Origin of the sequence: Streptomyces sp. NPDC020422, assembly GCF_044386705.1 — a bacterium.
Lineage (GTDB): Bacteria > Actinomycetota > Actinomycetes > Streptomycetales > Streptomycetaceae > Streptomyces.
In genome coordinates this window covers 560467-616283 of the sequence record NZ_JBIRVJ010000003.1, presented here as the reverse complement: position 1 = coordinate 616283, position 55817 = coordinate 560467, and the positions used below count along the sequence as shown (strand labels likewise).

Here is a 55817-nt window from a genome sequence, read left to right as displayed (position 1 = left end):
CCTTGGTTCGCGGTTCGACGCTCATGGGCACCTCAGGGGTCCGCGGACCGTCCGTGCGACGGCCCGGGAGGGCACCCTACCCGCGGGTCGCTACTGGGCGGTATGACGTGCGGCGACCTTCTTGCGGCGCCACAGCACCAGCGGAAGCGCGCCCGCGACACCCGCGGCGCCCGGCGCGACGGCCAGCGCCTGGCTCAGCCCGGGCTGGTCGAAGGTGCCCGGCACCGGCAGCGTCGCCCAGCGGGTGACGGGCCAGGCGATGACGACGGCCCGGCCGACGACCTCGTCGTTGGAGACGGTGCCGCCGCCCGCGAGCTCCTGGTGGTAGCGGGAGTCGAGCGAGTTCTGCCGGTTGTCGCCCATGACCCAGATGCGGCCCTCCGGGACCTTGATCGGGCCGAAGGCGGGCTCGCAGGGCATGGAGCCCGGGTAGAGGTAGGAGGTCTCGTCCAGCTCCTTGCCGTTGACGGTGACCTTGCCGCCCTCCTTGCAGGAGACGGTGTCGCCGCCGACCGCGATGACCCGCTTGATCAGGTCCTTCTCCTCGGCGGACGGCATCAGGCCGATGAAGCTGAGGACCTTCTGCACCACGTTGGGCTCGGGCGTCTTGCCCTCCTCCAGCCAGCCGCCCGGGTCGTGGAAGACGACGACCTCGCCGCGCTCGGGCTCGGAGCCGAACCACGGGGTGAGCTTGTCGACGAGCACCCGGTCACCGCGCTGGAGGGTGTTCATCATCGAGTCCGACGGAATCGAGAACGCCTGCACCAGGAAGGTCTTGATCAGCAGCGCCAGGATCAGCGCGATGCCGATGAGCAGCGGCAGTTCCTTCCAGAAGGAACGGGGCTTCTTCGCGCCCTTGCCGCCGCTGCGGCCGGCCTCGCCGCCGCCACCGGCGCCCTCGGCCACGGTGTCCCCGGACGGGGTGGCGTCCTGGCCCGGGCCCTGGTCGGAGCCCGTGTCACCGTTCTGACGGCCCGTGGAGTCATCCGTCATGGCCGCCGCCGAAGGGGCGGGCCGATCGGGCCTCTTCTCGGGCTCGCCGTGTCCGGATCGTGCGCCGACGGCCAAATCCCCCACATCCACTCCTCAATCCGTGCAATCGCCTGTCCCGGAACAGGGACAGGCCCACCACTCCCATAACGAGCGGGAGTTCCGCAGGGGTCGGGAGCCCGGGCAATCCGTTCAGATTGCGCTGGGACACACTATGCGACACACCCTGTGCTCCGGCCCCGCCCACCGCGCCGACTTCGGGCGTGCCGCCCGCGGAGGTCACGGCGTCGAACGTCGACCGCTCCTCCAGCCGCCGCCAGTGGCCCACGGGCCAGGCGATGACGACGGCCCGGCCCACGACCTGGTCCTCGGAGACGGTGCCGTTGCCCTGCTCGTCGAGGTGGTAGCGCGAGTCGGCGGAGTTCGACCGGTGGTCGCCCATGACGAAGATCCTCCCCGGCGGGACCTTCACCTCGAAGGGAATCTTCGAAGGTTCGTTCCCGGGGTGCAGATACGGTTCGTCCAACGGTACGCCGTTGACGGTGATCCGGCCGTCCGCGCCACAGCACTTGACGGTGTCGCCGCCGACCGCGATCACCCGCTTGATCAGGTCCTGCTCGTCGGCGGAGGGCAGCAGCCCGATGAAGGTCAGGGCCTGCTTCAGCTGCTTGATCCCCACCGGGTCCTCGGTGGCCGGCGCGGTCTCCTGCTGGAGCCAGCCGCCCGGGTCCTTGAAGACGACCACGTCACCGCGGTGCGGCCGGGAGCCGAACCAGGGCGTGAGCTTGTCGACCAGCACCCGGTCGTCGATCCGGATCGTCTGCTCCATCGAGCCGGACGGGATCACGAAGGCCTGGACGAGGAAGGTCTTGAGGACCAGGGCGATCAGCACGGCGACGGTGACGAGGAGCGGGATCTCCTTGATGGCGGAGCGCTGCCGCCGCCGCTTCACCTTGCGGGCCAGCCTGCGCCGCTCGGCCCGCCCCGGCAGCGCCCGGCCGCCGTCCCCCGGCCCGGGACCGGCGTCGGCGACCGGGCCGTGGCGCCCGTCGGGGGCCTTGCCCCGCCTACCCACGGCCGAGTCCGGCGGCGCCCGCGTGGGCGCCCGCGTGCCCGCTCCCGGTCCAGTCGGGCACGCCGGCGAAGGCGTCGGTCCCGGGGACGGTGGACCAGCGGCCGAAGGGCCAGCCGATCCAGTCCGCGCGCCCGATGACCTTGTCGACCGGGACCATGCCGCCGCCGGGCTGCCCGAGGTGGTCGCGGGAGTCGCTGGACTGGCTGCGGTGGTCGCCCATGACCCACAGGGTGCCGGGCGGCACCACGATGTCGAACGGCACCTTGGACGGCTGGTCGCCCAGCATCACGTACCGCTCCTGGACGGGCACGCCGTTGACGCTGATCCGGCCGTCCTTGTCGCAGCAGACCACCCGGTCGCCGCCGGTGCCGACGACCCGCTTCACGAAGTCGGTCTCGTCGGGCTCGGCCAGACCGAGGGCGGCGGCCGCGTCGTGCAGGAGTCCGGTGACGGGGTTGCCCTCGGGCTCCTCCCGGACGAAGGAGCCGGTGCCGTCGAAGACGACGACGTCACCCCGGCGCGGCTCGTCGCCGAAACGGTACGCCAGCTTGTTCACCAGGATCCGGTCGCCGACCTGGACGGTGGGCTCCATCGAGCCGCTCGGGACCAGGAAGGGCTGGAGCACGAAGTGGCTGAACAGGAGCAGGAAGACCACGCAGGCCGCGCCGATCAGTCCGGTACGGCGCCAGGACAGCGCCCCGGAGGGCTCGGGGTCTCCTGAAACGCGCGCGGAGCGCGACCGCTCCTCCTCGTCGGAGGAGCGATCGCGCTCCGTGTGCTGAGCTTCGGTGTCCATCGGGGGCAGAGCCTATCCCGCCACCCTGTGGACCGAGGCTTACTTGTCGCGCTTCTCCTTGATCTTCGCGGCCTTGCCGCGCAGCTCACGGAGGTAGTACAGCTTGGCGCGACGGACGTCACCGCGGGAGACGAGCTCGATCTTCTCGAAGATCGGGCTGTTCACCGGGAAGGTGCGCTCGACGCCGACGGAGAAGGAGACCTTGCGGACGGTGAAGGTCTCGGAGACGCCGGAGCCCTGGCGACGGATGACGACGCCCTTGAACTGCTGGATACGGGAGCGGTTGCCCTCGATGACGCGAACGTGGACGTTCACGGTGTCGCCGGGGCGGAAGGCCGGGACGTCGGAGCGGAGCGAACCGGCGTTGACCTGGTCGAGCAGGGAGGCCATGGAGGTCTCTTTCCTCGCTGATGCCACAGGTCATCAGCGGTACGTTCGAATGAATGGAGATCGTCGTGCGCCCCGGGCGGGCGTCATCCCCCTGTGGCAGGGGCGCGCGCCGGACGTACGACAGCGGCCTATTCTTCCACGCTCTGCGGTCTGCGCCAAAATCGGCCGCCGGGCTCGGGGGCCCAGCCCAGCATGGAGAGGATCTCGCGGTCCTTCTTGTCGAACGCGGCGGGGTCGCAGCGCTCGATCAGGTCCGGCCGGTTGGCCGCGGTGCGCCGGAAGGCCTCGTCGCGCCGCCAGCGCGCGATCTTCCCGTGGTGCCCGCTGAGCAGCACGTCGGGGATGCCGCGGCCGCGCCACTCGGGGGGCTTGGTGTAGACCGGGCCCTCCAGGAGGTTGGCCATGGCGCCCGGGGCGAAGGAGTCGTCGCGGTGCGACTCGGCGTTGCCGAGGACACCGGGGAGGAGACGGGCGACGGCCTCGGTGACGACGAGGACGGCGGCCTCGCCGCCGGCCAGCACGTAGTCGCCGATGGACACCTCGTAGACCGGCATCCGGGTGGCGTACTCGTCGATGACCCGGCGGTCGATGCCCTCGTAGCGGGCGGGCGTGAAGATCAGCCAGGGCCGCTCGGAGAGCTCGACGGCGAGCTCCTGGGTGAAGGGCCGCCCGCTGGGCGTGGGGACGACGAGGACCGGGCCGTGGGCGCCGGCCTCGAAGCCGTCGGCGAGGGTCTGGTCGAGCGCGTCACCCCAGGGGTCGGTCTTCATGACCATGCCGGGGCCGCCGCCGTACGGGGTGTCGTCGACCGTGTTGTGCCGGTCGTACGTCCAGGCGCGCAGGTCGTGGACGTGCACGTCGAGCTGTCCGCGGGCGCGGGCCTTGCCGACCAGCGAGACGTTCAGGGGTTCGAGGTACTCGGGGAAGATCGTGACGACGTCGAGCCTCATGCGCCGTCACCGGACGCGCCGTCCTCGCCCTCGTCCTCGTCCGCGTCGCGGCCGGAGGCGATCTCGGCGCGGTCGTCGATCAGGCCGGGCGGCGGGACGATGACGGCCCGCTGGTTCTCCAGGTCGATCTCGGTGACGATCTCCGAGACGAACGGGATCATCACCTCGGTGCCGTCGGGCCGCTCCACGATGAAGAGGTCCTGGGACGGCAGGTGGGAGATCTCGGAGATCACGCCGATCTCGGTGCCGTCGGCGAGGACCACGTCGAGGTCCACGAGCTGGTGGTCGTAGTACTCGTCCTCCTCCTCGGGGAGCTCCTCGGGGTCGATCTCGGCGATGAGGAGGGTGTTGCGCAGGGCCTCGGCCGCGTTGCGGTCCTTGACGCCCTCGAAGCGCAGCAGGAGGCGGCCGCTGTGCACCCGGCCGGACTCGATGGTGAGCGGCCCGGTGGAGGCCGGGTCGGTGAGCAGGACGGCGCCGGGGCCGAGCCTCAGCTCGGGCTCGTCCGTCCGCACTTCGACGGTGACCTCGCCCTTGATGCCGTGGGCGCGGCCGATCCGCGCGACTACCAGCTGCACTTCTCCACTCTCTCCTGTCTCTCCTGCGGTTACGACAACGGGCCGGGGCGGGCGCTAGGCCCTCCCCGGCCCGTGCCGGTGTTCTCTTCTCAGCGCACCTGGTCCACGTCGACGAGGTCGACGCGGATGCCACGGCCGCCGATGGCGCCCACGACGGTACGCAGCGCACGCGCGGTGCGGCCGTTGCGGCCGATCACCTTGCCGAGGTCGTCGGGATGGACCCGGACCTCGAGCACACGGCCGCGACGCAGGTTGCGCGAGGCGACCTGCACATCGTCGGGGTTGTCGACGATGCCCTTCACGAGGTGCTCGAGAGCCTCCTCGAGCATGCTCAGGCCTCGGTGGTCTCGGTGGACTCGGCCTCGGCCTCGTCCGCCTTGGCCTTCTTGGCCTTCGGGGTGATGGCCTCACCCTTGGCGTCGCCGCCCTCGAGAGCCTTGGCGAACTCGTCGAACGAGGCGCGCTTGGCTTCCTTGGTCGCCGGGGCGAGCAGCGGCTTCTCCGGGGCCGGGAGGCCCTTGTGCTTCTGCCAGTCGCCGGTGAGCTTCAGGATGGCGAGAACCGGCTCGGTCGGCTGGGCGCCGACGGACAGCCAGTACTGCGCACGCTCGGAGTCGACCTCGATACGCGACGGGTTGTACGTCGGGTGGTAGAGGCCGATCTCCTCGATCGCACGACCGTCGCGGCGGGTGCGCGAGTCGGCGACGACGATGCGGTAGTGGGGCTGGCGGATCTTGCCGAGGCGCTTGAGCTTGATCTTGACTGCCACTGGAGTGGTGTCTCCTGGTCTTGACGTGGTTGGGCACTTGAGATGCCACGTGGGGTTGCGGTACTCGGGTGCCCGATGGACGCGTCAGCCGGAGGAGAGAGGGGTCCTATGCGACTGTCGAGTACAGCTAGCCATTGTGCCACACACCGCGAGGTCAGCTCGCGGCGCCCACCGTCTCCGGGATCCGGAAGGGCTTGCCGCAGCCGCCGCAGACGATCGGCGCCTGGGCGAGCACGGACGGCACCACGCGCACGTTGCGCCCGCAGTCGCAGACGGCCTTGACCCGCACGCCGCCGCCCGAGGAGCCGTGCCGGGCGGCAGGTCCGCGGAAGGAGCGCTTGGTGTCGGCGGCGGTCGCGACCGTGTGGGCCTTGAGCGCGCGCTGGAGCCGCTCGATGGTGGGCCGGTAGCGGCGCCTGGCCTCCGCGTTCAGCGTGACCAGGGAGAAGCCGCTGCTGGCGTGCGGCTCCTCGGGATGGTCAAGCCCCAACTCCTCGGCGATCGCGAGGAATCTGCGGTTGTGGTAGCGGCCGGCCCGTGAGGTGTCGCGGACTCCTCTGGCGGCGGCGATGCCGTGGACTGCCTCGTGGAGCAGTCGCTCGAAGGAGAGCTCGGCGCCGCAGGCGGACGACGACTCTCCGATCAGGGACTCGGGCGCGGCAAGGTCCGGCAGCTCGGGGTGGTACCGCTGAATGTCGGCCCACGCCTGTGCCAGCTCTGCGGCGAGAACAGGGGGTGTCGTGCTCACGTCGGGTACAACGAGCCGGATCCCCTCCGGGTTCCATTCCGGGGCATCCCAAATATTTTGCACGTACCCGTCAGTATGGCCCGGTTGTCCGGCAAGCCGGTGCGTACCGGCGTATACGCCCCGGCGTGCGGTGTGAACACGCGCGCCGCTCGGCCGACGGGACGCCGTGGGGCCCGGCGAAGGCCGGTGCAGGGACAGTACCGGGCCCCTGCCCGAACTCGGGCACCGCCCCCTCCCCCTGGCGCGATCATCCCCCCGACCGTCCGGAAGTCGTACGGCGCGAGCACTGGACGCGGGCCGGGAAGCGCAGTTCCCTGACTACGGGGGGTCGTCGTCCAGGTACGGATAGGGGCGCTTTCCATGACACCTACGCTCGTCCCGCACCACCCCGCGCGCGACTGGGCCGAGATCCAGGAACGGATGCTCGTACCGCTCTACGAGGCGGTGTACGACCGGCTCGGCGTGGGCGCCCGATCCTCGGTGCTCGGCCTGGGCTGCGGCTCCGGCCTCGCCCTGCTGATGGCGGCGGCGCGGGGCGCGCGGGTGGCCGGTGTGGACGCCGACCTCGCCCGCCTGGAGCTCGCGAGGGAGCGGCTGCCGGAGGGGACGGTGAGCGCGACGACGGTGCCGGAGGGCGGGCCGTACGACGTGATCACGGCCTTCCACGGAGCGGCCGGCCTCGGCGCCCGCCTCGCCGGACTCACTCCTGTGGCCCAGCGGGGCGCGGCGGTCGTGGTGGCGGGTTGGGGCCCGCCCGAGCGCTGCGCCACGGCCTCGGTCCTGCGGGTCGCGGCGCGCCTGACGGGCTGGAGCCCGGCCGAGCGCGACGGCCTGCAGGAGGCGGTGGCGGCGGCCGGGCTCCAGCCGGCGGGTTCGGGCCGGGTGGCGTGCCCCTTCGGCTACGCGGACCGGGACAGCGCGGTGCGGGGGCTGCTGTCCACGGGCGACTTCGACGCGGCGGTCCGTGCGACGGACCCGCACCAGGTGGAGAAGGAGCTCCTGGAGGCCCTGGAGCCGTACGTCCGCCGCGACGGCACGGTGTGGATGCCGAACGTCTTCCGCTACCTGGTCGCGCGGATGCCGTAGTCGCGGCGGCCGGGCACTATCCCTTCGCCAGGCGCGGGATCCCCGCCGCCCGGTAGGCCTCGTCCTCCTCCAGGGTCTCGTTGGCGAGCAGCGCCTCGGCGAGGGCGTCGAGCTTGTCCCGGTTCTCCCGGAGCTGACGCAGCGCGCTCTCGTAGCACTCGTCGACGATGCGCCGCATCTCGTCGTCGACCGTGTCGAGGGTCGCGGGGGCCGCGGAGAGCCCGTACGCCTGCTGGGCGTCGCCGGGGATGGCGGTGAGGCGGCCGACCCGCTCGCTCATGCCCCAGCGCCCGGCCATGCCGCGGGCGATGTTGGTGACCTGCTCCAGGTCGCTCTCGGCGCCGGTGGTGATGACGCCGAAGACGACCTGCTCGGCCGCCATCCCGCCGAGCGCGCCGATGATCCGGCCGCGCAGGTAGTCCTCGGTGTAGGCGTACTTGTCGGACTCGGGCGTGGAGAGGGTGACGCCGAGGGCGCGGCCGCGGGGCACGATGGTGATCTTGCGGACCGGGTCGGCGCCGGGCTGGAGCATGCCGAGCAGCGCGTGCCCGCTCTCGTGGTACGCGGTTCGGCGGCGCTCCTCCGCGGGCATCACCAGCGGCCGCTCGGCGCCGAGCTGGACCTTCTCCAGGGCGTCGGAGAGGTCCGACTGGGTGACGGCCTTCTGCTGGCGCTTGACGGCGAGCAGCGCGGCCTCGTTGGCGAGGTTGGCGAGCTCGGCGCCGGTCATGCCCGGGGTGGTCTTGGCGACGTGTTCGAGGTCGACGTTCTGCGCGAGCGGGATCTCCCTGGTGTGGATCCGGAGGATGGCCTCGCGCCCGCCGCGGTCCGGCGGGTTGACGTGGACGATCCGGTCGAAGCGCCCCGGACGGGTGAGGGCCGGGTCGAGGACGTCGGCCCGGTTGGTGGCGGCGATGACGATGACGCCCTCCGAGCCGGTGAAGCCGTCCATCTCGGTGAGGATCTGGTTGAGCGTCTGCTCCCGCTCGTCGTGGCCGCCCATGCCGGCGCCCCCGCCGCGGGCCCGGCCGATGGTGTCGATCTCGTCGATGAAGATGATCGCGGGGGCGACCTTGCGGGCCTCGGCGAACAGCTCGCGGACCCGGGAGGCGCCGACGCCCACGATCATCTCGATGAACTCGGAGGCGGAGGCCGAGAAGAAGGGCACCCCGGCCTCGCCCGCGACCGCCCGGGCGAGCAGCGTCTTGCCGGTTCCGGGCGGCCCGGCCAGCAGCACGCCGCGGGGCATCTTGGCGCCCATCGCCCGGTAGGCGTCGGGGTTCTTCAGGAAGTCGACGACGTCGTTCAGCTCGCCCTCGACCTCGTCGATGCCGGCCACGTCGGCGAAGGTGGTGCGCCGCGCGCCCTCCAGCTCGACGGGCTTGGGCGGGGTCTTGCGGCCGAGCATGCCGCCCGCGCCGCCCATCCCCGCGCTCATCCGGCGGGCGATGAAGACCCACAGCACGACGAGCAGCAGCATGGGGGCGAGCGAGATCAGCAGGTTGGCGAGGAAACTGCGCTCCTGGACCACGGGTTCGGCGGTGACGACCACGTTGTTCTTGGTGAGCTGGGCCCACAGGTCGTCGTCGGCGAAGGCGGGGCGCTGGGTGGTGAACTTGGTGTAGTCGCCGTCGCCGTTCGGTACGGGCTGCTTGTTCTTGAGCTGGCCCTGGATGGCGTCGCCCTTGGAGTAGATCTTGGTGACGTTGCCGGCGGCGACCTGCTTGTCGAACTCGGTGTAGGCGATGGTCGGGCCGTCCTTCTCGTTGAAGAAGCCCAGGACCAGGTTGGCGATGAGGTAGACAGCGAGCGCCGTGAGGATGAGGCTGCCCCAGCCGCCGGGCATCCTCTTCTTCGGCGGCGGGGGCGTCGGGGCCCCTTCCGACCGCCAGGGCTGGTCGGGCCGGTCGCGCGGGGGTACGGGGTTGGCCACGTGCTCTCCTCGGGGCGGCAGTGGCCCCAGTATCGAAGAGCGGGACATTCCCGGCATTACGGATGCATCGCGGGAGTGAAAAGGGGCCCGCGGCGGTTTCGTACCGCCGCGGGCCCCTCTCCGACGGGCACTCAGCCCATGAACTTCTTGAACTCGTCGGGCAGCTCGAACTCGCCCGGACCCTGGCCGGCCGCCGGCAGCCCGAACGCGCCGCCCGCCTGAGCCTGCTCGCGGCGCTCGGCCGCGGCCTGCTCCTCGGCCTTCCGCTTCATCGGGTTGCCGCTCTTGCGCTTGCCCTTGGCCTGCTTGACCTGCTTCTTCTGCCGGCCGGGGCCGCCGCCCATGCCCGGGATCCCCGGCATGCCGGGCATGCCGCCGCCCTGGGCCATGCGGGACATCATCTTGCGGGCCTCGAAGAAGCGCTCGACCAGACCCTTGACGGCGCTGACCTCGACACCGGAACCCTTGGCGATACGGGCGCGGCGGGAGCCGTTGATGATCGTCGGGTCCTGGCGCTCGGCCGGGGTCATCGACTTGATGATGGCGCCGACGCGGTCGACCTCGCGCTCGTCGATGTTGGCGATCTGCTCCTTCATCTGCCCCATGCCGGGCAGCATGCCGAGGAGCTTCGAGATGGAGCCCATCTTGCGGACCTGCTCCATCTGCGCCATGAAGTCGTCGAGCGTGAACTCCTGGCCCTTCTTGGACGCCAGCTTGGAGGCCATCTTGGCGGCCTCTTCCTGGCTGAAGGTCTGCTCGGCCTTCTCGATGAGCGACATGATGTCGCCCATGCCGAGGATGCGGGACGCCATGCGGTCCGGGTGGAACGCGTCGAAGTCGTCGAGCTTCTCGCCGTTGGAGGCGAACATGATCTGCTTGCCGGTGACGTGCGCGATGGAGAGCGCGGCACCACCACGGGCGTCGCCGTCGAGCTTGGACAGCACCACGCCGTCGAAGCCGACGCCGTCGCGGAAGGCCTCCGCCGTGTTGACGGCGTCCTGACCGATCATGGCGTCGACGACGAAGAGCACCTCGTCGGGGCTGACGGCGTCACGGATGTCCGCGGCCTGCTGCATCAGCTCCTGGTCGATGCCGAGGCGGCCGGCGGTGTCGACGATGACGACGTCGAACAGCTTGGTGCGCGCGTACTCGACGGAGTCCTTCGCGACCTGGACCGGGTCGCCCACGCCGTTGCCCGGCTGCGGACCGTAGAAGCCGACGCCGGCGCGCTCGGCGACCACGCCGAGCTGGGTGACGGCGTTGGGGCGCTGGAGGTCGCAGGCGACGAGCAGCGGGGTGTGGCCCTGGGCCTTGAGCCAGACACCGAGCTTTCCGGCGAGGGTGGTCTTACCGGCACCCTGGAGACCGGCGAGCATGATCACGGTCGGACCGGACTTGGCGAACCGCAGCCGGCGGGTCTCACCGCCCAGGATGGTGATCAGCTCGTCGTTGACGATCTTGATGACCTGCTGGCCCGGATTGAGCGCCTTCGAGACCTCGGCTCCGAGGGCCCTTTCCTTCACCGCCTTGATGAACGCCCGGACGACCGGCAGCGCGACATCGGCTTCGAGCAGGGCGATACGGATCTCTCGCGCGGTGGCGTCGATGTCCGCCTCGCTGAGGCGCCCCTTGCCGCGGAGGTTCTTGAAGGTCGCTGAAAGGCGGTCGGAGAGGGTATCGAACACGGCGGTCGCGGATCCTCGATGTCGTGAGCGGGCGGGCGGACTGCCCTCCAGAGTATCTGGCCGCTCCCTGCGTGTGGCTTCGCCCGCCACATCCAGGGGGCGAAGCCGCGCGATCCCCGCGTCTGCGGGGACCGGGCGTGGCGGCCGAGAACGCCCCCGAGCTCCTCAGGACCATCACCCGCCGCAGGCGAGCACGTCGTGCTCAGCGGGCCGTGGCCCCGAAGAGCACGCTCACCGCAGCGCCTCCTCCAGCGTCTTCGCCAGACCCGCCGCCTCGTCCGAGCCGAGCAGGGAGCCGTCCGGCCTGGTCACGTACAGGGTGTCGACCGCGTTGGCGCCCAGGGTCGAGACGTGGGCGCTGCGGACGCGGACCTCGGCGCCCTCCAGGGCGCGGCCGATCCGGTGCAGGAGGCCCGGGGCGTCCTGGGCGCGGACCTCAAGGACGGTCGCGAGGCGGGAGTCGGCGGCGGCGACGGTGACCCGGGGCGGCGGGGCCGTGACGCCGCGGCGGCGGGGGTAGGCGGCGTCGCGCTCGGCGAGGCGGGCGGGGATGTCGAGGGAGCCGTCCAGGGCGCGCGCGAGGTCGGCGCGGAGCCGGTGGGCCTCCGGGAGCGAGCCGTACTCGGCGGCGACCCGCCAGTCGAGCACCAGGACGGGTCCGCGGCCCAGCTCGGCCGGCAGGGCGATCGCGCGCAGCTCGGCGGCGCGGACGGTGAGGCGGTGCAGGGCGAGGACCCCGGCCACGGCGGGCAGCACGCCCGGGCGCTCGGGCACGGCGACGAGCAGTTCGACGCCGACGGGCTCGGGCTCCTCGGCGGCGGGCTCGGGATCGTGGGCGCGCAGGGCGAGGACGGGCTCGCCGGTGCGCAGCGCCTCGATGGCGAGCCGCTCCTGTTCGGCGCTGGGCGCGGCGGCCTCCGGGTCGGGCAGCTCCTCCCCCGCGAGCACTCCGGCGACGCGTTTGACGAGATCGGCGACGAGGGAGGCGCGCCAGGACGACCAGGCGGCCGGCCCGGTGGCGAGGGCGTCCGCCTCGGTGAGGGCGTGCAGCAGCTCCAGGGTGCCGAGGGTGCCGACGGCGGAGGCGACGGACTGGACGGTGGCGGGGTCGTCGAGGTCGCGCCGGGTGGCGGTCTCGACGAGCAGCAGGTGGTGGCGGACGACGGTGGCGATGACGCCGGTGTCGGCGCGGTCGAAGCCGATCCGGGCGGCGACGTCGCGGGCGATGGTCTCGCCGGCGACGGAGTGGTCCCCGGGCCAGCCCTTGCCGATGTCGTGGAGGAGGGCGGCGACGAGGAGGAGGTCGGGGCGGTGGACGCGGCGGGTGAGGGAGGCGGCGCGGACGGCGGTCTCGACGAGGTGCCGGTCGACGGTCCAGGTGTGGACGGGGTTGCGCTGGGGGCGGCAGCGCACGCGCTCCCAGTCCGGCAGGAGCCGGGTGACGAGCCCCTCGGCTTCCAGGGCCTCCCAGACGGGCACGGTGGACTCGCCGGCACCGAGCAGGGTGACGAGTTCCTGGCGGGCCTCGGCGGGCCAGGGCACGGGCAGCGGCTTGGCGGAGGCGGCGAGGCGGCGCACGGCGTGCAGGGAGAGCGGGAGGCCGGACTGGGCGGCGGCGGCCGCGGCGCGCAGGGGAAGGGCGGGGTCGCGTTCGGGACGGGCGCTGAGGGCGAGCACGACCTCGCCGTCCATCTCGACGACGCCCTCGGCCAGCGGGGTGCGCTCGGCGGCGGCCTTGCTCCCGGTGACCCGCGCGGTGCCCCCGCGTCCCAGGAGGGTGCGCAGCCGCGGGCGGGCGGCGCGGGCCTTGAGGACCCGGTTGACCTCGCGCCAGGTGACGTCGGAGGCGTACGAGACGGTCCGGGCGGCCTCGTACACCTCGCGCAGCAGGGTGTCGGCGTCGAGGAGGCCGAGTTCGGCGGCGACGGCGTCCTGCTCCTGGAGCGCGAGGCGGTCGGTGGCGCGGCCGGTGGCGAGGTGGAGGGCGTCGCGGGCGTCGAGGAGCCGGCGGCGGGCCCCGTCGAGTCCTTCGCGGGGCGCGTCGGCGAGCCAGGAGGCGGCGACGGCGCGCAGCGCCTGGGCGTCGCGCAGTCCGCCGCGGGCCTCCTTGAGGTCGGGTTCGAGGAGGTACTGCAGCTCGCCGCTGCGTTCGGCGCGCTCCCGGCACAGGGCGTCGAGTTCGGGCAGCCGCCGGGTGGCCTGGTTGCGCCAGTCGGCGAGGACGGTGGTGCGCAGGGCGGTGACGAGGCCGGTGTCGCCGGCGACCGGCCGGGCGTCGAGCAGGCCGAGCTGGACCTTGAGGTCGTCGGCGGCGGTCTTGCGGGCCTCGGCCGGGGTGCGGACGGAGTGGTCGAGGGCGAGGCCGAGGTCCCAGACCGGGTACCAGACGCGGTCGGCGAGCGTGGCGACGGCGCCCGGGTCGGCGCTGCCGTCGTGCAGGAGCAGCAGGTCGAGGTCGCTGCGCGGGGAGAGTTCGCCGCGTCCGTAGCCGCCGACGGCGACGAGCGCCACCCCTCGTGGCGGGCGTCCGGCGGCGGTGAGGCCGGCGTCGAGGAGGCCCGCCAGCCAGGCGTCGGTGAGGCGGGACAGCTCGGCACGGCGCGGCGGCCCGGACCGCGCCTTCTCGGTGAGAAGGCGCAGCCGGGCCGCCGCGTAGCCGCTGGGTCCCGTGTCTTCGTTGTCCGTGTTCACGTCGAGGCTCGTCACCCAGCGGCTCCTTTGCGTCGTTTCCGGGCCTGGATCCCTAGAGGGCGTCCGGGCCGCGCTCGCCGGTGCGGACCCGTACGGCGGTCTCGACGGGGACGCTCCAGACCTTTCCGTCACCGATCTTGCCGGTGCGGGCGGCCTTGACGACGACGTCGATGAGCTGTTCGGCGTCCTCGTCCTCGACCAGGACCTCGATGCGGATCTTGGGGACGAGGTCGACGGTGTACTCGGCGCCCCGGTAGACCTCGGTGTGCCCGCGCTGACGCCCGTATCCGCTGGCCTCGGTGACGGTCAGGCCCTGGACGCCGAAGGCCTGCAGGGCCTCCTTGATCTCGTCCAGCCGGTGCGGCTTCACGACCGCGGTGATGAGCTTCATGCGTCCACCTTCTTGTTCTCCGTCGGGGCGGGGGCGGGTACGGCGGTGCTGCGCGAGGAGGCGCCGCCGCCCGCTCCGCTGAAGTCGTACGCGGTCTCGGCGTGCTCGACCTGGTCGATGCCGGAGACCTCGTCGTCCTCGCTGACCCGCATCCCCATCGTCTTGTCGATGATCAGGGCGAGGATCGCGGAGGCGATCAGAGAGTAGGCGAGGACGGAGAAGACTCCGATGGCCTGCTTGCCGAGCTGGTCGAGGCCGCCGCCGTAGAACAGGCCCTTGGCGTCGGACTGGACACCGCCGGTGGCGAAGAGGCCGACGAGGAGGGAGCCGATGACACCGCCGACGAGGTGGACGCCGACGACGTCGAGGGAGTCGTCGTAGCCGAACTTGTACTTGAGGCCCACGGCCATGGCGCAGAGCAGACCGGCGACGGCGCCGATGGCGATCGCGCCGAGCGGGGAGCAGGAGCCGCCGGAGGGGGTGATGGCGACGAGGCCGGCGACCGCGCCGGAGGCGGCGCCGAGGGTGGTGAAGGAGCCGTGGCGGAGCTTCTCGTAGAGGAGCCAGGCGAGCATGGCGGCGGCGGTGGCGACCTGGGTGTTGACGAACATCACCGCGCCGACGCCGTCGTCGTTGCCGAGCCAGGAGCCGGCGTTGAAGCCGAACCAGCCGAACCAGAGCAGACCGGCGCCGAGCATGACCAGCGGGAGGCTGTGCGGACGCATCGGGTCCTTCTTGAAGCCGACGCGCTTGCCGATGACCAGGATCACGCCGAGGGCCGCGGCACCCGCGTTGATGTGGACGGCGGTGCCGCCGGCGAAGTCGATGACGCCCATCTCGAAGAGCCAGCCGCCGGTGCCCCAGACCCAGTGGGCGACCGGGAAGTAGACGATCGTGACCCAGAGGGTGATGAAGAGGGCCCAGGCGGTGAACTTGACCCGGTCGGCGAGGGCGCCGCTGATGAGGGCCGGGGTGATGATCGCGAACATCAGCTGGAAGACGGCGAAGACGTACACCGGGATGGTGTAGCCGTCCCACAGCTCGGTGATGCCGATGCCGCTGAGGCCGACGTAGTCGGAGGACCAGCCGAAGAGCGAGGCGGAGTCGGTGCCGAAGGCGATGCTGAAGCCGAACAGCACCCACAGGATCGTGACGATCCCCAGGCTGATGAAGCTCATCATCAGCATGTTGAGGGTGGACTTCACCCGGACCATGCCTCCGTAGAAGAAGGCGAGGGCCGGGGTCATCAGCATGACCAGTGCGGAGCAGATGAGCATGAACCCGGTGTTGGCGGCGGACAGCGTGGGAGCGTCTGCTGCCAGGGTCGTGATGGCTGCTGCCATCGGCGTCTCCTCGTCGTCGAATGCGGCCTGTGCGGGGGCGGGGCCGGAGCGGCTTGGCCGTGAGGGGTGGCCGGTTATGCGCCAGAGATTCGCGCAGCGCGGTTTCCGTCGATGCCGCTCGATGTTTCGCCGCAGTGACGAAGGGGCGGGGCGTGTTACGCGACCGTGAACGGCGGGGTCACGGAGATGTAACGGGCGTAGGCTCCGCCGCGGCCGGTAGCGGCCGGGGCGGAGAAGGAAACCGGCCGCGCCGGCGTCCGTGTGTCCTTGCGGCGGGGGAGCCGAGTCGGGCTTTACGGGACGGCCGGCGCGGCCGGGGTCGGTGCGGTCCTGCCGCGCGTGCTCAGACCGCCTCGGCGGTCTCGGGGAGCAGGGCGGTGAGCCGGTCGGTGAGGTGCACGACCTCGGCGACGTCGCCGAAGTCGCGGGCCGCGGTGTCGACGGTCTTGCGCAGCCGGGTGTTCACCCGCTCGGAGCGGACCTTGCGGGCGACGCCCAGGGCCTTCTCCGCGAGGACGACGGATTGCTCGGGCTCGCGCTTGAGGAGGTGGACGGTGGCCATGCCGATGAGGTTGAGGGCGTAGCTGCGCTGGTGCTCGGGGTCCTTCTCGAAGAGCTCGACGGCCCGCTCCATGACGGGCTCGGCGAGCGAGGCGTAGGTCGGGGAGCGGCCGGCGACATAGGCGAGGTCGCGGTAGGAGTGCGAGTTCTCCCCGTTGAGCTCGGCCTCGGAGAAGAAGCGGATCCAGTCGGGCTCGGGCTCGCCGTCGAGGCCGACGTCGGAGAAGGTGTCCTCGGCCATCCGCACGGCCCGCTTGCACTTGGAGGGCTGGCCCATGTTGGCGTAGGCGCGGGCCTCCATCGCATACAGCATGGCCTGGGTGCGCGGGGTGGCGCAGTCCCGACTGCCGTACTGGGCGAGGTGGATGAGTTCGAGGGCGTCGTCGGGCCGGCCGAGGTGGATCATCTGGCGGCTCATCGAGGAGAGGATGTACGAGCCGAGCGGCTTGTCGCCGGCTTCCTTGGCCGCGTGCAGGGCGAGCACGAAGTACTTCTGGGCGGTGGGCTGGAGGCCCACGTCGTAGCTCATCCAGCCGGCCAGCTCGGCCAGTTCGGCGGCGCACTTGAAGAGGCGCTGGGCGGTGGCGGCGGGCTGGGGCTCCTGGAGCAGGTCGGTGACCTCGTGGAGCTGGCCGACGACCGCCTTGCGGCGCAGTCCGCCGCCGCACTGCGCGTCCCACTGGCGGAACATCGCGGTGGTGGACTCCAGGAGGTCGAGCTCGACCGGGGAGAGCCGGTGCGCGCGGCGCTCGTCGGGGGCGGGCCCCGGGGCGGGCTCGGTGGCGGGGGTGGGCACCAGCCAGCGCTGCATGGGCTCGATCAGGGCGGGGCCCGCGGCGAGCGAGAGGGAGGAGCCGAGGAAGCCGCGGCGGGCGAGCATCAGGTCGCTGCGGGAGAACTCGCTGAGCAGGGCGACGGTCTGGGGTCCGGCCCAGGGCAGGTCGACGCCGGAGACGGACGGCGACTGGTGGGCGGTGCGCAGGCCGAGGTCCTCGACGGCGACGACGGAGCCGAACCGCTCGGAGAACAGCTCGGAGAGGATGCGCGGGATGGGTTCGCGGGGCTGCTCGCCGTCGAGCCAGCGGCGCACCCGCGAGGTGTCGGTGGAGATGTGGTGCGCGCCCATCTGGCGGGCCCGGCGGTTCACCTGGCACGCCAGCTCGCCCTTGGACCAGCCGCTGCGCACGAACCACGAGCTCAGCTGCTCGTTCGGGCGCTTGCCGGCAGTCGTACCGTCTGCGCCGTTGCCGCCCACTGGAACGCCCCCATCCATCTGAATGTCGTCTGCGAACCCCTGCCAGAATGCCGTGTTTCGCGGCTCCCGTCCGGTGTTTGTACTCCTTCGAACGGAAAACCGGCTTGCCTCCGGCATACCCGTGCGTGCGATCCGCCCCGGGTTCGTGTACCGAAGGTAATCCTACGATCACGCGCCCCGGCATGGCGATTCAAGAAACGCCACCATTCGCCACCCCTTCGAATGAACTCGCCCCGCACGGAACGCGATTCACTTGACATGCGACGGAACGGGGTCCGTGAACCGGTGCGCGAGGAGGCGCGCGCAGCGGTCCGCACCACCTCCCGCACCACTGCACACCCTTGTGGCGGCGGAGCGTGACGATGGCTCTCCGTTCCGTAACCACCGGCGCGTCCGACCCGTTGGAGGGGGCATGGGCTTCACGATCGGCGGCATTCGTGAGATGCGGTCCGGCGCACGTCGTCGCGTACGCACCACGGAGTGCACAGCGGTGGCCGAGTACACCGGACTCTGGGGCTGGGACGTGGTCCCGGGGGCACGGGCGGTCGCGGGCCGCTGCTCCTGCGGCGACCTCGGCTGTACGGCCCCGGGGGCGCATCCGCTCTCCTTCGCCGAGCCGGTCCCGGCCGGCGCCGGCCTCGACGACGCGACCAAGGCCTGGTCGGAGTACCCGGGGGCGGCGCTGCTGCTGCCGGTCGGCCGGGCCTTCGACGTGATCGAGGTCGCGGAGGAGGCGGGCCGCAGGGCCCTGGTCCGGCTGGAGCGCATGGGGCTGCCGCTGGGCCCGGTGAGCGTGACGCCGACGGGGCGGGCGCAGTTCTTCGTGGCCCCGGGCGCCGCGGCCGAGCTGCCGCAGCTCCTCTACCGGATGGGCTGGGACGACGCCGACCTGGACCTGCACTGCCTGGGTCCCGGCGCGCATGTCACCGCCCCGCCCTCGGATCTGGGCGGGCTCGGCCCGGTGCGCTGGCTGCGGCCGCCGACCCTGGACACGGCCGGAGCGCCGCCGCAGGCCAGGCTGCTGCTCGGGACGCTGGCGTACATCTGCCACCGGACGCACTTCTGAGCCCGGACGCACCTCTGAGGCCGGACATGCGGAAGGGCCCTCGCCGTCAGCCGGCGAGGGCCCTTCCGCATGCCGTACGCGACGTCAGTCGCCGATCAGCGCGTCGACGAACGCGCCGGGCTCGAACGGGGCGAGATCGTCGGGGCCCTCGCCCAGGCCGACCAGCTTGACCGGGACGCCCAGCTCGCGCTGGACCGCGACGACGATGCCGCCCTTGGCGGTGCCGTCCAGCTTGGTCAGGACGATGCCGGTGATGTCGACCACCTCGGCGAAGACCCGGGCCTGGATCAGACCGTTCTGGCCGGTGGTGGCGTCGAGGACGAGCAGGACCTCGTCGAGCGGGCCGTGCTTCTCGACGACGCGCTTGACCTTGCCGAGCTCGTCCATGAGGCCGGTCTTGGTGTGCAGCCGGCCGGCGGTGTCGATGAGGACGACATCGGCCTTCTCGGCGATGCCCTCCTTGACCGCGTCGTAGGCGATCGAGGCCGGGTCGCCGCCCTCCGGGCCGCGCACGGTGCGGGCGCCGACGCGCTCGCCCCAGGTCTGGAGCTGGTCGGCGGCGGCCGCACGGAAGGTGTCGGCTGCGCCGAGGACGACGGACTTGCCGTCGGCGACGAGCACCCGGGCCAGCTTGCCCGTGGTGGTGGTCTTGCCGGTGCCGTTGACGCCGACGACCATGACGACGCCCGGGACGTCCTCGGGGCTCTCGGTCTTCACCGAGCGGTCGAGGTCGGCGCCGAGGAGCGCGATCAGCTCCTCGCGCAGCAGCCCGCGCAGCTCCTCGGGGGTGCGGGTGCCGAGCACCTTGACCCGCTCGCGCAGCCGCTCGACCAGCTCCTGGGTGGGGGCGACGCCGACGTCGGCGGTGAGGAGGGTCTCCTCGATCTCCTCCCAGGTGTCCTCGTCGAGGTGCTCACGCGACAGGAGCGTGAGCAGCCCCTTGCCGAGCGAGTTCTGGGAGCGGGCGAGCCGGGCCCGCAGCCGCACCAGCCGGCCGGCGGTCGGCTCGGGCACCTCGATCTCGGGGGCCTCGGCGACGGGCTCCTCGACCACGACGGGGGCCTCGGGGGCCTCGGTGGCGGGGAGGTCGACCTCTTCGACGGTGCGGCGTGGTTCTTCCCGCGGCGTCTCCGCCTCGTCGCCGACGTGCGGTTCGGCGGGCGGAGCGGTGATGGTCGGCGTGGTGGACGGCGGCTCGGCCGGCGGCAGCTGCTTCTTCTTGCGACCGCTGATCACGAGTCCGCTGGTCACGGCGACCGCGACGACCAGAGCGATGACTACAGCAAGGATGAGTTCCATAACCCGTCCAGTATCGGCCACGAAGACGGCGGGGGCGGAGCACCTCGCGAAGCGGTCGGCGGCGTGGCACGTAAAGTGTGTGGTTCCCCCACATCTGTACGACGGAGTACCCCTATGTCCCACGCCTCCGAGACGCCCGAAGGCGCGACGAGCGGCGCCACGCTGGAGAGCCGCGGCCTCGAACCCGTTCCCGACGCCGAGCGGACCGGCCGGGTCCGCGAGCTCTTCCCGACCTGGGTGGCCGCCAACATCAGTGTGTTGCTGCTCACCATGGGCGCGGGTCTGATCGTGTTCAACGGCCTGAACTTCTGGCAGGTGCTGTTCGTGGCGGTGGCCGCGCCGGCCCTGTCGTACGGGATCGTCGGTCTGATCTCGATCGCCGGAAAGCGCGGCGGCGCGCCGGGCATGGCGCTGTCGCGGGCGGTCTTCGGCCAGCGCGGAAACCTTTTTCCCGGCGCCCTCATCTGGGTGGCCCGCTGGGGCTGGGAGACCATCAACGCGGTCACCGGCGCGTACGCGGTGCTGACCGTGCTCGATCTGCTGTTCGGCGTGAAGTCCAACACGGCGCTCATCGTGGTGACGCTGGCGCTCTTCGTCGCCTGCACCTTCCTGGTCTCAGGGCTCGGCATCAACGCGCTGCGGGTGTGCAGCAAGTGGTCGACGTACCTGTTCGGCGCCTTCTCGGTCCTGGTGCTCGTCTATCTGGTGGCGAACACGGACTGGTCGGCGGTCTTCGCCAAGCCGGCCGGTTCGACGGCGATGCTGGTCGCCGGTGTCGGCACCATCGCGGCGGGCGGCATCAGCTGGGTGCCGTCGGGCCCCGACTTCACCCGCTATCTGCCGCGCAACGCCTCCTCCAGGGGCCTGGTCGGCACGACGGTCGGCGGCGCGGGCATCGTGGTGCTGCCGATGGTCCTGATGGGTGCGGTGATGGCGGTCTCGACCCCGGACCTGGCCTCGGCTCAGGACCCGGTCTCCTTCATCGGCGAGCTGCTGCCGACCTGGATCTCGGTGCCGTACCTGCTGATCGCCCTGATCGGCATGCTGCTGATCAACTCGATGTCGATGTACTCGGCCGGGTTCACCGCCCAGACCCTCGGCATCAAGGTGCCGCGGGCCGCCGCGGTCAGCGTGAACGCGGTGATCAGCCTGGTCTTCGGCTTCCTGCTGATGGTGGTGGCGACCAGCTTCATCGGCTCGTTCATCTCCTTCCTGACCCTGCTCGCGGTGGCGTTCTCGGCGTGGATCGGCGTCTTCGGCGTGGACATGCTGCACCGCGGGAGCTATGACGCCGGGGCGCTGATGGACACCACCCGGACCAGCGCCTACTGGTACCGGGGCGGCTTCGCCTGGCAGGCGATGACGTCCTGGGGCGTGGCCCTGGTGGCGGGCCTGCTGTTCACCAAGGTCGACTGGTTCACCGGCCCGCTGGCCTCCTCCTGGATCGGGCGGAACGGGCTCGGCTGGGCGGCGACGATCGTGGTCGCGGGCGTGCTGTACGCGGTGCTGCCGCGCGACAAGGGCGCGCGGCCGGTCTCGGCACCGGTCTCCGCCTCCGCCTCCGCCTCCGCCTCCGCCGAGGATTCCGACGAGACGCCCGCGACCGTTTCCATCTGACGCGACGTCAGCTAACGTCCCCCTCCGACGCACCCGTGGAGGGGGACTTCCCATGCCGTTCACCGTCGTACGGTTCAACCTCGTCGACCCGCACGCGGACCCCGCCTCCCTCTCGGCCCGCTATCGCGCGGCCGTCGAGATGGCGGCCCACGCCGACGCGCACGGGGTCGACACCGTGCAGACCGAGGAGCACCACGGGGCGGTCAACAACTGGCTCCCCTCCCCCTTCGCCTTCGCCGGGGCGGTCTTCGGCGCCACGAGGAGGATCGCGGTCACGGTCTCGGCGATCATCGGCCCGCTGCACGACCCGCTGCGGCTCGCGGAGGAGATCGCGGTCCTGGACCTGCTGAGCGCGGGCCGGCTGGTGACGGTGGCCGGGATCGGCTACCGGCCTGAGGAGTACGAGGAGCGCGGGGTCGACTGGGGCCGCCGCGGCAAGCTCCAGGATCTGCTCCTGGAGACCCTGCTGGCGGCCTGGTCGGGCGAGCCCTTCACGTATCAGGGCCGAACGGTGCGGATCACCCCGCGGCCCTTCACCCAGCCGCACCCGCTGCTCCTGGTCGGCGGCTCGTCCAAGGCGGCGGCGCGGCGGGCGGCGCGGCTCGGGCTGCCCTTCTTCCCGAGCGCGCACCTGCCGGAGCTCGAGACGTACTACCAGGAGCAGTGCGCGGCGTACGGCACGGAGGGCTGGACGATGATGCCGGCGCGCGAGACCCCGCTGCTGCACGTGTCCGCGGATCCGGACCGGACCTGGGCCGAGTTCGGGGAGCACTTCCTGCACGAGGCGCGCACCTATGCCTCCTGGCAGTCCAAGGACATCCGCTCGGCGGTCCGCTCGGCCGCGGGGAGCGTGGCGGAGCTGCGCGCGGAGGGGGTGTACCGGGTGGTGACGCCCGAGGAGTGCGTGGCCCTCGGGCAGGAGCTCGACAGTCTGGTGCTGCATCCGCTGTGCGGCGGGATGCCGGTCGAGGAGGGGTGGCGGAGCGTGCGCCTGTTCTGTGACGCCGTACTGCCCCGGCTCAAGGCATAGGGCCTCGGACCGGGGCAGTCTCGTGCGTGAGGAGAGGGGCAGCGGGGATTAGCCCATCTCCTCCAACGCCTTGCCCTTGGTCTCCTTGACGTACCTGAGCACGAAGGGGATCGAGAGCACGGCGAAGACCGTGTAGATCACGTAGGTGCCGGACAGGTTCCAGTCCGCGAGGGACGGGAAGCTGGCGGTGATGGCCCAGTTGGCGATCCACTGCGCGGAGGCGGCGACACCGAGGGCGGCGGCGCGGATCCGGTTGGGGAACATCTCGCCCAGGAAGACCCAGACGACCACGCCCCACGAGAGGGCGAAGAAGAGCACGAAGACATGGGCGGCGATGAGCGCCACGACGCCCTGGGTCTCGGGCAGCTTGCCGTCGACGAGGTCGGCGGAGAAGGCCCAGGCCTCGAAGGCGAGGGCGACGGCCATGCCGATGGAGCCGACGAGGGCGAGCGGCTTGCGGCCGACCCGGTCGACGAGGACCATCGCGATCACGGTGCCGATGATGTTGATGATCGACGTGGTGAACGAGTAGAAGAACGAGCTCGACGGGTCGATGCCGACGGACTGCCAGAGCGTCGCGGAGTAGTAGAAGGCGACGTTGATGCCGACGAGCTGCTGGAAGACGGAGAGTCCGATGCCGACCCAGACGATCGGCAGCAGCTTGAACCTGGAGCCGGCGACCAGCAGGTCCTTGAAGGTGGACTTGTGCTCGCTGCGCATGGCCTGGTCGATCTCGGCGACCCGGTGGTCCAGGTCGACGCCGTGGCCCTCGACCTCGGCGAGCACCTCCTTGGCGCGGTCGATCCGGCCGACGGAGATGAGGAAGCGCGGGGACTCGGGGATCGCGAAGGAGAGCAGGCCGTACAGGACGGCGGGCACGACCATGACGCCGAGCATCCACTGCCAGGCCTCGATGCCGCCGATCTCACCGCGCTGGTCGCCGTCGGCGAGCTGGAGGATGCCGTAGTTGACCAGCTGGGAGATGGCGATGCCGATGACGATCGCGGCCTGCTGGAAGGAGCCGAGGCGGCCGCGGTACGCGGCGGGGGCGACCTCGGCGATGTAGGCGGGGCCGATCACCGAGGCCATGCCGATGGCGAAGCCGCCGATGATCCGCCAGAGGGCCAGGTCCCACAGGGCGAAGGGCAGGGCGGAGCCGATGGCGCTGACGGCGAAGAGCACGGCGGAGATCTGCATACAGCGGATGCGGCCGATGCGGTCGGCGATCCGGCCGGCGGTGGCGGCGCCGATGGCGCAGCCGATCAGGGCGATCGCGATGACCTGGGCGAGGGCGGCGGAGCCGATGTCGTACCGGTCGCGGATGGCCTCGACGGCGCCGTTGATGACTGAGCTGTCGTAACCGAAGAGGAAGCCGCCCATCGCGGCCGAGGCCGTGATGAAGATGACGTGTCCGATGTGGTCCGGATGGGCCGAACGGCCTTCGGACGGCGGCGGTGTGGGCGCCTGCGCGGTGCTGGTCACAAGGACTCCTCGGGGCTCCGGCAGCGTCGCCGGTGCGGTGGGGGGCGAGCCCTTCAAGTGGCGCACAACTTCGCGCTGCCGACCACTTGAAGGTAAAAGCAACGTTGCAGAGACTATGCCTTCAAGTTTCGAAGTCAATAGGCGATGTCGTGTGACTTAATAAGCATGTCAACGCGACTTGTGTTCAAGTTGTGAATTGATCTTGGATCAACGCAGTCGCTGGCTGATCACCTTCGACACACCGTCACCCTGCATCGACACGCCGTACAGCGCATCGGCGACCTCCATCGTGCGCTTCTGGTGGGTGATCACGATCAGCTGCGAGGACTCCTGGAGCTCCTGCATGATCCGGATCAGCCGCTGCAGGTTGGTGTCGTCGAGCGCCGCCTCCACCTCGTCCATCACATAGAACGGGCTGGGCCTGGCCTTGAAGATGGAGACCAGCAGCGCCACGGCCGTCAGCGAGCGCTCGCCGCCGGAGAGCAGCGAGAGCCGCTTGACCTTCTTCCCCGGCGGGCGGGCCTCCACGTCGACGCCGGTGGTGAGCATGTTCTCCGGGTCGGTGAGCACGAGCCGGCCCTCGCCGCCGGGGAAGAGCCGGGAGAACACGCCCTCGAACTCGCGGGCGGTGTCCCGGTACGCCTCGGTGAAGACCTGCTCGACCCGCAGGTCCACCTCCTTCACGACCTGAAGGAGGTCGGCCCGGGTCTTCTTCAGGTCCTCCAGCTGCTCGGAGAGGAACTGGTGACGCTCTTCCAGGGCCGCGAACTCCTCCAGGGCGAGCGGATTGACCTTGCCGAGCTGCTGGTACGCCCGTTCGGCGGCCTTCAGGCGCTTCTCCTGCTCCGAACGGACGAACGGGCGCGGCTGGTTGCGCGGGTCCTCCGGGTCGGCCGGCAGCTCCTCCCCCTCGGCCGGCGGCGACGGCGGTACGGGCTGGTGGGGGCCGTACTCCTCGATCAGCACGGTCGGCTCCACGCCCAGCTCCTCCAGGGAGCGGGTCTCCAGCTGCTCGATCCGCAGGCGCTTCTCGGCGCCCAGGACCTCGCCCCGGTGGACCGAGTCGGTGAGCTTGTCGAGCTCCGCCTTCAGGGCGCGGCCCCGGTCGCGGGCCGCGACGAGGTCCTCCTCGCGGGAGCGCTTCGCCGCGTCGGCGCGGGCGCGCTCCTGCTCGGCGCGCACCAGGGAGACCTCCACGTGGGCGAGCAGCTGCCGGGCGCCCGAGGCGACGGCGGCGGCGACCTCCGCCTCGTGGCGCAGCCGGGCCCGGCGCTGCTCGGCGCGGGCCCGGGCCTCGCGCTCGGCGCGGGCGGCCCGGTCCAGGGAGTCGGCCCGGCCGGCGAGGCCCTTGACCCGTTCCTCGTGGGTACGGACCTGGAGGCGGGCCTCCATCTCGGTCTGGCGCGCGTTGGAGCCGTCGATGGCGAGGCGGTCGCGCGTGGCGGAGTCGGGCTCCTCGTCGGCGGGCGTCTCCTCGACCACGAGCAGGCGCTCGGTGAGCTCCTCCGCCTCGACGAGCGCCTTCTCCAGCGCCTCCTCGGCCCGGGCGGCCGCGGCCGCGGCCCGCTCGGCCTCGCCCGCGGCGCCCCTGGCCTGCCCGGCGAGCCGCCCGAGCTGCTGGGCGACCGCCGACTTCTCCCGGTCGGCGGCCCGCCGCCGCTCCCCCAGCTCCTCCACGAGCCGGGCCGCCTCGCGCCTGCGCCCGACGGCGGCCTCCTGGGCGGTCGCCAGCTCGGCGCACCGCACGTCGAGCTCGGCGAGCTCGGCCGCCGCCTCGTCGACGGAGGCCTGCACCTCCAGCAGGCTGGGCGCCCCGGCGGCGCCGCCCTGCGCGAAGTGCGCCCCGAGCAGGTCGCCTTCCGCGGTGACGGCCGTCAGCTCGGGCCGTGCCCGCACCAGTGCGACGGCCTGGTCGAGCCCGTCGACCACGACGACGCCCTTGAGCAACCGGCGCACGGCGCCCATGAGTTCACCGGGCCCGGAGACGAGCCGGGAGGCGGGGACCGGGAGGGGCAGGGAGACGGCGGACCCGCCACCGGGCCCGTGGCGGAGCGCGGCCACCGCGTCCGCGCCGGCTTCGTTCCCCGGCTCGGCCGGCCCTCGACCGTCGCCGACGGGGGCGTCCGTCCCGGCCGGGCGGGCGCCTTCGGTGTCGGCCGGGCGCGGGGGGTCGGTGCTCGGAACGCCCCAGCCCGCCGCCGGCTCCCGGTCCTCCCCGGGCTCCTCCGGGCCGCCCGCCAGCAGCAGCGACGCCCGTCCCGCGTCCTGTTTGCGGAGCAGGCGCAGGGCCTCGGCGGCGGTGGTCGGGTCCGTGACGGCGAGGGCGTCGGCGGCGGCGCCCAGGGCGGCGGCGACCGGGATCTCGTATCCGGGGGTCACGGTCAGCAGTTCCGCCGCCGGGCCGAGCAGGCCCGTGAGGCCGGCGGTGAGGAGGGCGCCGGTGCCGTCCTTGCGGCGCAGGCCGAGGGCGAGGGCGTCGTGGCGGGCGCCGGCCGCGGCGCGGGCGCGTTCGGCGCCGCCGGCGGCCTCGCGGGCGGCGGTGAGGGCGCTCTCCGCCTCGGCGAGTTCGGCGCGTGCCGCCTCGTGGCGCTCGCCGAGCTCGGTGTCGCCGGCGTCGAGGCCGTCGACCTCGGCCTTCAGCTGCTCGTACTCCTCCTGCGCGGCGACGGCCCGCTCCTGCGCCTCGTCGCGGGCGGCGGCGAGCCGGTCGATCTCGGCCTGGGCGGAGGCCGCCCGCGAGCGGGCCGCGTTGACCTGCCCGTGCAGCCGGGCCAGGCCCTCGCGGCGGTCGGCGATGGCCCGGGCCACGTCCTTGAGGCGCCGCTCCTCGACGGCGAGGGCGCGTTCCAGTTCGGCGCGGTGGGCGACGGTGTCCTCCAGGGCGCGCTCGGCGGCCTCCAGGGCGGCGGCCAGCTCGGCCTCCTGCTCGCGGACCCGGGCGGCCTCGCGCTCCAGGTCCTCGGGGTCGCGCCCGCGCCGCTCCTCCGGGGGCAGGGCCGTCGCGCTCTTCACGCGCGCGTCGGCGAGCGAGACGGTGCCGCGCACCCGCTCGGCCAGCTGGGAGAGTTCGTACCAGCTCTGCTGGGCGCTCTGGAGCCGGGGCGCGAGGCGGCGCACCTCGTCCTCGAGTCCGGCCTCCCTCGCGAGCGCCGTCCTCAGCTCGGCCTCGGTGGACTCCTTGCGGGCGAGCAGCGCGGCCTCGTCGGCGACTTCGGCCTTCAGCGCCTCCTTGAGGCGGACGAGGTCGTCGGAGAGCAGCCGCAGCCGGGCGTCGCGCAGGTCGGCCTGGATGACGGCCGCGCGGCGGGCGACGGCGGCCTGCCGGCCGAGCGGCTTGAGCTGGCGGCGCAGTTCGTCGGTGAGGTCCTGGACGCGGGCCAGGTTGGCCTGCATCGCGTCCAGCTTCCGCAGCGCCTTCTCCTTGCGCTTGCGGTGCTTGAGGACGCCCGCGGCCTCCTCGATGAAGGCGCGCCGCCCCATCGGGTCGGCGTGCAGGACGGAGTCGAGCTGGCCCTGGCCGACGATGACGTGCATCTCGCGGCCGATGCCGGAGTCGGAGAGCAGGTCCTGGATGTCGAGCAGCCGGCAGGTGTCGCCGTTGATCTGGTACTCGCTGCTGCCGCCGCGGAACATGATCCGCGTGATGGTGACTTCGGCGTAGTCGATGGGGAGCGCGCCGTCGGAGTTGTCGATGGTCAGCGAGACCTCGGCACGGCCGAGCGGGGGCCGCCCGGTGGTGCCGGCGAAGATGACGTCCTCCATCTTGCCGCCGCGCAGCGACTTGGCGCCCTGCTCTCCCATGACCCAGGACAGCGCGTCCACGACATTGGACTTGCCGGAGCCGTTGGGGCCGACGACGCAGGTGATCCCGGGTTCGAACCGCAGCGTGGTGGCGGAGGCGAACGACTTGAAACCGCGGAGCGTCAGGGCCTTGAGGTGCACGCCTGCGGACTCTACCCGGGGTCTCGGGTTTCACCCGCGAAGGTGCAGGGCACACCCTCCCCCAAGGAGGGTGGGACATGGGGGACGCGCGTGAGAGCGCAAGAAAGAAGGGACGCCGAGGCGTCCCTTGCATATCTAGCTGTTGCTAGCGTGAGTGTTTCTCACCCAGCCCCGGCACGGGGCGTCAGGTGAGCGCAGGCTCCGCCTTGGGAACGTCGAGGTCCATGCTGTCGAGCAGCGACTCTCCGTGCTGAGCGGCGGCAGCGGCGAGCGCGTCGTTCTCGGACTGGATCCGAACCAGCTCGGACTCGAGGTCCTGGACGCGCTGCTGAAGCCGTCGCATCTCGGAGAGGAGTCGCGGGTCGGAGCCGCCGACGTAACCGAGAAGCGCCTTTGCCATGATGGATGGTCCTCCACACTGAGTGACCGACCGAAGCGGTGTGGGTCGTGAGGGATTTCGCACCCGCGGTGCTCGGCCGTGCTCTTTGTCGTGCCGGTTCTCACGGTCGAACAGCTGAGGTGCGCGGGGACTTCCAGAGTCTCACCAAAAAGTTTGACGGTCAACACGATCACGCCCCGTATCCACGGGCACCGGGGGGCCTGCGGCCGCGCAGAGGGCGGCGGCGCCTCACGACTCGGTACCCGAGGGGCGTGGAGATCATCCTTACTCGCGCAGCCTGGCACGGCAAGCCCTTCTTGGCAACCACCAGGCGCTTTGTGCTTCCGGAGACCCCTTTCCGTACGCCGGGGGCGCCCCTCACGCGCCCCCGGCGGGCCGTCGTCCGGGGCACCCCGAGCAAGATCGTCCAGGGCCCTCAGCGGATCGCGAAGGTCTCGTAGATACCGCGGGGCGTGTCCCATATCTCAGTGACTCCGTCCACGCGGCCGGGCGTGTCGTCGGAGCGCAGCCAGTCGAGCAGACGGTGGCAATTCTCACTCGGCCCCTCGGCCACCACCTGCACCCGGCCGTCGTCCAGGTTCAGGGCGAAGCCCACGAGCCCTCCGATCTCCAGCGCGTTTGCCCTGGTGAACCAGCGGAAGCCCACTCCCTGTACCCGGCCGCGCACCCAGGCGGTCATCCGTACGTCGTCGTCCATGGCTGAACGCTAGCGGGCGAATTACGGAAGGAGCACGTCAGCCCCGCATGTCATGGCGTACAGTCCCGACGGAATGGGACTCACCCGTTTGGCGGGGTCCCTTTCGCAGGCATCCACAGATGCAAAGACCAGCAAAGATCGTTCAAGGATCGCCTTCAGGGAGGCAGAGCGCATGGGACGCCATCGGGGCGCGCGACGCGGCGCGCCGGTACGCACCGGGCTGCTCGGTGTCTCCGCCGCGGTCGCCGTCGGTGCGATCGCGGTCGCCTCGGGCCTGCTGCCCGGCGGCGACACCTTCACGCTGGACAGCGCGAGCTCGGGCGGCGAGCACCGCGTCGCGACGCAGCAGGCGCCGAGCCTGACCACACAGGGCGGCGCCTCGGCGACCGCTGCGGACGGCTCCGCCTCCAGGAGCGCGGGCACGGCGAACGGCGAGGCCGCGACCCCGTCGAAGGCCCCCGCGTCCCCCTCCCCGAAGCCCACCGCGACCCAGGCGAAGGCCACCCCGAGCCCGAAGCCCCCGGCTCCCAAGCCCACGCCGGCGCCCACCCGGACGCCCCGACCGACGCAGGCCCCGAGCACCCAGGCCCCGGAGCCGGCGGCCACCGTCCGCTCGCTGGTCAGCCGGGAGACGGCCGCCGAGGCGGAGGTCGTCCGGCTGGTGAACGCCGAGCGCGCCAAGGTGGGCTGCGTGGCGATCCGCTCCGACGCGGAGCTCGCCGCCCTGGCCGGCGCCTTCAGCACGGACATGGCCGCGCGCAACTTCTTCGACCACACGGACCCGGACGGTCAGACCCCCTGGGCCCGCGCCGAGAAGGCGGGCGTCACCGGTCTGGGCGGCGAGAACATCGCCCGCGGCCAGGTGGACGCGGCCGCGGTGATGAAGTCCTGGATGGCGAGCGACGGCCACCGGGCGAACATCCTGAACTGCGACTACAAGAAGCTGGGCGTGGGGGTGCACTTCGCGGACGGCGGTCCGTGGTGGACCCAGGACTTCGGCTACTGAGCCGGCACGCGAGCAAGGGGAAGGCCCCGTCACCGGACTGGTGACGGGGCCTTCCCCTTGCTCGCGTGCCGCCCGGGTCAGGCAGCGGCCTTGCCGAGCGCAAAGGTGCGGGCGGTCTCGGCGACGCGGCGGCCGAGGTGCTCGGCGGTGGCGACGTCGGCCTTGTGGACGGCCTCGGGGCCCAGGTCGCTGGGGGTCTGGGCGGCGGCGCCGGAGAAGAAGCCGAGGCGGTTGATGTCGTTCTCGGAGGCCGTGCTGCTGTTCCAGCCGGGCTTCAGGCCCAGGTTGATCCAGGTCATGCCGTGCTGGCCGGCGAGGGTCTGGAAGAACTGCAGGGTGTGCAGCTTGTCGCCGCTCTTCGAGGCGGAGTTGGTGAAGCCGGCCGCGAGCTTGTCCAGCCAGGCGTCGGAGAACCAGCGCTTGGAGCTGGCCTCGGCGAACTGGTGGAAGGCGCCGGAGGCGGTGCCCATGTAGGTGGGCGAGCCGAAGACGATCGCGTCCGATGCGTCCAGGAGCTCCCACTGGGCGTCGGTGATCTCGTCGACCTTGATCAGGTGGACGGTGGCACCGGCGTCGGCGGCACCGTTCCGGACGGCCTCGGCGATGACGGCGGTGTGGCCGTAGCCGGAGTGGTACGCGATGGAGACGACAGGGGTGGTCACGAGGGCGCTCCTCAGGGTTCTGCTGCGGGGACGACCAGAAGTAGAGCACTAACTTTCAGAAAGCACAACCCAAGAGTTAGCGCCGCCTCGCACGCAGCGCTGTGCCCGCGTATGGTAGGGAGCATGACTGACGACCTCGCCTACGACGTGTTCGCGAAGGCCTGTCCCTCGCGCGGCACGCTGGAGCACGTGACCGGCCGGTGGGGCAGCCTGACCCTGGGCGCGCTCCACGAAGGCACGTTCCGCTTCAACGAGCTGCGGCGCCGGGTCGACGGCGTGAGCGAGAAGATGCTGTCGCAGACGCTGCACGCGCTGGAGCGCGACGGCCTCGTGCACCGCGAGGCGCAGCCCACCAACCCCCCGCGGGTGGACTACCGGCTCACCCCGCTCGGCCAGGAGGTCGCGGAGCGGCTGCTGGGCCTGATCCAGCTGGTCGAGGGCCGGATGGACCAGGTGCTGGCCGCCCGCGAGAGTTACGACGCCGAGCGCGCCGCACCCGTCACACCGTGAGGCGCGGCGGGCGCTGGCAGCGCGGGCAGAAGTAGCTGGAGCGGTTCATCCACGGGCGCCGGCGCATCGGCGTCCCGCAGCGGCGGCACGGTTCGCCCTCCCGTCCGTAGGCGTCGAGCGAGCGGTCGAAGTAGCCCGACTCGCCGTTGACGTTGACGTACAGCGAGTCGAAGCTGGTGCCGCCGGCGGCGAGGGCCGCGTTCATCACGTCCCGCACATGCCCGAGGAGCTCGGCCGAGCGCGGCCGGGTGAGGGTCGCGGTCGGGCGGTCGTAGTGCAGCCTCGACCGCCACAGCGCCTCGTCGGCGTAGATGTTGCCGACACCGCTGATCAGCGACTGGTCGAGCAGTGCGCGCTTGATCGTCGTACGGCGCAGCCGCAGCGCGCTCTGGAAGGCGGCGTCGTCGAAGAGCGGGTCCAGCGGGTCGCGCGCGATGTGCGCGATGACGTCCGGCAGCCCGTCCGTGCTGCCCGGGGCGGTGTCGTGCAGCGAGAGCCCGCCGAAGGTGCGCTGGTCGACGAAGCGCAGCTCGGTGCCGGTCGCGTCGTCGAAGCGGACCCGGATCCGCAGGTGCTTCTCGTCCACCGCGTCCTCGGGCTGCACGAGCAGCTGGCCGCTCATGCCGAGATGTCCGAGCACCGAGGCGTCCGCGTCGGCGAGCGGCACCCACAGGTACTTGCCGCGCCGCTGCGCGACCCCGAAACGCTGCCCCTTGAGCCGGGCCGCGAAGTCCGCGCCGCCCTCCGGATGGCGCCGTACCGCCCGCGGGTGCAGGACCTCGACCTCGGCCACGGTGCGTCCGGCCACCCACCGCTCAAGACCGCGTCGTACGACCTCGACCTCGGGCAACTCGGGCACGGGAATCCTCCTGGACGGCTCCTGCGGGTGATGTCCGCAGCCTACAACCGTCCCGGCATGACGATGCCCCCGTCCCCGGAAAGGGGCGGGGGCATCGGGAAGCGAAGCTCAGGCCGTGGCCTGGTCCTTGGCGGAAGAGGGGTCGGCGACCTCTTCACCACCTCGGTCGGAGGCGTTCTCGGCAGCGGCCTTCGCCGCCGCCGCACGCTCGTCCGCGGCCGCGCGGATCGCGCGCCACGCGGACTCCGCCGCCTGCTGTTCCGCTTCCTTCTTGCTGCGGCCGGTGCCGGTGCCGTACGAGACACCACCGACGCGGGCGGCAGCAGTGAAGGTCTTCTCGTGGTCCGGACCCTCCTCGCTGACGAGGTACTCCGGAACACCCAGGCCCTCGGCCGCGGTCAGCTCCTGGAGACTGGTCTTCCAGTCCAGGCCTGCGCCGAGGTTCGAGGACTTCTCGATGAGCGGGTCGAAGAGCCGGTGCACCAGCTCGGACGCCGCGTCGAGACCCTGGTCGAGGTAGACCGCGCCGATCACCGCTTCGAGCGTGTCGGCGAGGATGGAGGCCTTGTCCCGGCCGCCCGTGCCCTCTTCGCCCCGGCCGAGCCGGATGAAGGAACCCAGGTCGAGTCCGCGTCCCACCTCCGCCAGCGCACGCGAGTTGACCACCGCGGCCCGCAGCTTGGCCAGCTGGCCTTCGGGCAGGTCGGGGTGGGTGCGATAGAGCGTGTCCGTGACCACGAGGCCGAGCACGGAGTCCCCGAGGAACTCGAGCCGCTCGTTGGTGGGCAGACCGCCGTTCTCGTACGCGTACGAACGGTGGGTGAGCGCACGCACCAGAAGGGCGGACTCGAGCTGATACCCGAGCCGCCCTTCCAGAAGCGTGTGGGACGAGGCTGTGTTGACGTGGTCAGACATCGTGCCTCTCACCAGCCACTCAGACCGAGAGGACCTGGCGCTTGTTGTAGGTGCCGCAGCTCGGGCACGCGATGTGCTGCAGCTTCGGCTCCTGGCAACGCTCACACGAAACCAGGGTGGGGACCGCAGCCTTCCACTGCGACCGGCGGTGGCGCGTGTTGCTGCGCGACATCTTCCGCTTCGGAACAGCCACGGCTACTTCTCCTGCTTCTCGGCGGCGCTTCGGACGTCCCCGTCAGAGGCTTTGCCGCTCATGTTGTCCTTCTCATCGGTTCCCTGCGAACCGGCGAGTCCCTGCAGTGCCGCCCAACGGATGTCGACGGCGTCGTGGTGGTGGTCCGGGTTGTCGTTCAGGTTGATTCCGCATTCGGAACACAGACCTTCACAGTCCTCCCGGCACACCGGCTGCATCGGCAGTGCGAGCACCACCGCATCACGCAGCACGGGCTCGAGGTCGAACATGCCGTCCTCGAGGGGGATCATGTCCTCGTCGTCCTCGGCTTCGTCGTCCGCGGCCGCCTTCGAGCGGCCCCGGTCGTCGGAGTCGGGGTACGAGAACATCTCCTGGAAGTCGGCGTCGAGCTCAAGCTCGACGGACTCCAGACACCTTACGCACTCCCCCTCGGCCGATGCACGGGCGGTGCCTGTGACAAGCACCCCTTCCATGACCGACTCGAGTCGGAGCTCGATCTCCACCGGAGCGCCCTCGGGCACTCCGACGACCCCCGCGACACCCAGATCACTGGGTGCGTCGACCGTGCGGGAGATCCGCTGGAGGGCGCCAGGACGCCGCCCCAGCTCGTGCGTGTCGAACACGAGGGGGTTGCGGTGGTCGAGGCGCGTGCTCAGGGCTCTTCCTGCTTTCGGGTCGTTCATCGTGAGGGGGGCTGCCACAGCGTGGGCAGCGCGGATCGCGGGCATACGCGCGACCGAAGAGCCAGGATACTGGACAGTTCGCTCAGGGCCCAATCCGGGTCCTGTGCGCCCCTCAGTGCCCCTGCTCGTAGCGGCGCAACTGCTCCAGGTCGATCATGCTCGTGTCGAAGAAGCTGGTCTCGTCGAGCGCGGCGGCCTGGGGCGGGTGCACGGGCTGGGCCGGCTGCTGCTGCTCGTAGCCGTAGCCCTGCTGGTACCCGTACGGGTCCTGCTGCTGGTAGGCGTACGGGTCCTGCTGCTGGGCCGCGTACCCGTAGGGGTCGGCCGCCGGGACCTGCTGCTGGGCCGCGTACCCGTACGGGTCGTGCTGCGGCTGCGGCGGGGCGGCCTGCTGCGCCGGGATCTGCACGGGCTCGGGGTCGGCCAGCTCCGCGAGGCCGGCCAGGTAGTCGGCGTCGCTGGTGTGCACCGCCGCACCGGCCGCGTCCTGGGCCGCCATGTGCTCGCCGAGGGCGTCGGAGGCGATCCGGCCGTGCAGCTTCTGCCGGCCGCGGCCCACGGCCTCCAGGGTCTTGGACAGCACGGCCTCGAAGGCGCCCAGCTTGGCGTCCACGTAGGCGTCGGCCCGGTGGATCAGGGTCTGGGGGTCCGAGCTGTACTCGGGGGCGTCCTCGTCGGCGTACCCGTCCGCGTCGAGGCCCGGGCCCCGGCCGAGGAGCTTCTCCCGGCCGCGGTCGACCGAGCCGATGGTCTTGTTGAGCACGACCTCGAAGTTGGCCAGCTTGGAGTCGACGTAGTCGTCGGCCTCGGCGCGGATCTCCTCTGCCTCGCGGCGGGCGTCGGCCAGGATGCGGTCGGCCTCGTCCTGGGACTGCCGGGCGACCTGGCTGTCGGAGACGATCGAGCCGCGCTCGGCGTGCGCCGCCTCGATGATCCGCTCGGCCTCCTGGCGGGCCTGCTCGACCATCTGCTCACGCCCGCCGATCAGCTCCTGCGCCTGGGCGAGCGAGCCGGGCAGGGCCTCGCGCACCTCTTCGAGCAGGGCGAGCAGCTCTGCCCGGTTGATCACGCAGGACGCCGACATCGGCATGGAACGGGCGCTCTGGACCGTCGCGACGATCTCGTCGAGCTTCTTCTGCACGTCCACCGGTGCTCGCCACTCTCTACAGCTGGATGGAGACGGACGGGACGACTGTAAGGCCAGTCGGACCCCGTCCGGGACCTGGTGACGGAGCGTCAGCGGCGGTGGCCGCGGGTCACTGGCCCGAACGGTTCTCGGCGAGCCGCTCGGTGAGCCGGCCGAGGACCGCCGGAGGCACCAGGTGGGAGACGTCGCCGCCCCAGGCCGCGACCTCCTTGACCAGGGAGGACGACAGGAAGCTGTAGGTGGGGTTGGTGGGCACGAACAGCGTCTCGACTCCCGAGAGCCCGTTGTTCATCTGGGCCATCTGCAGCTCGTAGTCGAAGTCGCTGACGGCCCGCAGTCCCTTGACGATGGCGGGGATGTCGCGCTGCTTGCAGAAGTCGACGAGGAGGCCGTGGAAGGACTCCACCTCGACGTTGCCGAAGTCGGCGGTGACCTCGCGGATCAGCTCGATCCGCTCGTCGACGGTGAAGAGGCCCTTCTTCGACTGGTTGATCATCACCGCGACGTGCACGACGTCGTACAGCTTGGAGGCGCGGGCGATGATGTCGAGGTGTCCATTGGTGATGGGGTCGAATGACCCCGGACAGACGGCGCGGCGCAACTTGGGTCCCTCGCTCTCCGGTCCGGTCATCGTGCGTCTTCGCACGTAGAGGCGGCGCGACCGTACCAAAACGTTCCCTCGCCGTAGCGACGGGCCCGCATCGGTTCGAAGCCGTCCGGCCAGCCGAATTCGCCGCCCCGGGTGCTGCGCTCCACGGTGACGAGGGCGTCCTCGGCGATCCAGCCCCCTGAGCGGAGTGTGAGGAGGATCTCGCGAAGATCGTCATCGGCGACGGCGTACGGAGGGTCGAGGAAGACCAGGTCGTAGGGCTCGGCCGGGGCCGGACCCGTCACGATCTGCTCCGCTTTGCCGGTGCGCAGCTCGGCGCCCGGCAGGGCGAGCGAGCGGATGTTCTCCCGGACGGTCCGCGCGGCCCGGGGGTCGGCCTCGACCAGCAGGGCGTGGGAGGCGCCACGGGACAGCGCCTCCAGGCCGACGGCGCCGGAGCCCGCGTACAGGTCGGCGACCCGCGCGCCTGCCACGCCGTGGAAGGACTCCCAGGTGGAGAAGAGTCCTTCCCTGGCCCGGTCGGAGGTGGGCCGGGTGCCGTTGCCCGGCGGCACGGCGAGTCGGCGTCCGCCGGCGGTGCCGGCGATCACGCGGGTCATGTGGGTCCTCGTCTCCAAAACCTATGGCGTACGCAATAGCTTATGGCGATCGCGCGTTCCGGGGGTCAGCCCTTGTCCAGGTACTCCTCGCGGTCCTTGTCGAGGAGCGCGTCGAGGGCGGTGCGCAGCTCGGGGTGGGCGGTGAGGTCGGGGTCGGCGAGGACGAGGGCGGTGGCCTCCTCGCGGGCGGCGGTGATGACCTCCTCGTCGTCGATGACGGTGAGCATCCGCAGGGAGGAGCGCACGCCGGACTGGGCCTGGCCGAGGACGTCGCCCTCGCGGCGCTGTTCGAGGTCGATACGGGAGAGCTCGAAGCCGTCGAGGGTGGAGGCGACGGCGCCGAGGCGCTGCCGGGCGGGGCTCGCCTCCGGCATCTCGGTGACCAGCAGGCACAGACCGGCGGCGGAGCCGCGGCCGACCCGCCCGCGGAGCTGGTGGAGCTGGGAGACGCCGAAGCGGTCGGCGTCCATGATCACCATGGCGGTGGCGTTGGGCACGTTGACGCCGACCTCGATGACGGTGGTGGCGACCAGGACGTCCACCTCGCCGGCGGCGAAGCGGCGCATGACGTCGTCCTTGTCGTCGGGGTGCATCCTGCCGTGCAGCACCTCGACCCGGAGTCCGGCGAGCGGCCCGGTGCGCAGCTGCTCGGCGACCTCCAGGACGGCGAGCGGCGGGCGCTTCTCGGCCTCGTCCTCGGGGCTCGTCTTCTTCTTGCCCTTCTGGTCCTCCTCGTCCCCGATGCGCGGACACACCACGTACGCCTGGTGGCCGCCCTCCACCTCCTCGCGGACCCGCTCCCAGGCGCGGGCGAGGAAGTGCGGCTTGTCCGCGGCGGGCACGACATGGCTGGCGATCGGCGACCGGCCGGCCGGCAGCTGGTCGAGGACGGAGGTCTCCAGGTCGCCGAAGACGGTCATGGCGACCGTGCGGGGAATGGGCGTGGCCGTCATGACCAGCAGGTGCGGCGGCTGCTTGCCCTTCCCGCGCAGCGCGTCGCGCTGCTCCACGCCGAAGCGGTGCTGCTCGTCGACGACGACCAGGCCCAGGTCGTGGAACTGGACCTTGTCCTCGATCAGGGCGTGGGTGCCGATGACGATCCCGGCCTCCCCGGTGACCAGGTCGAGCAGCGCCTGCCGCCGTCCGGCGGCGCCCATGGACCCGGTGAGCAGCACGACCTTGGTGGCGTGCTCGGCCCCGCCGAGCATCCCGCCCTCGGCGAGCTCGCCCATCATCTCGGTGACCGAGCGGTGGTGCTGCTGGGCGAGGACCTCGGTGGGCGCGAGCATCGCGGCCTGGCCCCCGGCGTCGACGACGGCGAGCATGGCGCGCAGCGCGACCATCGTCTTGCCCGATCCGACCTCTCCCTGGAGGAGCCGGTGCATGGGGTGGTCGGTGGCGAGGTCGTCGAAGATCTCCTTGGAGACCTTCTGCTGGCCGTCGGTGAGGGTGAAGGGGAGCTTGGCGTCGAAGGCGTCGAGCAGGCCGCCGGCCGTCGGGCGGCGGGGGACGGCGGGAAGCTGGGTGTCGGCGTGGCGGCGGCGGGCGAGGGCGACCTGGAGGACGAAGGCCTCGTCCCACTTGAGGCGGTCGCGGGCTTCGGCGATGTCGGCCTTGGTGCGCGGGCGGTGGATCCTGGTGAGGGCGTCGGGCAGGTCGGTGAGGCCGCGGCCCTCGCGCAGGGCGGGCGGCAGCGGGTCGACGAGGCCGGCCCAGCCGGTGGCGGCCATGGAGTCCAGGGCGATGGCCACGGACTGCTCGATGGTCCAGGACTCCAGCTGCTTGCAGGCCGGGTAGATGGGCAGCAGCTCGCTCGCGAAGGCCTTGACGGTCTCGGTGCTGCTGTCGGCGTCGAGGAGCTTGTACTCGGGGTGGGCCAGCTGGAGCTTGCGGTTGAAGAGGCCGACCTTGCCGGCGAACATGGCGCGCCGGCCCGGCAGCAGCTCCTTCTGGTGGAAGTGGACCGTGCGGCCGAAGAAGACCAGCTGCATCCGGCCGCTGCCGTCGGTGATGGTGACCTCGAGGCGCTGGCCCTTGCCGCGGCCGCCCCGGTTGAAGGTGTGCACCCGGGCGTCGGCGACCTGGGCGACGACGGTGACGTGCTCGTCGAGGGGGAGGTCGGCGAGGGCGGTCAGCTCGCCGCGCTCCGCGTACCTCCGGGGGTAGTGGTGGAGCAGGTCGCCGACCGTGTGCAGCTCCATGTGCTCGGCCATCACCTTGGCGGTGGCGGCCCCGAGCAGGTTCTTCAGCGGGTCAGCGAGCTGCACGGCGCCTCCCCCGGGCAGGCGCGGCCTCGGCCGTCGCCCCGGCGGTGGCGGCTCCGAGCGGCTTCTTCAGTGGTTCGTCGAGCGCAGGCACGCGATCCATTGCACACCACGGCACTGACAGGTGTCGTGCAGGCCGGGGATATCGGCTGGTCACGTCGGCTCTCCGGTGCCTAGGATGGCCGCTCTTCCGCTTCTGTTTCCCCCTCCGCGATTCTCCTGCCCCCCCTTCCGCGATCACCGGACGCCGGGATCGCCCGACCCGCGCCGTCGCCCGTCCCCCCACCGGCGCAGCGACGATGACTGCTGACCAGACACCGCACACGTTCCAGGTCGATCTGCGTGGCCTGGTGGACCTGCTCTCCCACCACCTCTACTCCAGCCCCCGGGTCTACCTGCGCGAGCTGCTCCAGAACGCCGTGGACGCGCTCACCGCCCGCCGCGCCCTGGACCCCGACGCGCCCGCCCGCGTCCGCATCCACGCGGACGGCACCACCCTGCGCATCACCGACACCGGCATCGGCCTGACCGCCACCGACGTCCACACCCTCCTCGCCACCATCGGCCGCAGCTCCAAACGCGACGGCGCCCACGGCCTGGAGACCGCCCGCGCCGAATTCCTCGGCCAGTTCGGCATCGGACTGCTCGCCTGCTTCGTCGTCGCCGAGGAGATCCGCGTCGTCTCCCGCTCCGCCCGCACCCCCACCGCGCCCCCCGTCGAGTGGCGCGCCCACGACGACGGCTCCTACACCGTCACCACCCTGGACCCCACGGCGCACCCCGAACCCGGCACCACCGTCCACCTCACCGCCCGCCCCGGCACCGCCGACTGGCTCACCCACGACCGCGCCCTCGCCCTCGCCCGCCACTACGGCTCCCTCCTCCCCCACGACATCCGCGTCGGCGAGGAGACCGTGACCGAACTGCCGGCGCCGTGGGAGCGGACGTATCCGAGTGCGGCGGCGCGGCGGGTGGCGCTGGCGGCGCACTGCCAGGGCCTGTTCGGTTTCGCGCCGCTGGACGCGATCGAGCTGGACCTGCCGCTCGCGGGCGTCCGGGGGGTGGCGTACGTGCTGCCCTCGGCGGTCAGTCCGGCGCAACGGGCGGGGCATCGGGTGCACCTGAAGGGCATGCTCCTGACGGAGAAGGCGGACGCGCTGCTGCCGGACTGGGCGTTCTTCGTGCGCTGCGTCCTGGACACCGACACCCTGCGTCCCACCGCCTCGCGCGAGTCCCTCTACGAGGACGACGCGCTGGCGGGCGTGCGGGACGCGCTCGGCGAGGCGATCCGGGACTGGCTCACGGGGCTCGCCGCCGGATCGCCGGAGCGGCTCGGGCAGTTCCTGGCCGTCCACCACCTGGGCGTGAAGTCGCTGGCGCGCCACGACGACGAGGTCCTGGCGGCGATGCTCCCCTGGCTGCCGTTCGAGACCACCGACGGACAGCTCTCCCTGGACGCCTTCGCCCGCCGCCACCCCGTCGTGCACTTCACCCGCACCGTCGAGGAGTTCCGCCAGGTCGCCGCCATCGCCGCCGCCCAGGGCATCGGCGTCGTCAACGGCGGCTACACCTACGACACGGAGCTGATCGAGCGCCTGCCCGAGGTGCGGCCGGGGACGGTGGTGGCCGAGCTGGACGCGGACACCGTCACGGCGCATCTGGACCCGGTCGACCCGGCGCTGGAGCTCGCCCTCACCGGTTTCCTCTCGGTCGCCCGGGAGACCCTGGACGCGCTCGGCTGTGACGTGTCGCTGCGGTCGTTCCACCCGCTGACCGTCCCTGCCCTGCACCTGGACGACCGTTCGGCCCGCCACGAACAGGCGCGGGCCGAGGCGGAGGAGCAGGCCGACGACCTGTGGGCGGGGATCCTCGGCTCGCTGCGCGGCAGCGCGCCCCGCGCCCGTCTCGTCCTCAACCACCAGAGCCCGCTGGTCCGCCGCATCGCCGGTCTCGACGACCGCCGGCTCGCCGCGACCGCCGTCGAAGCCCTCTACGGACAGGCCCTCCTCATGGCCCAACGCCCGCTGCGCCCCGCCGACAACGCCCTCCTCAACCGCACCTTCCTCGGCCTCCTCGAATGGAGCACCGGGCACGGCACCGACGGGGGGACCCCGGCATGACGCACCCTGACTTCCAGGCCCTGCGCGAGGCCATGCGCGACAACCTCGCCCAACCGGAGGGCCCGGCGCGGGGCGCCCGCGCGGAGCGGCTGCTCGCGGAGGCGGAGCGGATCGGCGAGCCGGCGGCGGTCATCGAGGCGCTCGGCCACCAGCTGCAGGTGTACAACTACAGCTCCGAGAAGGCGAAGATGTTCGTGCCCTTCGCGCGGCTGCTGCGGATGTGGGACGAGAACCCGGCCGACTTCGACGCCTACGAGGCGTATTCGCTGCACTGGGTCTTCAAGTGGGTCTCCAGCGGGATGCTCGACCAGCCGCACATCCCGCTCGCCTCGATCGAGAAGTGGCTCGGCGAGATGGAGCGGCGCTACCGGCTCGCCGGGCACTCCGAACGGGCCGTGCGACAGGCCGAGTTCCGGGTGGCCCGGCACATCGGCGACCGCGACCGGGCGGCCCGCGCCCATGCGGCGTGGCTCGCGGCGGAGCGCGACGAGATGGCCGACTGCCACGCCTGCGAGCTGCACGGGCAGGGACTGTGGCAGGCCGAACTCGGCGACGACGAGGCGGCTCTCGCGGCCTGGGCGCCGGTCCTGGACGGCGAGCACTCCTGCGCCCACGAGCCGCACGCGGTGCTCGCCTCCTCGCTGCTGCCGCTGCTGCGGCTCGGCCGGACGGAGCAGGCGCGGACGAACCATCTGCGCGGCTACCGGCTGGTGCGCCCGATGGAGAGCATGCGGAGCGCGGTGGCGCAGCACATCGAGTTCTGTGCGCTCACCGGGAACGAGGCGCGGGCCCTGGAGCTGCTCGCGGAGCGCCCTGCGTACTTCACCGACCACGGCGACCCGGACAGCGAGCTGGACTTCCTGGCCGTGACCGCGCTGCTGATGGACCGGCTCGTGGCGCTCGGGCTCGGCGGGCAGCGGGTTCCCGGGCCCGCGGAGGGTGCCGGCGCGGCCCCGGCGAAGGAGTGGACGGCGGCGGAGCTGGCCGGTCATGCCCGCACGCGGGCCGAGGAGCTGGCGCTGCGCTTCGACGCGCGCAACGGCACGGACCGGGTGAGCCGCCTGGTGCGGGCGCAGATGGCGGCGGAGCCGCTGCTCGGCCGGCTGCCGCTCGGTGTCCGCGCGGCCGGCCGGCCCGTACCCCCCGCTGCTCCGGCCCCGGCCCCGGTGACGGCGGCCGCCCCCGAGGATCTGCTGTCCGAGGCACGGCGGTTGACGGCGGAGCGGCGGCCGGAGGCCGACGCGGTGTGGGAGGCGCTCGGGCGGGCGGTGGCGGAGGGCCTGGTCGAGCTCGACGCGCTCGGCACGGCCGAGCTGACCGACCACCGCGCGATGTCCCTGGCCGGGTCCCCCGAGGAGGCCGCCGAGCTGTTCCGCAGGGCGGCGGAGGGGTACGAGTCGGCCGGTGCCCTCGGTGAGGCGTGGGCGTCCCGGGCCCGGTGCGCCTACGTGTCGGGCGAGCCCGAGGGGTGCGAGGAGCCGGTGGCCCGGCTGCGCGCGCTCCAGGGGGCCGGCGCGACGTCACGCCAGCTCACCGGGGCGCTGCTGCTGCGGGCCCGGCTCCTGGGCACGGCGGAGGCGGCCGAGGAGGTCCTGGCCTGCGCGGGGGCGGCGGACGACGCCGACCGGATCGCCGAGGCCGAGTGGCTGCTCGGCGATGCGGCGGCGCGGGAGGGGGACGCGGAGCGGGCGGCCGAGCGGTACGCGCGGTCGGCGGAGCTGTTCCACGAGGCCGGCCTGCCCTGGCGCGCGTCGGAGCCCGAGGGCCGGCTCGCGGGTGTCGCCCTGCACACCGGGGACCTGGCGACGGCGGAGCGGGCGGCACGGGCGGCCCTGGCGCACGGCGCCGAGCACGCGACCCCCGCCGGCCAGGCGCGGCTGCGGCTGCGGCTCGCGGAGGTCCTCGGCGCGACGGAGCGCTTCGACGAGGCGGCCGGGCAGGCCGTGGAGGCGGCGCACTGGGCGGACGAGGCGGGCGAGGGCCGCGGGCTCGGGGCGTACGCACGGCATCTGCTGGGCGGCTGGCTGCTGCGCGCGGGCCGGCGCGAGGAGGCGGCCGCGGTCCTGGAGGCGGTGCTGCCGGACCTCTCGGTCGAGGAGCACGGCGACGGGATGCTCGTCCAGACGCGGTGGTGGCTCGGCGACTGCCTGACGGCCCTGCGCGAGCCGCGGGCGGCGGCCGAGCAGTGGCTGCGGGCGGCGGAGCTGGCCGCCGGGTGGCCGGACCAGCGGGACCACGCGATGCTGGCGAACCTGGCGGCGGAGGCGCTGTGGCGGGCGGAGCTGGCGGCGGAGGCGACGGCCGCGTTCGAGCGGGCCGGTGAGCTGTGGCGGTCGCTGGGCGAGACCGGCGGGTATGTGCGCACCCTGCGCATGCGGGCCTGGATCGCGGGCCCCGACGGGCAGGGCAGGGCGCTGATGGCGAGCGCGGCGGAGGCCTGTGCCGACGACCTGCCGGAGCTGGCGGGCACCTACCGCCAGACCGCCGAGCTCCTCGCCCCGGCGGACCCCCGGGAGGCCCTTTCCTTCGCGGAGCGCGCCTCAGCGGTGTACGCGAAGGCCGGCGACACCTCCGCCCGCCTCTCGGCGGACCTCCTCACGGCCTGGCTCCACCTGGACCTGGACGCCCCCGCCCGGGCGGCGGCCCTGGCCCGGGAGGTCCTCGCCGCCGACTCCCCGGCCCACCACGAGGAGGCGGAGGCGATCCTGACCCAGAGCGGGGAAGTCCCCCCGCCTCCCTCCTCCCCGAAACCCTGACGGGTCGCGGGGGCGCGGGGCGGGGGCACGGGCCGGAGGCCGCTCCCGTCCCGTGCGGCGCCCCGCTACTCCACCCCGATCAGCAGCGCCGGGGCCCCCGCCCCCGCCTCGTACGTCGTCGTGTCCACCGCCAGGTACGTCGCCCGTACGTGCCGTTCCAGGGCGCGGGCGAGGTCCGGCGGGGTGTCGGCGGCGACGATCAGCGTGACGAGTTCGCCGCCGGCGGAGAGCATGCGGTCGAGGACCGTGCGGGCGGTCGTGGTGAGGTCCTGGCCGATGACGGCCACATCGCCCTCGATGAGGCCCAGGACGTCACCGGCCTGGCAGACGCCGGCGGACGTGAAGGACTGGCGTTCGGCGACCGCGAGTTCGGCGTAGCGGGTCGCGCCGGCCGCGGCGGTCATGGCGACGACGTCCTCGTCGAAGCGGCGGTCCGGCTCGTGGACGGCGAGGGCGGCGATGCCCTGGACGGCCGCGCGGGTCGGGATGAGCGCGACGCGGATGCCCTCCGCGCGCACCTGCTCGGCGGCCACCGCGGCGACCTGGCGCAGCTCGGCGTCGTTGGGCAGCAGGACGACCTCGCGCGCGTGGGCCCTTCGGATCGCCTCGGCGAGGTCCGTGCCGGTGGGGGGTTCGCCGGGGACGGCGAGCAGCGTGGTCGCCCCGGCCTCGGCGCACAGCCCGGCCAGTCCCTCGCCGGGCACGACGGCCACGACGGCCCGCTGGACCGGCTCGCGGGACGCCTGCTGCTCGAAGTGGGTGATGCGGATCCGGTACGGGCGTCCCGCCTCGACGCCCGCCTCGACGGCCGCTCCCGCGTCGTCGACGTGGACGTGCACGTTCCACAGCCCGTCGCCGCCGACGACGACGAGGGACTCCCCCAGCGCGTCCAGGCGGGCCCGCAGCCGCTCCACGGCCGCGTCCTCGGCCTCCAGGAGGTAGATCACCTCGTAGGCGGGGCCGCCCTCCTCCGCGAGGCAGTCCGCGTCCAGGTGCGGGCGCCCCGAGGGCGCCACGGGCCGCGCGGGCGCCTCGCCGGTCAGGGTCTCCACGAGCGCGCCGAGGACGGCCACCAGACCGCGCCCTCCGGCGTCCACGACGCCCGCGCGGCGCAGTACGTCCAGTTGCCCGGGGGTCCGCTCCAGGGCGCTCCTGGCGCCCTCGTAGGCCGCCGTGGCCACCGAAACGAGGTCCCCGCCCCCCGCGCAGGCCTCGGCGGCCGCGCAGGCGACGGTGAGGACGGTGCCCTCGACGGGGTGGGCGACGGCCAGCCGGGCCGCGTCGGCGGCGTCGGCCAGGGCGCGGGCGAGGTGATCTCCGTCATGCCCGTCGGCCAGCACGGCGGCCATGCCGCGCAGCAGCTGGGACAGGATGGTGCCGGAGTTGCCGCGGGCGCCGAGCAGCGCGCCGTGCGCCATGGCCCGTATGACCTCCGCCACGTCCGGCGGCCCCGCGGAGAAGGCCTCGTCCACGGACTTCGCGGCCGATTCCAGGGTCAGGTAGAGGTTGGTGCCGGTGTCGCCGTCCGCGACGGGATAGACGTTGATGGCGTCGATCTCCTCGCGCTCCCTGCCGAGTGCCTGCAGCGCCCCTGCGCACCAGGACCGGATCGCTTCGGCGTCGAGGGTCTGTGGGGCTCGCGGCAACGGGTGGTCCTCCTGTGCGCTGCGGTGGGTTCACCGCAGGGTAGACCCGTGATCACCCGGGGGCCGGGGCGGGGGCAGCGGAGACCGTGGTAGTTTCGTTCCACCGGAGCGGGCGTTGTATGCTGCTTCGGTTGCCCGGCACACGTCGGGCCATTCCCCGGCAAGCCACTTCAGATCCCTGATTCCGGTGCGCCGGTTTCACTGTAAATCTGAAGTCTTTGGAGTGACCCGTGGCTGCCAACTGCGACGTCTGCGGCAAGGGGCCGGGCTTCGGCAACAACATTTCGCACTCGCACCGCCGTACGTCTCGTCGCTGGAACCCGAACATCCAGCGTGTGCGTGCCGTGGTCGGTCGGACGCCGAAGCGGCTCAACGTCTGCACCTCGTGCATCAAGGCCGGCAAGGTCTCGCGCTAATTGGTGCTCCCCCCGCGTCAAGCGGGGATAGCCCCGCCGACGTTTCGTCGTAGCGCAGCCCCTGCGGTTGCCTTGAAAGGCCGGTTCACCTCGGTGAACCGGCCTTTTGCCTTGCCCTGAAGCGGATGAGGGACGGCGTGAGCGACGGCTGGACGGCGCCGGCCGGCTCAGTGCCGGTGGATCCAGCCGTGGTCGACCGGGCCGATGCCCGCGCCCAGCGAGAACCCGGCGGCGATCGCCCCGGTCACATACGCCTTGGCCTGCCGTACCGCCTCCGGCACGGTCAGGCCCTTCGCGAGCCCGGACGCGACCGCCGAGGCGAGCGTGCAGCCCGTGCCGTGGGTGTGCCGGTTGTCGTGCCGGGGCGCCCGCAGCCAGTGCTCGTCGGAACCGTCCGTGAGCAGGTCCACGGCGGCCTCGCCGGCGGGCAGGTGCCCGCCCTTGATCAGCGCCCAGCGCGGCCCGTACGCCAGGATCGCGTCGGCCGCCCGCCGCATCCCGTCCTCGTCCTCGACCACCAGGCCCGTGAGCTGCGCCACCTCGTCCAGGTTGGGCGTGGCCACGGTCGCCGTCGGCAGCAGCTTCGTCCGTACCGCGTCCAGCGCGGAGGCCGCGAGCAGCGCGTCCCCGTGCTTGGAGACGCCCACCGGGTCGACCACCACCGGGGCGTCCGTCCCCGCGAGCAGCTCCGCCACCGTCTCCACCAGCACGGCGGAGGCCAGCATCCCGGTCTTCACCGCCCGGACTCCGATGTCGTCCACCACGGCCCGGAACTGCGCCCGTACCGCCTCGGCGGGCAGCTCCCACGCCCCCCGGACGCCCAGCGAGTTCTGGGCGGTGACGGCGGTGATCACGCTCATGCCGTGGACGCCGAGCGCCAGCATCGTCTTCAGGTCGGCCTGGATGCCCGCCCCGCCGCCGGAGTCCGATCCGGCGACGGTCAGCACCGCGGGCGGACGCGGTGTCACTCGGTCTCTCCGAAGTGGTCCCAGCCGCCCTTGCTGTGCCAGGGCGCGCCGTCGACGGTGACCTGGGGCAGCGCGGAGGGGTTGAGGACCTCGCCGATCACCTTCCAGCGGGCGGGCAGCTTCACGTCCGGCGGGAAGGTGGCCACGATCGCGTGGTCCTCTCCCCCGGTGAGCACCCACTGGAGCGGGTCCACGCCGACGGCCTGGCCGATGTCGTTCATCTGGGTGGGGATGTCGATGAGGCCGGAACGCAGGTCGATGCGGACCTTGCTGGCCTCGGCGATGTGCCCGAGGTCGGCGATCAGGCCGTCGCTGACGTCGCACATGGCGGTGGCGCCGAGCCCGGCGGCCGCGGGGCCCGCGTGGTACGGGGGCTCGGGGCGCCGGTGGGCCTCGACGAAGGCGCGCGGGGAGCGGAAGCCGCGGGAGAGCACCGCGTAGCCGGCGGCGGACCAGCCGAGCCAGCCGGTGTAGGCGACGACGTCGCCGGGCTGGGCGCCGCCGCGGGTGACCGGGTCCTGGTTGCGCAGGTCGCCGAGGGCGGTGATGGCGACCGTGATGGTGTCGCCGCGGACCACGTCGCCGCCGACAACGGCGGCACCGGCGACCTGGCATTCGTCGCGCAGGCCGTCCATGAGCTCGGTGGGCCAGGTGACGGGGAGTTCGGCGGGGACGACCAGGCCGAGCAGGAGCGCGGTGGGGACGGCGCCCATGGCGGCGATGTCGGCGAGGTTCTGGGCCGCGGCCTTGCGGCCGACGTCGTAGGCCGTCGACCAGTCGCGGCGGAAGTGACGTCCTTCGAGCAGGACGTCCGTGCTGGCCACCACCCGCCGGTCGGGGGCGGAGACGACCGCGGCGTCGTCGCCGGGTCCGATCCGTACCGCCGGGGTGGCGGTGAGCCGGGAGGTGAGCTCCCTGATGAGCCCGAACTCGCCCAGCTCTCCGACTGTGCCCTTCACCGCGTCTCACCTCGTGTCGTCGTGCCGGCCGCCGCGCCGCTCCGCTGCTTCTCGCCGTGCGGGTCGCGGGCCGTCACCGTGCCGGATACCGTCAAGTAGACCGTCAACTTCTCATCTGTGTACGCCACACCGCGGGCACCTCCGGGCCAGGAGGTCTCCCCGCGGCCCGCGGCGACGCGGTACCGTGGCGTCTCTTTCTCCCACAAGATCCTCGTGGCCGCTCTGGAGGTTCCGTGGTACAGGCGTACATCCTTATTCAGACCGAGGTGGGCAAGGCGTCGACCGTCGCCGAGGTCATCGCGAAGATCCCGGGGGTGATCCAGGCCGAGGACGTGACCGGTCCGTATGACGTGATCGTCAGAGCCCAGGCCGACACCGTGGACGAGCTGGGCCGCCTGGTGGTGGCCAGGGTCCAGCAAGTGGAAGGCATCACGCGCACCCTCACCTGCCCGGTCGTGCATATCTAGCCCCCGTCTACCCTTGGCCGGTGATGTCTTCCCACCGGCCCTTCGGCCTGCCCGCTTCCGTCGCCGCCTCGGCCCTGCTGCTGGCCGTCGCGGGCTGTTCCTCGTCGGACGCGAAGGCGTCGGTCCCGGTTCCCAGCCCGCCGGCGGCCGAGGCCGCCGTCTGCCGCTCGCTCGCGAAGGAGCTGCCCGGCACCGTGGCGGGTCTGGAGCGCTCCGGCACCGAGCCGGACTCCGAGCTGACCGCCGCGTGGGGGGATGCGGCGATCGTACTGCGCTGCGGGGTGCCCCGGCCCGAAAAGATGAGCGATCCCCAGGCCCAGGGCGTCGAGGCCGACGGGGTGAACTGGCTCTTCGAGGCGCGCGAGGGCGACGGACCCCGCTTCACCACGACGTACCGCAAGGCGTACGTCGAGGTGACGCTGGACGAGCGGTACGCGCATGACGTCGGCCCGCTCGTGGATCTCGCCGCCCCCGTGAAGAAGGCCGTTCCGCCCAGCCTCTAGCCGCCGGGCCCTAGCGCAGGCCCGTGGAGCGGTTGAGCGCGGCCTGGATGAGCCGGTCGACGAGCTCCGGGTAGCTGACGCCGCTCTCCTGCCACATGCGCGGGTACATGGAGATGGGCGTGAAGCCGGGCATGGTGTTGATCTCGTTGATGACCCAGCCGCCGTCCTCGGTGAGGAAGAAGTCGGCGCGCACCAGGCCCTCGCAGGAGACGGCCTCGTAGGCGGCGACGGCCAGGCGCTGGACCTCGGCGGTGGCCTCGTCGCCGATGGGCGCGGGCACGATGCCGGAGGCCGAGTCGATGTACTTGGCCTCGAAGTCGTAGAAGTCGTGGTCGGTGACCGGCGGGATCTCGGCGGGCACGCTGGCGCGCGGGCCGTCCTCGAACTCCAGGACGCCGCACTCGATCTCGCGGCCGCGGATCAGCGACTCGACGATGATCTTCGGGTCGTGCCGGCGGGCCTCCTCGACGGCCTCGTCGAGGCCGGAGAGGTCGTCGACCTTGGTGATGCCCATGGAGGAGCCGCCACGGGCGGGCTTCACGAAGAGCGGCCAGCCGTGCTCGGCGGCGAACTCCACGATCTTCTTGCGGGCGGCGGCCGGGTTCTGCTCCCACTCGCGCGGGCGGATGACCTCGTAGGGGCCGACCGGCAGGCCGAAGGAGACGAAGACCCGCTTCATGTACTCCTTGTCCTGGCCGACGGCGGAGGCGAGGACGCCCGCGCCGACGTAGGGGACGCCGGAGAGTTCGAGGAGGCCCTGGAGGGTGCCGTCCTCGCCGTAGGGGCCGTGCAGCATCGGGAAGACGACGTCGACCTCGCCGAGGGCCTGCGGCACGGAGCCGGGCTCGTTGTAGACGACCTCGCGGCTGGCCGGGTCGACGGAGAGGACCACGCCGCCCGTCTCCGACTCGGCGAGGTCGGTCACGCTCGGCAGGGCGCGGTCGGCGATGGCCATCCGCTCCGGGGCGTCGGCGGTCAGCGCCCAGCGCCCGTCGGTGGTGATGCCGATGGGCAGCACGTCGTACTTGTCCCGGTCGATGGCGCTCAGGACGGCGCCTGCGGTGACGACGGAGATGGCGTGCTCGGAGCTGCGTCCGCCGAAGACGACGGCCACGCGCGGCTTGCGGGGGCTCTGGGTGTTCTCGCTCATATCGCGTTGAGGGTACCTTGCGGCGTCCGAACTCCTGAGCGCCCCGCTGCCGCCGCGCGCGTACGGCCCAAACGGGCGCCGCTAGCGGCGTTCCGCCTTGGCGCTGCGCGACATCAGCTCCTTGAGGGCCACGATGGGCGGCTTGCCGTCGTGGACGATGGAGACGACGGTCTCGGTGATGGGCATGTCGACGCCGTGCCGCCGGGCCAGATCGAGCACGGACTCGCAGGACTTGACGCCCTCGGCGGTCTGCTTGGTGGCGGCGATGGTCTCCTCCAGCGTCATCCCGCGGCCCAGGTTGGTGCCGAAGGTGTTGTTGCGGGAGAGCGGCGAGGAGCAGGTGGCGACCAGGTCGCCGAGGCCCGCGAGGCCGGAGAAGGTGAGCGGGTCGGCGCCCATGGCGAGGCCGAGGCGGGTGGTCTCGGCGAGCCCGCGGGTGATGAGCGTGGCCTTGGAGTTGTCGCCGAGGCCCATGCCGTTGGCGATGCCGACGGCGAGGCCGATGACGTTCTTGACCGCTCCGCCGAGCTCGCAGCCGACCACGTCGGTGTTGGTGTAAGGGCGGAAGTACGGGGTCATGCAGGCCGCCTGGAACCGCTGGGCGACCGTCTCGTCGACACAGGCGACGACGGCCGCGGCGGGCTGCCGGGCGGCGATCTCCTTGGCCAGGTTGGGCCCGGTGAGGACGGCCACGCGCTCGGCGGGGACGTCGGCGACCTCCTGGATGACCTCGCTCATCCGCTCGGCGGTACCGAGTTCGACGCCCTTCATCAGGGAGACGAGGACGGTGTCGGGGGCGAGCAGCGGCTTCCAGGCGGCGAGGTTCTCGCGCAGGGTCTGCGAGGGCACGACGAGGACGGTGAAGTCGGCGTCGCGGGCTGCCTCCGCGGGATCGGCGGTGGCCGTGATGCCCTTGGGGAGTTCGACCCCGGGCAGGTAGTCGGGGTTGGTGCCGGTGGCGTTGATGGTCTCGGCGAGTTCCGCGCGGCGGCCCCAGAGGCTCACCTCGCACCCCGCGTCGGCGAGCACCATCGCGAAGGCGGTGCCCCAGGATCCGTTGCCGAAGACGGCTGCCTTGGTCACTTCTTGCCTTCCCCCGCGGCCTTGCGCCGCTGTTCCTGCCGGGCCTTGCGGTGGTCGTACGGCTCGGCCGGCGCCTTCTCGCCCCGGACCTCCTCCAGGAGGCGGGTGATGGCGGCCATGATCTCCTCGGTGGCCTCGCGCAGCACGTCGGGCGTGGGGTCGAGGTCGTAGAACCGGGAGAGGTCGACCGGCGGACCGGCCTGCACGGCCAGGGTCTTGCGCGGCAGCAGCCGGAGCTTGTTCTCCTTGGCGTACGGCGGCATCGCGAGGTTGGCGCCCCACTGGGCGACCGGGATGACCGGGGCCTTGGTCAGCAGGGCGACGCGGGCGGCGCCGGTCTTGCCGGCCATGGGCCACATCTCGGGGTCGCGGGTGAGGGTGCCCTCGGGGTAGAAGGCGACGCACTCGCCGCGTTCGATGGCGTCGACGGCGGCCCGGAAGGCGTCCAGGGCGTTGGTGGTCTCGCGGTAGACCGGGATCTGCCCGGTGCCGGTCAGCATGGTGCCGACGAAGCCCTTGAAGAGGCCGGCCTTGGCGAGGAAGCGGGGCACCCGGCCGGTGTTGTACTGGTAGTGCGCGTACGACAGCGGATCCAGGTACGAGTTGTGGTTCACGGCGGTGATGAATCCGCCCTCGGCCGGAATGTGTTCCGTCCCGCGCCAGTCCCGCTTGAACAGAACCACCAGCGGGGGTTTGGCGATGACCGCCGCCAGGCGGTACCAGAAGCCGATTCTGCGGCGGGGCACTCGGACACCTTTCTCCGGGACTGGTTCGCGGGGGGTCAAGTCTCACTCCCCGCTCCTGGTCTGTCGAGGACACCGTACGCCCCGGGGCCCGGGGGGTCGCCGCGGGCCGGACAGAATGGTCCCCGATGAGGAGCTACGCCGAAGTAGAAGCGGCCGACGGCTGGTCCCTGGTGGTGCCCCTGAAGCCGCTGGAGCGGGCCAAGAGCAGACTGGCCGCGGCCGCGGGCGAGGACCTGCGGCCCCGACTGGCGCTCGCGTTCGCCCAGGACACGGTGGCGGCGGCGCTGGCCTGCCCGGCGGTACGGGATGTGGTGGTCGTCACGGACGATCCGGCGGCCTCCGCGGCACTCGCGGCCCTCGGCGCGCGGATCGTGCCCGACGTGCCCGGCGCCGGGCTCAACGCGGCGCTCGCGCACGGCGCCCGGGCGGTGCGGGCGCGGCGGCCCCGGGCGGGGGTGGCGGCGCTGAACGCGGACCTGCCCGCGCTGCGTCCCGCGGAGCTCGCGCTGGTGCTCGAAGCGGCCGGCCAATTTCCGCGGGCATTTCTCGCCGATGCCGCCGAAATAGGTACGACATTCCTCTCGGCGGGCCCCGGAACGGAATTGGAACCCGCTTTCGGGGGGCCCTCGCGGCGGCGGCATTTGTCCTCGGGGGCGGTGGAAATCCGGCTGGCCGGGGTGGATTCCGTACGCCGGGACGTGGACACCGGGGAGGATCTGGCGGCGGCGCTCGCCCTCGGTGTCGGCCCGCGGACGGCGGCCCGCTGGGTGGGCGCGGCCGGATAGGCTGCCGCCCATGCAGGCGACCGCGTACACGTACGATCCCGAGACCCGCAGCGGCAGTGTGCTGCTCGACGACGGCACCCCGGTGGAGTTCGGGGCCGAGGCCTTCGAGGCGGGCGGGCTGCGGCTGCTGCGGCCCGGGCAGCGGGTGCGGATCGAGACGGCGGGCGAGGGCTCCGGCCGGCGGATCACGCTGGTGACGCTGCAGACGTTCTGACCGGGCGCCGGACCGCCCCGGACGCGCCGCGGGCCGGGCTCCCCCTGGGGGGAGCCCGGCCCGGCGTGTGAGCAGCCGCCGCCCTACTTCTTCGCGGCGGTCTTCTTCGCGGTGGTCTTGCGCGCCGTCGTCTTCTTGGCGGGCGCCTTCTTCGCGGTGGCCTTCTTCGCCGGCGCGGTCTTCTTGGCGACGGTCTTCTTGGCCGTGGCCGTGGTCTTCTTCGCCGGGGTCGCCTTCTTCGCGGCCGCGGTGGTCTTCTTCGCGGCGGTGGTGGCCTTCTTCGCCGCCGCCGTCGTGGTCTTCTTCGCGGCCGTGGTGGTCTTCTTCACGGCGGCCGTGGTCTTCTTCGCCGGGGTCGCCTTCTTCGCGGCGGCCTTCTTGGCGGTGGTGGCCTTCTTGGCGGCGGCCTTCTTCACGGTCGCCGAGGCGCCGCCGGTCAGGCTGCCCTTCGGGGCCTTCTTGACGGAGACCTCGCCTCCCTTGGGGAGCTTCTTCGAGCCGCTGACCAGGTCCTTGAAGCCCTGGCCCGCACGGAAGCGCGGCACCGAGGTCTTCTTGACCCGCACGCGCTCACCCGTCTGCGGGTTGCGGGCGTAGCGGGCCGGACGGTCGACCTTCTCGAACGAGCCGAAGCCGGTGACCGAGACCCGGTCCCCGCTGACCACGGCACGCACGATGGCGTCCAGCACGTGGTCGACGGCGTCGGCGGCCTGCTGCCGGCCGCCCATCTTGTCGGCAATCGCTTCTACGAGCTGCGCCTTGTTCACGTCTTCCCCTTCGGAGACATTGCCGGAACGAAAGTGTTCAAGCTATTTCGCACGTTAGGCATGTATATACCGCAAATCAAACACGAAACGGGCTAATCACCCTAGTGCCGCAACGCAGTAGCACGTTGCGGAGTTCCTGGTGTCAGTCGTCTTCAGGGAATCGGCCCTCGTCGAGGTCCTTCATCAACCGGTCCAGACGCGTTGCCGCGTCCGGGAGATCGTGCTTCGCCGCAGCCGTGATGACCAGCAGCTTCCGGGACAGCGCCATCCTTACGCCCTCCGGGACTTGCAGTGAGCGCACCCTTGTGTGCGCTTCCTTCAATCGGGCGGCGACTGCCTCGTAGAGCTCGAGTTGGCTGTCGCGTTCCATGCACCGATTGTGCCATCTAGGGCGAGTTGTCGCCCGACGGGGTCTCAACAAGCGACTGCGCCCCCCACCGGCCGGTGGGGGGCGCAGTCCTGGAAAAGCGCTGCTCAGACCGTAATTGTACGGGGCTTGAAGGCCGGCCTCGAGGCCTCGTAGGCGGCGATGTCCGCTTCGTTCTGAAGGGTGAGGCTGATGTCGTCCAGACCGTTCAGCAGACGCCAGCGGGCGTTCTCGTCGAGCTCGAAGTCGGCGTCGATCCCGGGCGCGAGGACCTTGCGGGCCTCCAGGTCGACGGTGACCTCGACGGTCGGGTCGGCCTCGGTCAGCTCCCACAGCGCGTCGACGGTCTCCTGCGGCAGGACGACGGTCAGCAGGCCGTTCTTCAGCGAGTTGCCGCGGAAGATGTCGGCGAAGCGGGAGGAGATCACGGTCTTGAAGCCGTAGTTCTGCAGCGCCCAGACGGCGTGCTCGCGGGAGGAGCCGGTGCCGAAGTCGGGGCCGGCGACCAGGACCGTGGCGCCCTGCCGCTCGGGGCGGTTGAGGACGAACTGCTCGTCCTTGCGCCAGGCCTCGAACAGGCCGTCCTCGAAGCCGTCGCGGGTGACCTTCTTGAGCCAGTGCGCCGGGATGATCTGGTCGGTGTCGACGTTGCTGCGGCGCAGCGGAACGGCGCGGCCGGTGTGGGTGGTGAAAGCTTCCATGGTTCCTCAGACCCCCGCGGTGGTGGCGACGTCGGACAGATCGGCCGGGGAGGCCAGGTGGCCCAGGACGGCGGTGGCGGCGGCGACCTGGGGCGAGACCAGGTGGGTGCGGCCGCCCTTGCCCTGCCGGCCCTCGAAGTTGCGGTTGGAGGTGGACGCGGAGCGCTCGCCGGGGGCCAGTTGGTCGGGGTTCATGCCCAGACACATCGAGCAGCCCGCGTGCCGCCATTCGGCGCCGGCCTCCTTGAAGACCTTGTCCAGGCCCTCTTCGACGGCCTGCAGGGCGACCCGGACCGAGCCGGGGACGACCAGCATGCGGACGCCGTCGGCGACCTTGCGGCCCTCCAGCAGCGAGGCCGCGTTGCGCAGGTCCTCGATGCGGCCGTTGGTGCAGGAGCCTACGAAGACGGTGTCGACCCTGATGTCGCGCAGCGGCTGCCCGGCGGTCAACCCCATGTACTCCAGGGCCTTTTCGGCGGCCAGGCGCTCCGAAGCGTCTTCGTACGAAGCGGGGTCGGGGACGTTCGCCGAAAGCGGCGCGCCCTGGCCCGGGTTGGTGCCCCAGGTGACGAACGGGGCCAGCTCGGCGGCGTCGATGACGACCTCGGCGTCGAAGGACGCGTCCTCGTCCGTCCTCAGCGTCTTCCAGTACGCGACGGCGGCGTCCCAGTCCTCGCCCTCGGGGGCGTGGGCGCGGCCCTTCAGATAGGCGAAGGTGGTCTCGTCGGGGGCGATCATGCCCGCGCGGGCACCGGCCTCGATCGACATGTTGCAGATGGTCATCCGGGCCTCCATCGAGAGCTTCTCGATGGCGGATCCGCGGTACTCCAGGACGTAGCCCTGGCCGCCGCCGGTGCCGATCTTCGCGATGATCGCCAGGATCAGGTCCTTGGCGGTGACGTCGGCGGGCAGCTCGCCGTCGACCGTGATGGCCATGGTCTTCGGGCGGGCCATGGGCAGCGTCTGGGTGGCCAGGACGTGCTCGACCTGGCTGGTGCCGATGCCGAAGGCCAGCGCGCCGAAGGCGCCGTGGGTGGAGGTGTGCGAGTCGCCGCAGACCACGGTGGTGCCCGGCTGGGTCAGGCCCAGCTGCGGTCCCACGACGTGGACGACACCCTGCTCGACGTCGCCCAGCGGGTGCAGCCGGACGCCGAACTCGGCGCAGTTCTTGCGCAGGGTCTCCAGCTGGGCGCGGGAGACCGGGTCGGCGATCGGCTTGTCGATGTCGAGGGTGGGGGTGTTGTGGTCCTCGGTGGCGATGGTGAGGTCGAGGCGACGCACCTGCCGGCCGTTCTGCCGGAGGCCGTCGAACGCCTGCGGGCTGGTCACCTCGTGCAGCAGGTGCAGATCGATGAAGAGGAGGTCGGGCTCGCCTTCGGCGCGCCGGACGACGTGGTCGTCCCAGACCTTCTCCGCGAGAGTCCTACCCATCGCTTTCCCTCCGGCCGGCGGCGTGCGCCGACACCACTAGAGATCGTTTCGCCAGCCGTCGTGCGGCCGCATCACCAGAGTGACGCGTTCCTCGGAAAATTGAACTTGCGTTTCACAGAGTGAGACGCGAATATCGTTGCATGGACAACTCTAGCGGCGTAGGCGTTCTCGACAAGGCAGCCCTTGTCCTGAGCGCCCTGGAGTCCGGTCCGGCCACCCTCGCAGGTCTGGTCGCGGCGACGGGACTCGCACGACCCACGGCACACCGACTGGCCGTGGCTTTGGAACACCACCGGATGGTGGCCCGCGACATGCAGGGCCGGTTCATCCTCGGCCCGCGGCTGGCCGAGCTCGCCGCCGCGGCCGGCGAGGACCGCCTGCTGGCGACGGCCGGACCGGTGCTGACGCATCTGCGCGACGTGACCGGCGAGAGCGCCCAGCTCTACCGCCGCCAGGGCGACATGCGCATCTGCGTGGCGGCCGCCGAGCGGCTGTCCGGACTTCGGGACACGGTCC

Annotated in this window: 55 protein-coding genes (2 of these 55 only partly in view); 14 read left to right on the top strand and 41 right to left on the bottom strand. The window is 72.2% G+C overall.

From position 1 onward, the window contains the following. The 10 genes from lepB (ACH414_RS10225) to ACH414_RS10180 form a co-directional block, all read right to left on the bottom strand. On the bottom strand, window positions 1-25 hold the start of the coding sequence (gene lepB, locus ACH414_RS10225; RefSeq protein ID WP_386569951.1) for a signal peptidase I. The gene continues 725 nt to the left of window position 1, outside the view; only the first 25 of its 750 coding nucleotides appear in the window; it begins with the start codon at window positions 23-25; its stop codon lies beyond the left edge, outside the window. A gap of 65 nt (window positions 26-90) precedes the next feature. Next, window positions 91-1068: a signal peptidase I gene (lepB, locus tag ACH414_RS10220; protein ID WP_382548035.1), complete on the bottom strand. Its 978-nt coding sequence runs from the start codon at window positions 1066-1068 to the stop codon at window positions 91-93. Further along, the gene (gene lepB, locus ACH414_RS10215) at window positions 983-2065 is read right to left on the bottom strand and encodes a signal peptidase I (protein WP_382547980.1); all 1083 of its coding nucleotides are present in this window, start codon (window positions 2063-2065) and stop codon (window positions 983-985) included. Before lepB (ACH414_RS10215) ends, lepB (ACH414_RS10220) begins: the two co-directional genes overlap by 86 nt. Further along, window positions 2058-2861 (bottom strand): signal peptidase I, encoded by an 804-nt coding sequence (gene lepB, locus ACH414_RS10210; protein WP_386569949.1) that lies wholly within the window; start codon window positions 2859-2861, stop codon window positions 2058-2060. Before lepB (ACH414_RS10210) ends, lepB (ACH414_RS10215) begins: the two co-directional genes overlap by 8 nt. A 39-nt stretch (window positions 2862-2900) precedes the next feature. Then, window positions 2901-3251 (bottom strand): 50S ribosomal protein L19, encoded by a 351-nt coding sequence (gene rplS / locus ACH414_RS10205; protein WP_382547984.1) that lies wholly within the window; start codon window positions 3249-3251, stop codon window positions 2901-2903. 128 nt (window positions 3252-3379) lie between these two features. Continuing rightward, window positions 3380-4201 (bottom strand): tRNA (guanosine(37)-N1)-methyltransferase TrmD, encoded by an 822-nt coding sequence (trmD, locus tag ACH414_RS10200; RefSeq protein WP_382547986.1) that lies wholly within the window; start codon window positions 4199-4201, stop codon window positions 3380-3382. Beyond that, on the bottom strand, window positions 4198-4779 hold the full coding sequence (gene rimM, locus ACH414_RS10195; RefSeq protein WP_382547988.1) for a ribosome maturation factor RimM: 582 nt from the start codon (window positions 4777-4779) through the stop codon (window positions 4198-4200). Before rimM ends, trmD begins: the two co-directional genes overlap by 4 nt. Window positions 4780-4868: 89 nt before the next feature. Beyond that, window positions 4869-5108 carry an RNA-binding protein gene (locus ACH414_RS10190; protein ID WP_005311361.1) on the bottom strand — a complete coding sequence of 80 codons (240 nt, stop codon included), beginning with the start codon at window positions 5106-5108 and terminating at the stop codon, window positions 4869-4871. A 2-nt stretch (window positions 5109-5110) separates the two neighbouring features. Then, entirely contained in the window at window positions 5111-5548 is a 438-nt protein-coding gene (gene rpsP, locus ACH414_RS10185) for a 30S ribosomal protein S16 (RefSeq protein WP_382547990.1), read from the bottom strand. 154 nt (window positions 5549-5702) lie between these two features. Continuing rightward, window positions 5703-6296: a hypothetical protein gene (locus tag ACH414_RS10180; protein ID WP_329424618.1), complete on the bottom strand. Its 594-nt coding sequence runs from the start codon at window positions 6294-6296 to the stop codon at window positions 5703-5705. 360 nt (window positions 6297-6656) lie between these two features. Here ACH414_RS10180 and ACH414_RS10175 point away from each other — a divergent pair, with 360 nt between their 5' ends. Next, window positions 6657-7382, top strand: coding sequence for a methyltransferase domain-containing protein (locus tag ACH414_RS10175; protein ID WP_382547992.1), 726 nt, complete (start codon window positions 6657-6659; stop codon window positions 7380-7382). Window positions 7383-7398: 16 nt separating this feature from the next. On the opposite strand, the gene ftsH is transcribed toward ACH414_RS10175, so the two are convergent. The 6 genes from ftsH to ACH414_RS10145 all read right to left on the bottom strand — a co-directional run bounded on the left by ftsH (window position 7399) and on the right by ACH414_RS10145 (window position 17241). Further along, window positions 7399-9315, bottom strand: coding sequence for an ATP-dependent zinc metalloprotease FtsH (gene ftsH / locus ACH414_RS10170; protein WP_382547994.1), 1917 nt, complete (start codon window positions 9313-9315; stop codon window positions 7399-7401). A gap of 131 nt (window positions 9316-9446) precedes the next feature. Continuing rightward, window positions 9447-11000 carry a signal recognition particle protein gene (gene ffh / locus ACH414_RS10165; RefSeq protein WP_382547996.1) on the bottom strand — a complete coding sequence of 518 codons (1554 nt, stop codon included), beginning with the start codon at window positions 10998-11000 and terminating at the stop codon, window positions 9447-9449. Between the two features lie 231 nt (window positions 11001-11231). After that, a complete protein-coding gene (locus ACH414_RS10160; protein WP_382547998.1) occupies window positions 11232-13706 on the bottom strand; it encodes a [protein-PII] uridylyltransferase in 2475 nt (824 codons plus the stop codon). Window positions 13707-13743: 37 nt separating this feature from the next. Further along, window positions 13744-14082, bottom strand: coding sequence for a P-II family nitrogen regulator (locus ACH414_RS10155; RefSeq protein WP_069170469.1), 339 nt, complete (start codon window positions 14080-14082; stop codon window positions 13744-13746). Beyond that, complete coding sequence (locus tag ACH414_RS10150) at window positions 14079-15425, bottom strand: ammonium transporter (protein WP_382548000.1); 1347 nt, start codon at window positions 15423-15425, stop codon at window positions 14079-14081. Before ACH414_RS10150 ends, ACH414_RS10155 begins: the two co-directional genes overlap by 4 nt. Window positions 15426-15768: 343 nt before the next feature. Continuing rightward, window positions 15769-17241, bottom strand: a complete 1473-nt coding sequence (locus ACH414_RS10145; RefSeq protein ID WP_398941443.1) for a hypothetical protein — start codon at window positions 17239-17241, stop codon at window positions 15769-15771. 412 nt (window positions 17242-17653) lie between these two features. On the opposite strand from ACH414_RS10145, the gene ACH414_RS10140 reads away from it, so the two are divergent. Beyond that, window positions 17654-18307 (top strand): bifunctional DNA primase/polymerase, encoded by a 654-nt coding sequence (locus ACH414_RS10140; protein WP_382548004.1) that lies wholly within the window; start codon window positions 17654-17656, stop codon window positions 18305-18307. An 84-nt stretch (window positions 18308-18391) separates the two neighbouring features. Here ACH414_RS10140 and ftsY read toward each other — a convergent pair whose 3' ends face one another. After that, window positions 18392-19606 carry a signal recognition particle-docking protein FtsY gene (gene ftsY, locus ACH414_RS10135; RefSeq protein WP_382548006.1) on the bottom strand — a complete coding sequence of 405 codons (1215 nt, stop codon included), beginning with the start codon at window positions 19604-19606 and terminating at the stop codon, window positions 18392-18394. Window positions 19607-19720: 114 nt separating this feature from the next. Between ftsY and ACH414_RS10130 the strand changes: the two genes are divergently transcribed. Both ACH414_RS10130 and ACH414_RS10125 read left to right on the top strand, forming a co-directional pair. Next, on the top strand, window positions 19721-21223 hold the full coding sequence (locus ACH414_RS10130; protein WP_398941441.1) for a cytosine permease: 1503 nt from the start codon (window positions 19721-19723) through the stop codon (window positions 21221-21223). 52 nt (window positions 21224-21275) lie between these two features. After that, a complete protein-coding gene (locus ACH414_RS10125) occupies window positions 21276-22253 on the top strand; it encodes an LLM class flavin-dependent oxidoreductase (protein ID WP_386569935.1) in 978 nt (325 codons plus the stop codon). A gap of 48 nt (window positions 22254-22301) precedes the next feature. On the opposite strand, the gene ACH414_RS10120 is transcribed toward ACH414_RS10125, so the two are convergent. The 4 genes from ACH414_RS10120 to ACH414_RS10105 all read right to left on the bottom strand — a co-directional run bounded on the left by ACH414_RS10120 (window position 22302) and on the right by ACH414_RS10105 (window position 28774). Beyond that, on the bottom strand, window positions 22302-23735 hold the full coding sequence (locus ACH414_RS10120) for a sugar porter family MFS transporter (RefSeq protein ID WP_386569932.1): 1434 nt from the start codon (window positions 23733-23735) through the stop codon (window positions 22302-22304). A 207-nt stretch (window positions 23736-23942) separates the two neighbouring features. After that, complete coding sequence (locus ACH414_RS10115) at window positions 23943-27677, bottom strand: AAA family ATPase (protein WP_398941438.1); 3735 nt, start codon at window positions 27675-27677, stop codon at window positions 23943-23945. A 184-nt stretch (window positions 27678-27861) separates the two neighbouring features. Next, complete coding sequence (locus tag ACH414_RS10110) at window positions 27862-28077, bottom strand: hypothetical protein (protein ID WP_382548016.1); 216 nt, start codon at window positions 28075-28077, stop codon at window positions 27862-27864. Window positions 28078-28492: 415 nt separating this feature from the next. Further along, window positions 28493-28774 carry an acylphosphatase gene (locus ACH414_RS10105; protein ID WP_382548017.1) on the bottom strand — a complete coding sequence of 94 codons (282 nt, stop codon included), beginning with the start codon at window positions 28772-28774 and terminating at the stop codon, window positions 28493-28495. Between the two features lie 172 nt (window positions 28775-28946). Between ACH414_RS10105 and ACH414_RS10100 the strand changes: the two genes are divergently transcribed. After that, entirely contained in the window at window positions 28947-29780 is an 834-nt protein-coding gene (locus ACH414_RS10100) for a CAP domain-containing protein (RefSeq protein ID WP_398941436.1), read from the top strand. A 77-nt stretch (window positions 29781-29857) separates the two neighbouring features. On the opposite strand, the gene ACH414_RS10095 is transcribed toward ACH414_RS10100, so the two are convergent. After that, on the bottom strand, window positions 29858-30442 hold the full coding sequence (locus tag ACH414_RS10095) for a flavodoxin family protein (RefSeq protein ID WP_382538419.1): 585 nt from the start codon (window positions 30440-30442) through the stop codon (window positions 29858-29860). A gap of 123 nt (window positions 30443-30565) precedes the next feature. Here ACH414_RS10095 and ACH414_RS10090 point away from each other — a divergent pair, with 123 nt between their 5' ends. Continuing rightward, window positions 30566-30952, top strand: coding sequence for a winged helix-turn-helix transcriptional regulator (locus tag ACH414_RS10090; RefSeq protein WP_382538416.1), 387 nt, complete (start codon window positions 30566-30568; stop codon window positions 30950-30952). Here the strand turns inward: ACH414_RS10090 and mutM are convergent. The 8 genes from mutM to recG form a co-directional block, all read right to left on the bottom strand. Further along, window positions 30942-31811, bottom strand: a complete 870-nt coding sequence (mutM, locus tag ACH414_RS10085; protein WP_382538413.1) for a bifunctional DNA-formamidopyrimidine glycosylase/DNA-(apurinic or apyrimidinic site) lyase — start codon at window positions 31809-31811, stop codon at window positions 30942-30944. The genes ACH414_RS10090 and mutM overlap by 11 nt on opposite strands. Window positions 31812-31919: 108 nt before the next feature. Further along, window positions 31920-32726, bottom strand: coding sequence for a ribonuclease III (gene rnc, locus ACH414_RS10080; protein ID WP_382538410.1), 807 nt, complete (start codon window positions 32724-32726; stop codon window positions 31920-31922). Between the two features lie 19 nt (window positions 32727-32745). Further along, on the bottom strand, window positions 32746-32919 hold the full coding sequence (gene rpmF / locus ACH414_RS10075; protein ID WP_015036448.1) for a 50S ribosomal protein L32: 174 nt from the start codon (window positions 32917-32919) through the stop codon (window positions 32746-32748). A 2-nt stretch (window positions 32920-32921) separates the two neighbouring features. Beyond that, window positions 32922-33602 (bottom strand): YceD family protein, encoded by a 681-nt coding sequence (locus ACH414_RS10070; protein ID WP_382538407.1) that lies wholly within the window; start codon window positions 33600-33602, stop codon window positions 32922-32924. 112 nt (window positions 33603-33714) lie between these two features. Beyond that, window positions 33715-34749 (bottom strand): ATP synthase F0 subunit B, encoded by a 1035-nt coding sequence (locus tag ACH414_RS10065; RefSeq protein WP_382538405.1) that lies wholly within the window; start codon window positions 34747-34749, stop codon window positions 33715-33717. Between the two features lie 109 nt (window positions 34750-34858). Beyond that, on the bottom strand, window positions 34859-35350 hold the full coding sequence (gene coaD, locus ACH414_RS10060; protein ID WP_382538474.1) for a pantetheine-phosphate adenylyltransferase: 492 nt from the start codon (window positions 35348-35350) through the stop codon (window positions 34859-34861). Window positions 35351-35376: 26 nt separating this feature from the next. Next, window positions 35377-35958, bottom strand: coding sequence for a 16S rRNA (guanine(966)-N(2))-methyltransferase RsmD (rsmD, locus tag ACH414_RS10055; protein WP_382538403.1), 582 nt, complete (start codon window positions 35956-35958; stop codon window positions 35377-35379). A 65-nt stretch (window positions 35959-36023) separates the two neighbouring features. Then, window positions 36024-38171 carry an ATP-dependent DNA helicase RecG gene (gene recG, locus ACH414_RS10050; RefSeq protein ID WP_382538471.1) on the bottom strand — a complete coding sequence of 716 codons (2148 nt, stop codon included), beginning with the start codon at window positions 38169-38171 and terminating at the stop codon, window positions 36024-36026. A gap of 350 nt (window positions 38172-38521) precedes the next feature. Between recG and ACH414_RS10045 the strand changes: the two genes are divergently transcribed. Next, the gene (locus tag ACH414_RS10045) at window positions 38522-40342 is read left to right on the top strand and encodes an HSP90 family protein (protein WP_382538400.1); all 1821 of its coding nucleotides are present in this window, start codon (window positions 38522-38524) and stop codon (window positions 40340-40342) included. Then, the gene (locus tag ACH414_RS10040; RefSeq protein WP_398941433.1) at window positions 40339-43098 is read left to right on the top strand and encodes a tetratricopeptide repeat protein; all 2760 of its coding nucleotides are present in this window, start codon (window positions 40339-40341) and stop codon (window positions 43096-43098) included. The genes ACH414_RS10045 and ACH414_RS10040 overlap by 4 nt, the downstream gene beginning before the upstream one ends. Before the next feature lie 65 nt (window positions 43099-43163). Here the strand turns inward: ACH414_RS10040 and ACH414_RS10035 are convergent, their stop codons facing one another. Then, window positions 43164-44744 carry a DAK2 domain-containing protein gene (locus ACH414_RS10035; protein WP_382538393.1) on the bottom strand — a complete coding sequence of 527 codons (1581 nt, stop codon included), beginning with the start codon at window positions 44742-44744 and terminating at the stop codon, window positions 43164-43166. Window positions 44745-44974: 230 nt separating this feature from the next. Between ACH414_RS10035 and rpmB the strand changes: the two genes are divergently transcribed. Beyond that, window positions 44975-45160, top strand: coding sequence for a 50S ribosomal protein L28 (gene rpmB / locus ACH414_RS10030; RefSeq protein ID WP_003957616.1), 186 nt, complete (start codon window positions 44975-44977; stop codon window positions 45158-45160). A 167-nt stretch (window positions 45161-45327) separates the two neighbouring features. On the opposite strand, the gene thiD is transcribed toward rpmB, so the two are convergent. Genes thiD through ACH414_RS10015 form a run of 3 tightly spaced genes read right to left on the bottom strand, consistent with a single transcriptional unit; the run spans window position 45328 to window position 47215 of the window. Then, the gene (gene thiD, locus ACH414_RS10025) at window positions 45328-46128 is read right to left on the bottom strand and encodes a bifunctional hydroxymethylpyrimidine kinase/phosphomethylpyrimidine kinase (RefSeq protein WP_398941432.1); all 801 of its coding nucleotides are present in this window, start codon (window positions 46126-46128) and stop codon (window positions 45328-45330) included. Beyond that, on the bottom strand, window positions 46125-47087 hold the full coding sequence (locus tag ACH414_RS10020; protein ID WP_382538387.1) for a thiamine-phosphate kinase: 963 nt from the start codon (window positions 47085-47087) through the stop codon (window positions 46125-46127). Before ACH414_RS10020 ends, thiD begins: the two co-directional genes overlap by 4 nt. Continuing rightward, the gene (locus ACH414_RS10015) at window positions 47084-47215 is read right to left on the bottom strand and encodes a hypothetical protein (RefSeq protein WP_382538384.1); all 132 of its coding nucleotides are present in this window, start codon (window positions 47213-47215) and stop codon (window positions 47084-47086) included. Before ACH414_RS10015 ends, ACH414_RS10020 begins: the two co-directional genes overlap by 4 nt. Window positions 47216-47320: 105 nt before the next feature. Between ACH414_RS10015 and ACH414_RS10010 the strand changes: the two genes are divergently transcribed. Together ACH414_RS10010 and ACH414_RS10005 are read left to right on the top strand one after the other, a co-directional pair. Continuing rightward, window positions 47321-47554, top strand: coding sequence for an Lrp/AsnC family transcriptional regulator (locus tag ACH414_RS10010; RefSeq protein WP_382538381.1), 234 nt, complete (start codon window positions 47321-47323; stop codon window positions 47552-47554). Between the two features lie 23 nt (window positions 47555-47577). Further along, complete coding sequence (locus tag ACH414_RS10005) at window positions 47578-48057, top strand: DUF3515 domain-containing protein (protein ID WP_382538469.1); 480 nt, start codon at window positions 47578-47580, stop codon at window positions 48055-48057. 10 nt (window positions 48058-48067) lie between these two features. Here the strand turns inward: ACH414_RS10005 and ACH414_RS10000 are convergent, their stop codons facing one another. From ACH414_RS10000 to ACH414_RS09990, 3 genes are all read right to left on the bottom strand, one after another. After that, on the bottom strand, window positions 48068-49207 hold the full coding sequence (locus tag ACH414_RS10000) for a D-alanine--D-alanine ligase family protein (RefSeq protein WP_382538378.1): 1140 nt from the start codon (window positions 49205-49207) through the stop codon (window positions 48068-48070). A gap of 81 nt (window positions 49208-49288) precedes the next feature. Continuing rightward, window positions 49289-50290 carry an NAD(P)H-dependent glycerol-3-phosphate dehydrogenase gene (locus ACH414_RS09995; RefSeq protein ID WP_382538376.1) on the bottom strand — a complete coding sequence of 334 codons (1002 nt, stop codon included), beginning with the start codon at window positions 50288-50290 and terminating at the stop codon, window positions 49289-49291. Then, the gene (locus tag ACH414_RS09990) at window positions 50287-51036 is read right to left on the bottom strand and encodes a lysophospholipid acyltransferase family protein (RefSeq protein WP_398941428.1); all 750 of its coding nucleotides are present in this window, start codon (window positions 51034-51036) and stop codon (window positions 50287-50289) included. The genes ACH414_RS09995 and ACH414_RS09990 overlap by 4 nt, the downstream gene beginning before the upstream one ends. Before the next feature lie 125 nt (window positions 51037-51161). Here ACH414_RS09990 and cofC point away from each other — a divergent pair, with 125 nt between their 5' ends. Together cofC and ACH414_RS09980 are read left to right on the top strand one after the other, a co-directional pair. Beyond that, window positions 51162-51821, top strand: a complete 660-nt coding sequence (gene cofC, locus ACH414_RS09985; protein WP_382538371.1) for a 2-phospho-L-lactate guanylyltransferase — start codon at window positions 51162-51164, stop codon at window positions 51819-51821. A gap of 10 nt (window positions 51822-51831) precedes the next feature. Beyond that, window positions 51832-52035 (top strand): hypothetical protein, encoded by a 204-nt coding sequence (locus tag ACH414_RS09980; RefSeq protein WP_382538368.1) that lies wholly within the window; start codon window positions 51832-51834, stop codon window positions 52033-52035. An 83-nt stretch (window positions 52036-52118) separates the two neighbouring features. Here the strand turns inward: ACH414_RS09980 and ACH414_RS09975 are convergent, their stop codons facing one another. From ACH414_RS09975 to leuC, 4 genes are all read right to left on the bottom strand, one after another. After that, window positions 52119-52802 (bottom strand): HU family DNA-binding protein, encoded by a 684-nt coding sequence (locus ACH414_RS09975; protein ID WP_386569558.1) that lies wholly within the window; start codon window positions 52800-52802, stop codon window positions 52119-52121. 142 nt (window positions 52803-52944) lie between these two features. Beyond that, window positions 52945-53172: a hypothetical protein gene (locus ACH414_RS09970; protein WP_046905443.1), complete on the bottom strand. Its 228-nt coding sequence runs from the start codon at window positions 53170-53172 to the stop codon at window positions 52945-52947. Window positions 53173-53276: 104 nt separating this feature from the next. Beyond that, window positions 53277-53870, bottom strand: coding sequence for a 3-isopropylmalate dehydratase small subunit (gene leuD, locus ACH414_RS09965; RefSeq protein ID WP_382538362.1), 594 nt, complete (start codon window positions 53868-53870; stop codon window positions 53277-53279). A gap of 6 nt (window positions 53871-53876) precedes the next feature. Beyond that, on the bottom strand, window positions 53877-55301 hold the full coding sequence (leuC, locus tag ACH414_RS09960; protein WP_398941425.1) for a 3-isopropylmalate dehydratase large subunit: 1425 nt from the start codon (window positions 55299-55301) through the stop codon (window positions 53877-53879). Between the two features lie 140 nt (window positions 55302-55441). On the opposite strand from leuC, the gene ndgR reads away from it, so the two are divergent. Next, a protein-coding gene (ndgR, locus tag ACH414_RS09955; RefSeq protein WP_005311436.1) for an IclR family transcriptional regulator NdgR crosses the window boundary here: on the top strand, window positions 55442-55817 show its 5' portion. 341 nt of this gene lie beyond the right edge of the window; the window shows 376 of its 717 coding nt (coding positions 1-376); the start codon lies at window positions 55442-55444; its stop codon lies beyond the right edge, outside the window.

What these genes read in the sequence shown, in the direction of transcription:
- ACH414_RS10110 (WP_382548016.1), bottom strand. Translation starts at nt 28,077, where the DNA reads ATGGCAAAGGCGCTTCTCGGTTACGTCGGCGGCTCCGACCCGCGACTC.
- rnc (WP_382538410.1), bottom strand. Translation starts at nt 32,726, where the DNA reads ATGTCTGACCACGTCAACACAGCCTCGTCCCACACGCTTCTGGAAGGG.
- cofC (WP_382538371.1), top strand. Translation starts at nt 51,162, where the DNA reads ATGAGGAGCTACGCCGAAGTAGAAGCGGCCGACGGCTGGTCCCTGGTG.
- ACH414_RS10090 (WP_382538416.1), top strand. Translation starts at nt 30,566, where the DNA reads ATGACTGACGACCTCGCCTACGACGTGTTCGCGAAGGCCTGTCCCTCG.
- ACH414_RS10155 (WP_069170469.1), bottom strand. Translation starts at nt 14,082, where the DNA reads ATGAAGCTCATCACCGCGGTCGTGAAGCCGCACCGGCTGGACGAGATC.
- rplS (WP_382547984.1), bottom strand. Translation starts at nt 3,251, where the DNA reads ATGGCCTCCCTGCTCGACCAGGTCAACGCCGGTTCGCTCCGCTCCGAC.
- recG (WP_382538471.1), bottom strand. Translation starts at nt 38,171, where the DNA reads ATGGCCGAGCACATGGAGCTGCACACGGTCGGCGACCTGCTCCACCAC.
- lepB (WP_386569949.1), bottom strand. Translation starts at nt 2,861, where the DNA reads ATGGACACCGAAGCTCAGCACACGGAGCGCGATCGCTCCTCCGACGAG.
- ACH414_RS10175 (WP_382547992.1), top strand. Translation starts at nt 6,657, where the DNA reads ATGACACCTACGCTCGTCCCGCACCACCCCGCGCGCGACTGGGCCGAG.
- ACH414_RS10005 (WP_382538469.1), top strand. Translation starts at nt 47,578, where the DNA reads ATGTCTTCCCACCGGCCCTTCGGCCTGCCCGCTTCCGTCGCCGCCTCG.
- ACH414_RS10000 (WP_382538378.1), bottom strand. Translation starts at nt 49,207, where the DNA reads ATGAGCGAGAACACCCAGAGCCCCCGCAAGCCGCGCGTGGCCGTCGTC.
- ACH414_RS10190 (WP_005311361.1), bottom strand. Translation starts at nt 5,108, where the DNA reads ATGCTCGAGGAGGCTCTCGAGCACCTCGTGAAGGGCATCGTCGACAAC.
- leuC (WP_398941425.1), bottom strand. Translation starts at nt 55,301, where the DNA reads ATGGGTAGGACTCTCGCGGAGAAGGTCTGGGACGACCACGTCGTCCGG.
- ACH414_RS09980 (WP_382538368.1), top strand. Translation starts at nt 51,832, where the DNA reads ATGCAGGCGACCGCGTACACGTACGATCCCGAGACCCGCAGCGGCAGT.
- ACH414_RS10045 (WP_382538400.1), top strand. Translation starts at nt 38,522, where the DNA reads ATGACTGCTGACCAGACACCGCACACGTTCCAGGTCGATCTGCGTGGC.
- trmD (WP_382547986.1), bottom strand. Translation starts at nt 4,201, where the DNA reads ATGAGGCTCGACGTCGTCACGATCTTCCCCGAGTACCTCGAACCCCTG.
- ftsY (WP_382548006.1), bottom strand. Translation starts at nt 19,606, where the DNA reads ATGGAACTCATCCTTGCTGTAGTCATCGCTCTGGTCGTCGCGGTCGCC.
- ACH414_RS10125 (WP_386569935.1), top strand. Translation starts at nt 21,276, where the DNA reads ATGCCGTTCACCGTCGTACGGTTCAACCTCGTCGACCCGCACGCGGAC.
- leuD (WP_382538362.1), bottom strand. Translation starts at nt 53,870, where the DNA reads ATGGAAGCTTTCACCACCCACACCGGCCGCGCCGTTCCGCTGCGCCGC.
- ACH414_RS10100 (WP_398941436.1), top strand. Translation starts at nt 28,947, where the DNA reads ATGGGACGCCATCGGGGCGCGCGACGCGGCGCGCCGGTACGCACCGGG.
- ACH414_RS10105 (WP_382548017.1), bottom strand. Translation starts at nt 28,774, where the DNA reads ATGGACGACGACGTACGGATGACCGCCTGGGTGCGCGGCCGGGTACAG.
- ACH414_RS10150 (WP_382548000.1), bottom strand. Translation starts at nt 15,425, where the DNA reads ATGGCAGCAGCCATCACGACCCTGGCAGCAGACGCTCCCACGCTGTCC.
- ACH414_RS10140 (WP_382548004.1), top strand. Translation starts at nt 17,654, where the DNA reads ATGGGCTTCACGATCGGCGGCATTCGTGAGATGCGGTCCGGCGCACGT.
- rsmD (WP_382538403.1), bottom strand. Translation starts at nt 35,958, where the DNA reads ATGACCCGCGTGATCGCCGGCACCGCCGGCGGACGCCGACTCGCCGTG.
- ACH414_RS09970 (WP_046905443.1), bottom strand. Translation starts at nt 53,172, where the DNA reads ATGGAACGCGACAGCCAACTCGAGCTCTACGAGGCAGTCGCCGCCCGA.
- ACH414_RS10130 (WP_398941441.1), top strand. Translation starts at nt 19,721, where the DNA reads ATGTCCCACGCCTCCGAGACGCCCGAAGGCGCGACGAGCGGCGCCACG.
- ACH414_RS10070 (WP_382538407.1), bottom strand. Translation starts at nt 33,602, where the DNA reads ATGAACGACCCGAAAGCAGGAAGAGCCCTGAGCACGCGCCTCGACCAC.
- ACH414_RS10040 (WP_398941433.1), top strand. Translation starts at nt 40,339, where the DNA reads ATGACGCACCCTGACTTCCAGGCCCTGCGCGAGGCCATGCGCGACAAC.